57 protein-coding genes and 2 pseudogenes (1 of these 59 running past the window's edge) are annotated in these 56,087 nt (G+C 57.5%); 24 read left to right on the top strand and 35 right to left on the bottom strand.

Going from position 1 to position 56,087, the window contains the following annotated elements; genetic code table 11:
- A protein-coding gene (elbB, locus tag BN1125_RS04520) for an isoprenoid biosynthesis glyoxalase ElbB (protein ID WP_042010924.1) crosses the window boundary here: on the top strand, positions 1-234 show its end. 417 nt of this gene lie to the left of the window's left edge; 234 of the gene's 651 nt are visible here — the last part of the coding sequence; the start codon falls outside the window, past its left edge; the stop codon is at positions 232-234.
- A gap of 72 nt (positions 235-306) precedes the next feature.
- On the opposite strand, the gene BN1125_RS19225 is transcribed toward elbB, so the two are convergent.
- From BN1125_RS19225 to fieF, 4 genes are all read right to left on the bottom strand, one after another.
- On the bottom strand, positions 307-516 hold the full coding sequence (locus BN1125_RS19225; RefSeq protein ID WP_005307594.1) for a cell division protein ZapB: 210 nt from the start codon (positions 514-516) through the stop codon (positions 307-309).
- Between the two features lie 245 nt (positions 517-761).
- Positions 762-2,042: a hypothetical protein gene (locus tag BN1125_RS04510; RefSeq protein ID WP_042010923.1), complete on the bottom strand. Its 1,281-nt coding sequence runs from the start codon at positions 2,040-2,042 to the stop codon at positions 762-764.
- A 20-nt stretch (positions 2,043-2,062) separates the two neighbouring features.
- Complete coding sequence (cysE, locus tag BN1125_RS04505; RefSeq protein WP_042010922.1) at positions 2,063-2,842, bottom strand: serine O-acetyltransferase; 780 nt, start codon at positions 2,840-2,842, stop codon at positions 2,063-2,065.
- A gap of 8 nt (positions 2,843-2,850) precedes the next feature.
- Positions 2,851-3,762, bottom strand: coding sequence for a cation efflux pump FieF (gene fieF / locus BN1125_RS04500; RefSeq protein WP_042010921.1), 912 nt, complete (start codon positions 3,760-3,762; stop codon positions 2,851-2,853).
- Positions 3,763-3,911: 149 nt separating this feature from the next.
- Here fieF and BN1125_RS04495 point away from each other — a divergent pair.
- Both BN1125_RS04495 and trmL read left to right on the top strand, forming a co-directional pair.
- Positions 3,912-5,078, top strand: a pseudogene (locus BN1125_RS04495) (ATP-binding protein); the annotation flags it as partial.
- Between the two features lie 74 nt (positions 5,079-5,152).
- Positions 5,153-5,617: a tRNA (uridine(34)/cytosine(34)/5-carboxymethylaminomethyluridine(34)-2'-O)-methyltransferase TrmL gene (gene trmL, locus BN1125_RS04490; protein ID WP_042010920.1), complete on the top strand. Its 465-nt coding sequence runs from the start codon at positions 5,153-5,155 to the stop codon at positions 5,615-5,617.
- A gap of 13 nt (positions 5,618-5,630) precedes the next feature.
- On the opposite strand, the gene BN1125_RS04485 is transcribed toward trmL, so the two are convergent.
- From BN1125_RS04485 to lexA, 4 genes are all read right to left on the bottom strand, one after another.
- Positions 5,631-6,920, bottom strand: a complete 1,290-nt coding sequence (locus BN1125_RS04485; protein ID WP_244268463.1) for an MATE family efflux transporter — start codon at positions 6,918-6,920, stop codon at positions 5,631-5,633.
- Between the two features lie 74 nt (positions 6,921-6,994).
- A complete protein-coding gene (locus tag BN1125_RS04480; protein WP_042010917.1) occupies positions 6,995-7,621 on the bottom strand; it encodes an SCO family protein in 627 nt (208 codons plus the stop codon).
- Positions 7,622-7,832: 211 nt separating this feature from the next.
- Complete coding sequence (locus BN1125_RS04475) at positions 7,833-8,048, bottom strand: hypothetical protein (protein WP_005356042.1); 216 nt, start codon at positions 8,046-8,048, stop codon at positions 7,833-7,835.
- Between the two features lie 484 nt (positions 8,049-8,532).
- Complete coding sequence (gene lexA, locus BN1125_RS04470; protein ID WP_042010916.1) at positions 8,533-9,156, bottom strand: transcriptional repressor LexA; 624 nt, start codon at positions 9,154-9,156, stop codon at positions 8,533-8,535.
- A gap of 204 nt (positions 9,157-9,360) precedes the next feature.
- Here lexA and plsB point away from each other — a divergent pair, with 204 nt between their 5' ends.
- Complete coding sequence (plsB, locus tag BN1125_RS04465) at positions 9,361-11,784, top strand: glycerol-3-phosphate 1-O-acyltransferase PlsB (protein ID WP_042010915.1); 2,424 nt, start codon at positions 9,361-9,363, stop codon at positions 11,782-11,784.
- A gap of 66 nt (positions 11,785-11,850) precedes the next feature.
- On the opposite strand, the gene ubiA is transcribed toward plsB, so the two are convergent.
- Together ubiA and BN1125_RS04455 are read right to left on the bottom strand one after the other, a co-directional pair.
- Positions 11,851-12,720, bottom strand: a complete 870-nt coding sequence (gene ubiA / locus BN1125_RS04460; protein ID WP_084202255.1) for a 4-hydroxybenzoate octaprenyltransferase — start codon at positions 12,718-12,720, stop codon at positions 11,851-11,853.
- A complete protein-coding gene (locus tag BN1125_RS04455; protein WP_042010914.1) occupies positions 12,717-13,253 on the bottom strand; it encodes a chorismate--pyruvate lyase family protein in 537 nt (178 codons plus the stop codon). The genes ubiA and BN1125_RS04455 overlap by 4 nt, the downstream gene beginning before the upstream one ends.
- Positions 13,254-13,398: 145 nt before the next feature.
- Between BN1125_RS04455 and BN1125_RS04450 the strand changes: the two genes are divergently transcribed.
- Positions 13,399-13,827: a flagellar basal body-associated FliL family protein gene (locus BN1125_RS04450; RefSeq protein WP_042010913.1), complete on the top strand. Its 429-nt coding sequence runs from the start codon at positions 13,399-13,401 to the stop codon at positions 13,825-13,827.
- A gap of 112 nt (positions 13,828-13,939) precedes the next feature.
- Positions 13,940-14,104 carry a hypothetical protein gene (locus tag BN1125_RS18925; protein WP_156993089.1) on the top strand — a complete coding sequence of 55 codons (165 nt, stop codon included), beginning with the start codon at positions 13,940-13,942 and terminating at the stop codon, positions 14,102-14,104.
- Between the two features lie 18 nt (positions 14,105-14,122).
- On the opposite strand, the gene BN1125_RS04445 is transcribed toward BN1125_RS18925, so the two are convergent.
- From BN1125_RS04445 to BN1125_RS04435, 4 genes are all read right to left on the bottom strand, one after another.
- Positions 14,123-14,455, bottom strand: a complete 333-nt coding sequence (locus BN1125_RS04445; protein WP_042010912.1) for a DUF2799 domain-containing protein — start codon at positions 14,453-14,455, stop codon at positions 14,123-14,125.
- A gap of 137 nt (positions 14,456-14,592) precedes the next feature.
- A complete protein-coding gene (locus tag BN1125_RS19650) occupies positions 14,593-14,718 on the bottom strand; it encodes a hypothetical protein (RefSeq protein ID WP_280136061.1) in 126 nt (41 codons plus the stop codon).
- A 74-nt stretch (positions 14,719-14,792) separates the two neighbouring features.
- The gene (gene acuI, locus BN1125_RS04440; RefSeq protein ID WP_042010911.1) at positions 14,793-15,773 is read right to left on the bottom strand and encodes an acrylyl-CoA reductase (NADPH); all 981 of its coding nucleotides are present in this window, start codon (positions 15,771-15,773) and stop codon (positions 14,793-14,795) included.
- A gap of 32 nt (positions 15,774-15,805) precedes the next feature.
- Entirely contained in the window at positions 15,806-16,828 is a 1,023-nt protein-coding gene (locus BN1125_RS04435; protein WP_042010910.1) for a LacI family DNA-binding transcriptional regulator, read from the bottom strand.
- A 251-nt stretch (positions 16,829-17,079) separates the two neighbouring features.
- On the opposite strand from BN1125_RS04435, the gene BN1125_RS04430 reads away from it, so the two are divergent.
- Genes BN1125_RS04430 through BN1125_RS04420 form a run of 3 tightly spaced genes read left to right on the top strand, consistent with a single transcriptional unit; the run spans position 17,080 to position 19,157 of the window.
- On the top strand, positions 17,080-17,523 hold the full coding sequence (locus BN1125_RS04430) for a PTS sugar transporter subunit IIA (protein ID WP_042010908.1): 444 nt from the start codon (positions 17,080-17,082) through the stop codon (positions 17,521-17,523).
- 35 nt (positions 17,524-17,558) lie between these two features.
- Positions 17,559-17,846 carry a PTS sugar transporter subunit IIB gene (locus BN1125_RS04425; RefSeq protein WP_042010907.1) on the top strand — a complete coding sequence of 96 codons (288 nt, stop codon included), beginning with the start codon at positions 17,559-17,561 and terminating at the stop codon, positions 17,844-17,846.
- A gap of 51 nt (positions 17,847-17,897) precedes the next feature.
- Positions 17,898-19,157 carry a PTS ascorbate transporter subunit IIC gene (locus BN1125_RS04420; RefSeq protein ID WP_042010933.1) on the top strand — a complete coding sequence of 420 codons (1,260 nt, stop codon included), beginning with the start codon at positions 17,898-17,900 and terminating at the stop codon, positions 19,155-19,157.
- A gap of 98 nt (positions 19,158-19,255) precedes the next feature.
- Here BN1125_RS04420 and waaA read toward each other — a convergent pair whose 3' ends face one another.
- From waaA to BN1125_RS04385, 8 genes are all read right to left on the bottom strand, one after another.
- Positions 19,256-20,521: a lipid IV(A) 3-deoxy-D-manno-octulosonic acid transferase gene (waaA, locus tag BN1125_RS04415; protein WP_042010906.1), complete on the bottom strand. Its 1,266-nt coding sequence runs from the start codon at positions 20,519-20,521 to the stop codon at positions 19,256-19,258.
- A gap of 1 nt (position 20,522) precedes the next feature.
- Entirely contained in the window at positions 20,523-21,557 is a 1,035-nt protein-coding gene (gene waaF, locus BN1125_RS04410) for a lipopolysaccharide heptosyltransferase II (RefSeq protein WP_042010905.1), read from the bottom strand.
- Positions 21,558-21,608: 51 nt separating this feature from the next.
- The gene (locus BN1125_RS04405; protein ID WP_052446064.1) at positions 21,609-22,451 is read right to left on the bottom strand and encodes a glycosyltransferase family 2 protein; all 843 of its coding nucleotides are present in this window, start codon (positions 22,449-22,451) and stop codon (positions 21,609-21,611) included.
- Positions 22,452-22,486: 35 nt separating this feature from the next.
- Complete coding sequence (locus BN1125_RS04400) at positions 22,487-23,659, bottom strand: glycosyltransferase (protein WP_042010904.1); 1,173 nt, start codon at positions 23,657-23,659, stop codon at positions 22,487-22,489.
- Between the two features lie 58 nt (positions 23,660-23,717).
- Entirely contained in the window at positions 23,718-24,611 is an 894-nt protein-coding gene (locus BN1125_RS18385; RefSeq protein WP_084202253.1) for a glycosyltransferase family 2 protein, read from the bottom strand.
- A 34-nt stretch (positions 24,612-24,645) separates the two neighbouring features.
- Positions 24,646-25,950 carry an O-antigen ligase family protein gene (locus BN1125_RS04390; protein ID WP_084202252.1) on the bottom strand — a complete coding sequence of 435 codons (1,305 nt, stop codon included), beginning with the start codon at positions 25,948-25,950 and terminating at the stop codon, positions 24,646-24,648.
- Positions 25,951-26,015: 65 nt separating this feature from the next.
- Entirely contained in the window at positions 26,016-26,927 is a 912-nt protein-coding gene (locus BN1125_RS18380) for a hypothetical protein (protein ID WP_084202251.1), read from the bottom strand.
- 85 nt (positions 26,928-27,012) lie between these two features.
- A complete protein-coding gene (locus BN1125_RS04385; RefSeq protein ID WP_042010901.1) occupies positions 27,013-27,822 on the bottom strand; it encodes a lipopolysaccharide kinase InaA family protein in 810 nt (269 codons plus the stop codon).
- A 68-nt stretch (positions 27,823-27,890) separates the two neighbouring features.
- On the opposite strand from BN1125_RS04385, the gene BN1125_RS04380 reads away from it, so the two are divergent.
- A complete protein-coding gene (locus BN1125_RS04380; RefSeq protein WP_167562307.1) occupies positions 27,891-28,688 on the top strand; it encodes a glycosyltransferase family 2 protein in 798 nt (265 codons plus the stop codon).
- A gap of 62 nt (positions 28,689-28,750) precedes the next feature.
- Here the strand turns inward: BN1125_RS04380 and BN1125_RS04375 are convergent, their stop codons facing one another.
- The gene (locus tag BN1125_RS04375; protein WP_042010900.1) at positions 28,751-29,791 is read right to left on the bottom strand and encodes a glycosyltransferase family 9 protein; all 1,041 of its coding nucleotides are present in this window, start codon (positions 29,789-29,791) and stop codon (positions 28,751-28,753) included.
- A gap of 134 nt (positions 29,792-29,925) precedes the next feature.
- Between BN1125_RS04375 and coaD the strand changes: the two genes are divergently transcribed.
- Positions 29,926-30,408 carry a pantetheine-phosphate adenylyltransferase gene (gene coaD, locus BN1125_RS04370; RefSeq protein WP_042010899.1) on the top strand — a complete coding sequence of 161 codons (483 nt, stop codon included), beginning with the start codon at positions 29,926-29,928 and terminating at the stop codon, positions 30,406-30,408.
- Between the two features lie 281 nt (positions 30,409-30,689).
- Here the strand turns inward: coaD and mutM are convergent, their stop codons facing one another.
- The 5 genes from mutM to radC form a co-directional block, all read right to left on the bottom strand.
- Entirely contained in the window at positions 30,690-31,502 is an 813-nt protein-coding gene (mutM, locus tag BN1125_RS04365; protein WP_042010898.1) for a bifunctional DNA-formamidopyrimidine glycosylase/DNA-(apurinic or apyrimidinic site) lyase, read from the bottom strand.
- A 24-nt stretch (positions 31,503-31,526) separates the two neighbouring features.
- Positions 31,527-31,982 (bottom strand): hypothetical protein, encoded by a 456-nt coding sequence (locus tag BN1125_RS04360; protein ID WP_042010897.1) that lies wholly within the window; start codon positions 31,980-31,982, stop codon positions 31,527-31,529.
- A 93-nt stretch (positions 31,983-32,075) separates the two neighbouring features.
- The gene (gene rpmG, locus BN1125_RS04355; protein WP_005307500.1) at positions 32,076-32,243 is read right to left on the bottom strand and encodes a 50S ribosomal protein L33; all 168 of its coding nucleotides are present in this window, start codon (positions 32,241-32,243) and stop codon (positions 32,076-32,078) included.
- An 11-nt stretch (positions 32,244-32,254) separates the two neighbouring features.
- Positions 32,255-32,491 (bottom strand): 50S ribosomal protein L28, encoded by a 237-nt coding sequence (rpmB, locus tag BN1125_RS04350; protein ID WP_005307492.1) that lies wholly within the window; start codon positions 32,489-32,491, stop codon positions 32,255-32,257.
- Positions 32,492-32,627: 136 nt separating this feature from the next.
- Positions 32,628-33,302 carry a RadC family protein gene (gene radC, locus BN1125_RS04345; protein WP_042010896.1) on the bottom strand — a complete coding sequence of 225 codons (675 nt, stop codon included), beginning with the start codon at positions 33,300-33,302 and terminating at the stop codon, positions 32,628-32,630.
- Between the two features lie 148 nt (positions 33,303-33,450).
- On the opposite strand from radC, the gene coaBC reads away from it, so the two are divergent.
- The 5 genes from coaBC to pgi all read left to right on the top strand — a co-directional run bounded on the left by coaBC (position 33,451) and on the right by pgi (position 38,848).
- Complete coding sequence (coaBC, locus tag BN1125_RS04340; protein WP_042010895.1) at positions 33,451-34,653, top strand: bifunctional phosphopantothenoylcysteine decarboxylase/phosphopantothenate--cysteine ligase CoaBC; 1,203 nt, start codon at positions 33,451-33,453, stop codon at positions 34,651-34,653.
- A gap of 81 nt (positions 34,654-34,734) precedes the next feature.
- Entirely contained in the window at positions 34,735-35,193 is a 459-nt protein-coding gene (gene dut, locus BN1125_RS04335; protein WP_042010894.1) for a dUTP diphosphatase, read from the top strand.
- Positions 35,194-35,261: 68 nt separating this feature from the next.
- Positions 35,262-35,858 (top strand): nucleoid occlusion factor SlmA, encoded by a 597-nt coding sequence (slmA, locus tag BN1125_RS04330; protein ID WP_005339495.1) that lies wholly within the window; start codon positions 35,262-35,264, stop codon positions 35,856-35,858.
- Between the two features lie 166 nt (positions 35,859-36,024).
- Complete coding sequence (locus BN1125_RS04325) at positions 36,025-36,861, top strand: mechanosensitive ion channel domain-containing protein (protein ID WP_042010893.1); 837 nt, start codon at positions 36,025-36,027, stop codon at positions 36,859-36,861.
- Between the two features lie 337 nt (positions 36,862-37,198).
- Complete coding sequence (gene pgi, locus BN1125_RS04320; protein ID WP_042010892.1) at positions 37,199-38,848, top strand: glucose-6-phosphate isomerase; 1,650 nt, start codon at positions 37,199-37,201, stop codon at positions 38,846-38,848.
- Positions 38,849-38,899: 51 nt separating this feature from the next.
- On the opposite strand, the gene BN1125_RS04315 is transcribed toward pgi, so the two are convergent.
- The 3 genes and pseudogenes from BN1125_RS04315 to BN1125_RS04305 form a co-directional block, all read right to left on the bottom strand.
- A complete protein-coding gene (locus BN1125_RS04315) occupies positions 38,900-39,430 on the bottom strand; it encodes a cupin domain-containing protein (protein WP_042010891.1) in 531 nt (176 codons plus the stop codon).
- A gap of 125 nt (positions 39,431-39,555) precedes the next feature.
- Positions 39,556-39,918: a cystatin family protein gene (locus BN1125_RS04310; RefSeq protein ID WP_042010890.1), complete on the bottom strand. Its 363-nt coding sequence runs from the start codon at positions 39,916-39,918 to the stop codon at positions 39,556-39,558.
- A gap of 100 nt (positions 39,919-40,018) precedes the next feature.
- A pseudogene (locus BN1125_RS04305) lies at positions 40,019-40,375 on the bottom strand (DUF3313 family protein); the annotation flags it as partial.
- A 264-nt stretch (positions 40,376-40,639) separates the two neighbouring features.
- Here BN1125_RS04305 and BN1125_RS04300 point away from each other — a divergent pair.
- Positions 40,640-42,532 carry an LTA synthase family protein gene (locus BN1125_RS04300; protein WP_244268460.1) on the top strand — a complete coding sequence of 631 codons (1,893 nt, stop codon included), beginning with the start codon at positions 40,640-40,642 and terminating at the stop codon, positions 42,530-42,532.
- 416 nt (positions 42,533-42,948) lie between these two features.
- Here the strand turns inward: BN1125_RS04300 and BN1125_RS04295 are convergent, their stop codons facing one another.
- Both BN1125_RS04295 and rfaD read right to left on the bottom strand, forming a co-directional pair.
- Complete coding sequence (locus tag BN1125_RS04295; protein ID WP_052446060.1) at positions 42,949-44,064, bottom strand: glycosyltransferase family 4 protein; 1,116 nt, start codon at positions 44,062-44,064, stop codon at positions 42,949-42,951.
- Positions 44,064-45,020, bottom strand: a complete 957-nt coding sequence (gene rfaD, locus BN1125_RS04290; RefSeq protein ID WP_042010888.1) for an ADP-glyceromanno-heptose 6-epimerase — start codon at positions 45,018-45,020, stop codon at positions 44,064-44,066. Before rfaD ends, BN1125_RS04295 begins: the two co-directional genes overlap by 1 nt.
- A gap of 157 nt (positions 45,021-45,177) precedes the next feature.
- Here rfaD and BN1125_RS04285 point away from each other — a divergent pair, with 157 nt between their 5' ends.
- The 5 genes from BN1125_RS04285 (at position 45,178) to BN1125_RS04265 (ending at position 51,226) form a co-directional block, all read left to right on the top strand.
- Complete coding sequence (locus tag BN1125_RS04285; RefSeq protein WP_042010887.1) at positions 45,178-45,822, top strand: TetR/AcrR family transcriptional regulator; 645 nt, start codon at positions 45,178-45,180, stop codon at positions 45,820-45,822.
- Positions 45,823-45,937: 115 nt separating this feature from the next.
- On the top strand, positions 45,938-47,128 hold the full coding sequence (locus BN1125_RS04280) for a glycine C-acetyltransferase (RefSeq protein ID WP_042010886.1): 1,191 nt from the start codon (positions 45,938-45,940) through the stop codon (positions 47,126-47,128).
- A gap of 56 nt (positions 47,129-47,184) precedes the next feature.
- Positions 47,185-48,213 (top strand): L-threonine 3-dehydrogenase, encoded by a 1,029-nt coding sequence (gene tdh / locus BN1125_RS04275; protein WP_042010885.1) that lies wholly within the window; start codon positions 47,185-47,187, stop codon positions 48,211-48,213.
- A 196-nt stretch (positions 48,214-48,409) separates the two neighbouring features.
- Positions 48,410-48,865 (top strand): c-type cytochrome, encoded by a 456-nt coding sequence (locus BN1125_RS04270; RefSeq protein ID WP_042010884.1) that lies wholly within the window; start codon positions 48,410-48,412, stop codon positions 48,863-48,865.
- An 84-nt stretch (positions 48,866-48,949) separates the two neighbouring features.
- Positions 48,950-51,226: a putative bifunctional diguanylate cyclase/phosphodiesterase gene (locus tag BN1125_RS04265; protein WP_042010883.1), complete on the top strand. Its 2,277-nt coding sequence runs from the start codon at positions 48,950-48,952 to the stop codon at positions 51,224-51,226.
- A 2-nt stretch (positions 51,227-51,228) separates the two neighbouring features.
- On the opposite strand, the gene rep is transcribed toward BN1125_RS04265, so the two are convergent.
- Complete coding sequence (gene rep, locus BN1125_RS04260) at positions 51,229-53,241, bottom strand: DNA helicase Rep (protein ID WP_042010882.1); 2,013 nt, start codon at positions 53,239-53,241, stop codon at positions 51,229-51,231.
- A gap of 166 nt (positions 53,242-53,407) precedes the next feature.
- On the opposite strand from rep, the gene BN1125_RS04255 reads away from it, so the two are divergent.
- Together BN1125_RS04255 and BN1125_RS04250 are read left to right on the top strand one after the other, a co-directional pair.
- Complete coding sequence (locus BN1125_RS04255) at positions 53,408-54,628, top strand: SufS family cysteine desulfurase (protein WP_042010881.1); 1,221 nt, start codon at positions 53,408-53,410, stop codon at positions 54,626-54,628.
- Between the two features lie 13 nt (positions 54,629-54,641).
- Positions 54,642-55,076, top strand: a complete 435-nt coding sequence (locus BN1125_RS04250; RefSeq protein ID WP_042010880.1) for a SufE family protein — start codon at positions 54,642-54,644, stop codon at positions 55,074-55,076.
- A 21-nt stretch (positions 55,077-55,097) separates the two neighbouring features.
- Here the strand turns inward: BN1125_RS04250 and tcdA are convergent, their stop codons facing one another.
- Positions 55,098-55,934, bottom strand: a complete 837-nt coding sequence (tcdA, locus tag BN1125_RS04245; protein ID WP_042010879.1) for a tRNA cyclic N6-threonylcarbamoyladenosine(37) synthase TcdA — start codon at positions 55,932-55,934, stop codon at positions 55,098-55,100.
- Between the last annotated feature and the right edge of the window lie 153 nt (positions 55,935-56,087).

Genomic DNA, 56,087 nt, shown 5'->3' with positions numbered 1-56,087 from the left:
GCCATGATCCCGCTTATCTACGGCGCCGGCACTCTGGCCACCGTAGGCCACGACGAGGGTACCGCCAACGCCATCGAGGCGATGGGCGGCAGCCACCTCAATTGCCCGGTCAACGAGTTCGTCGTGGATCAGGAGCGCAAGGTGATCTCCACCCCCGCCTACATGCTGGCCAGCAACATAGTGGAGGCCGCGGACGGCATCGAGAAGACGGTCAAGCAGCTGCTTGCCCTGTGATCCCCCGCTGCGCCAAGACAAACGGGCCGCTCATGGAGCGGCCCGTTTTCAATTCTCGCGTATAGCGGCGGATTAGATGCTTTCGCCCATCTGATCCATCTTGCCCAGCAGGGCACGCAGACGCTCCTGCCATGCAACGTGCTCGTTGCGCAGCTGATGGTTCTCGTCTTGCAGCTTGCTGTTCTGCTCTTTCAGCTCGTCCAGCTCCATCTTCAGCAGGGAGATGTTGTCGACGGCGGATTGTACTTTGGATTCGAGTTGCTCAAGGACTTCTAGTGACATATGCATACCTGTTTGTTCAATTGCGATGCCCCACAGAGGGCGATTCAAGCGCGTGAAGCCAGCATACCCCGAGCACATCGGCACAAACAAGCCAGAGCGCTGTAAAATGCGCCTTCCATAGAGGTATTGTCTAAATATGCGTCTATTTCTCTCGCATCCAGCGCCCGCACCGCGACAACAGACTGGGCAAGACCAAAAAGCCCCGCCTGCAGAGGCTCGTTGGCGATATCCTCATGGCGCAGCGCTTATCCATGCAAGGCGATATAACCGCCCAGCAACAGACAGGCGACGGCATACATCAGCAGGCCGTAGAGCAGGTTCCAGCGCAGGATCAGCCCGGCACTGAGGTTGTAACGGGAGGCCAGCGCCAGATTGGATCCGGAGAGCGGACTGGTGCCGGTGGCAAGCCCCCATCCCAGCAGGAAACACATGCCGAGCAGGCTGGAATCTGGCGCCAGCGGCCAGAGCAGCGGCGCCAGCCCGGAGATGCTGATGAGCGGATGTACCCCGACGATGGCCACCAGCAGAATCAGCATCAGAGTGAGGGATGCCTCAAGCCAGCCAAAGTGGTTGAACCGCGGCAGGCCGTGACCCGCACCGAGATCGATGACCGACAACGCACTGTTGATGCCTGCCGCCAGCAAACCGGCCCCCAGAAACAGCACCAGCTGACCGCCGATGGCGGGGAAGCGCTCCACCACCTGCCGCTTGAGGGCCGCCTTGCGCCCAACCCTCGGCATAAAGAGCAGCGCCAGTAGCGGAGCTACCAGCGCGATCACCGCCAGAATGCCGAGCTGGGGCCAGATCTGCTTGATGAGGAGTACCAACAACGCCAGGGTGACCGGCAACCCCAGGGTCTGTAGACGCAGCGGATAACCGGCAAAGTCTGCCACTCCGATCCGCTCCACCTGCCAGGCGGTCAGCCCCATCGCCAACAGGGCTGCGAGGATCCCGAACGGCAGAATATGGGAGAGCTGCAAGCCCGGTGCATAGGTGAGCGCCACTGCCATGGCGACAAAGAAGGGTGACCAGAAGGCAGCGGCACAGAAGATCCGGCTCAGCACCATCACCTGACGCCGCTCCAGGGTGCCATTGCGCTCCAGTCGATCGCCGATGATAAACAGCACCGAGAGGTTGATGACCGCCCCCAGCAGATTGAGGCTGGCCATGGTGCTCCACAGCCCCTTGCGCCCGCTCCAGGAGGTGGTGCCGGTCAGCAGGCCGGAGGTCGCGAGGTTGAGAGTGCTCACCGCGGCAAACATGGTGAGCATATTGATGTTGGGCAACAGCCAGTCACCGGCAGTGAGGGTCGCGCCCTGCCACCAGGAGAAGATCAACAGCAACAAGGCGGCACCATACAGGGCCAGCGCCTGCCGCTTGGCAGCCCCCACCAGCCTGGGCCAGGTGAGCAGTGATGCCCCCCAGGCCGCAATGGCCGCTGGCCAGGGGGAGAGTCCCAGATAGAGATAGAGCAGGTTGAGCAGCCACATCCCCAGGATCAGATAACCCGACCAGCGTTTGGTCATCGACGCCTCCGGTCAGGAGATCAGAGACACTGATCCATATCCAGTGAAGGTTTGTCGCACTCCGGACGGCCGACGATCTTGGCGGGTACGCCAGCGACCGTGGTATGAGGCGGCACCGGGTTGATCACCACGCTGCCCGCGCCAATTTTGGCGCCCACGCCCACTTCGATATTGCCGAGCACCTTGGCGCCCGCCCCTATCATCACCCCTTCGCGGATCTTGGGATGACGATCGCCACTCTCCTTGCCGGTACCGCCGAGGGTCACGCTCTGCAGGATCGAGACATCGTCTTCGATCACCGCCGTTTCACCGACCACGATACCGGTGGCGTGGTCAAACATGATCCCCTTGCCGATACGGGCGGCCGGGTGCACATCCACCCCGAACACCACCGAGATCTGGTTTTGCAGATAGAGGGCCAGCGAGCGTCGACCCTGGCGCCACAGCCAGTTGGCGACCCGATAACCCTGCAGGGCATGGAAGCCCTTGAGATAGAGCAGCGGGGTAGAGAAGAGATCGACCGCCGGATCCCGCTCCTGCACGGCGCAGATGTCGGCCGCCACCACCGCCAGCAGCTCGGGTTCGCTGCGCAGAGCCAGCTCGATCACCTCGCGCAAAGCGATGGCCGGCATGGTGGCACTGTCGAGCTTGTTGGCCAGCTGGAAGCTGAGGGCCGATCGCAGATTGTTGTGATTGAGAATGGTGGAGTGGAAGAAGCTGGCCAGCATCGGCTCCTGGGCCGCCATGCACTGTGCTTCTTGCTGAATTTTGTGCCAGGTTTTGGCAACCAGTTCATCCATGTTGCAGCCTACTGTTGTTCGGGGTGAGGGCTCTGTTGTTCTTTGGTCAGCACCGAGATCGGGTCCATGTGGATGATGACATCCATCCGCTCGAATGCCTGACGCACCGCCTGCTCGGCTTCATCGGCAATCTGATGGGCCTTGACCAGGGGGATCTGATCGTCCAGTTCCAGATGCAATTGTACGAATCGGGTCGGCCCGGATTGACGGGTGCGCAGGTCATGTGCGCCGTGTACACCTTCTACGGCACAGCAGAGCGCCATTATTCTCGCTTGTTCTTCCGCTGGCAACTGACGATCGAGCAGGGCCTGCACCGACTCGTAGCCAATGTGCCCCGCCCCCCACAGCAGAAACAGCCCGATCAGAATGGCAAACAGACCGTCGGCCCAGTACCACCCCTGCCCCGCCAGCACCAGCGCCAGCAAGACGCCGGCATTGAGCAGCAGATCGGAGCGGTAGTGCAGCATGTCCGCCTTGATGGCCACGCTGTTGGTTTTGCGAATGACAACGCTCTGGAAGCTGACCAGCAGCAGGGTCAGCACGATGGAACCGCCGCTGACCCAGAGACCCGCCTCGAGCCGTTCGATGGGAGCCTGCTTGAGCAAAGAAGAGATACCGTGCATCACCAGCAACAGTGCAGAGCCGGAGATAAAGGCTGACTGGATGAGTCCAGCCAGCGACTCCGCCTTGCCGTGACCGAAGCGATGTTCGTCATCGGCCGGGGCCAGCGCATAGCGAATGGCCAGCAGGTTGATGATGGAGGCGCTCACATCCATGAAGGAGTCCGTCAGGGATGCCAGCAAGGTTGATGAATCTGTCATCAGCCAGGCGATCAGTTTGCCGATGATCAGCAAGGTCGCGGTAGTGACCGCCGCAATGCTGGCAAAGGTGACCCAACGGGAATATTGTTGATGGCTCAAAACCGGCTTTCCTCTGACGATGAAAAACTTATTATACCCTGACCCAGGCGTCTATTCGGCGCGAAAATCAGTGGAACAAGAAGCGATGAACAGAATAGTCCTGGTCGATGACGATCTTGAATTGACCCAGCTGCTCACCGAAATTCTGACCCTGGAGGGATTTCGATCTGGCCAAGGCGATGGACAAGATCGCCATGCTGCCGGTGGACAACGTCTACCTGCGCGACGAGAAGGGGCAGATCCAGTCCACCACCCATCCGCGCAAGTTCGTGGTGCGCTTTATGGTGGATGCCGATGACCCGGCCAACCCCATGCTGGGCAACGAGGATCGCAAGGCGATCGCCGGCCCCTTCCTGATGGCGCACCACGGCCATCGCTATCACGTCTATTTCGGCCTCAATGCCGAGAATCCCTACCTGTTCCTGTTTATTCAGGTGCTGGATCACCCGATCCGCATTCTGGGCATCTCGATGCTGGTCAGCACCCCGCTCTGCCTGCTGCTCGCCTGGCGGCTGACCCGCCCCATCCTGCAGTTGCAGAAGTCGGTCTCCCAACTGGCGGCTGGCAATCTGGAGGTACAGATCCCCAACCTGGGACGGGGCGACGAGATCGGCCAGCTGGCGGACAACGTCAGCCGCATGGTAGAGACGCTCAAGAGCATGATCCAGAAGCAGAAACAGCTGCTTTCCGATATCTCCCACGAGCTGCGCAGTCCCCTCACCCGGATGCAACTGGCGCAGGCGCTGATCCGCCGCAAGCAGGGCGACAGCGCCGAACTGGCGCGCATCGAATCCGAGATCGGGCGACTGGACAAGCTGATCGGCGATCTGCTCGATCTGTCGCGGGTGCAGCAGCATGTGGAGGCGCCGGTGATACAGCCGCTGGCCGACCTGCTGGAGCCCATCCTCGAAGATGCCATGTTCGAGGCGAACCAGAGCGGCAAGCAGCTCAAACTGCCGCCGCTACCCACGGAGTCACTCCAGATGTGGCCGGAACTGCTGGCCCGGGCGGTGGAAAATCCCCTGCGCAATGCCCTCAAATATGGCCGCGAGTGCATCAAGGTAGATTGGTTCCGAGAGGGGGGAGAATGGGTGATGACCATTCGCGATGATGGCCCCGGGGTGCCTGACGAGCAGCAGGCGCTGCTGTTTCAGCCCTTCTTCCGGGTCGATGATGCCCGCAATGCCAAGACCGGCGGCACCGGGCTGGGGCTGGCCATCGCCTCGGAGGCGATCCAGCGCCATGGCGGCACCATTGCGGCCAGCAACAATCACCCGACCGGACTGACCATCACCATCCGGCTGCCCATCGCCTGACCCTTTTCATCCGGACGGGCGCTGGGTATGCTGGCGCCCCTTCTTGGCTTCATCTCTCTTTGCAGGAGCTCGTCATGCTCGATATCGTCCTCTACCAGCCGGAAATTCCGCCCAACACCGGCAATATCATCCGGCTCTGCGCCAATACCGGTTACCGGCTCCATCTGATCGAGCCGCTGGGGTTTGAGTGGGATGACAAGCGGGTGAAGCGGGCGGGACTCGACTATCACGAGTTTGCCGAGGTGAAGCGCTGGCCGAGCTATGAGGCCTTTCTGGCCGCGGTGGTGCCCAAGCGGGTATTTGCCTGCACCACCAAGGGTCGCACCGCGCACTCGGCGGCCCAGTATGCCCTTGGCGATGCCCTGTTGTTCGGCCCGGAGAGCCGCGGCCTGCCCATCGAGATCATCGAGAGCCTGCCGTTCGAGCAGCGGCTGCGCATCCCTATGGTGCCCCAGAGCCGCAGCATGAACCTCTCCAACGCGGTGTCTGTCTTTGTCTACGAGAGCTGGCGCCAGCTCGGCTACGACGGTGCCATGTAAGCGCCACCGATGCTCAGTGGCGGGCGTCGAGCAGATGCCCGCTGCGCTCCAGCCGCCAGCAAGTGACCCCCAGCGACAGGCCGCGCCCCACCATCAACGCTGCCATCGCCGCCCATAACGCGGCCACGCCCCACGACTGACAGAGCCACCAGATCGGGAAGAAGCCGCCAAACGCGGCCAGCAACATGCTGTTGCGCATCTCCCGCGCCCGGGTCGCCCCGATGAATACGCCATCCAGCAGGAAGCACCAGACCGCCAGCAAGGGCATGGCGATCAACCAGGGAAGCTGATGATTTGCCTCCGCCACCACGGCCGGAATGTCGGTGATATAGCCGATAAGGTGGGCACCAAAGAGGGCAAACACCAGGGTAAAACCGCTGGCAATGAGGGCGGCCCAGCCCAGATTGAGCACGATGGCCTCCCGCAGTTTCTGCCGATCCCGCTGACCGATGGCTCGCCCTACCATGGCCTCCACCGCATAGGCAAAACCATCGAGCCCGTAGGAGATGAGCATCAGGAAGTTGAGCAGCACCGCATTGGCGGCCACCGCCACATCCCCCAGCCGCGCCCCTTGCAGAGTCATAAAGGCAAAGCAGAGCTGTAAGCAAAGGGAGCGCAGGAAGATATCGCGGTTGAGGCCGAGCAGCCGCACCATGGGCGCGAGCTGGCGCCAGCGCTGCCAGCCATCCTGCCACACCGTCGGTGCCAGTTGCCGCAGCTGACGGCGTACCAGCCAGATGCCGACTGCCAGCGCGCAGTAGTCCGCCATGACCGAGGCTGCCGCCACACCCCGCACCTGCCAGCCGAGCCCCAGCACAAACAGGGCGTCGAGCGCCATATTGACCAGATTGGTGAGGATCAGCATCACCATGGGACTGCGAGCATCCTGCATCCCCAGCAGCCAGCCCATGATCACCAGATTGCAGAGCGCCGCCGGGGCGCTCCAGATCCGCACCGCCACGTATTGGCCCGCATAGAGCTGCACCTCGGGCGAGCCGCCACTCAGGGCGATCAGCCGTGGCAACAGGGGGAAGAGCAACAACAGCAGCGCCAGGCCAAGAGCAATGGCCAGCCCCAGCGCCCGCAGCAGGGTATCGAGCTGGGCACGACCGTCGGCGGCGCCGTGCGCCTGCGCCGTCAGCCCGGTGGTCGACATCCGCAAAAAGCCGAGCAGCCAGAAGATGAGGTTGATCAGGGTCGCACCGACCGAGACGCCCCCCAGAAACCAGGCCTGACCGAGATGACCGATCACCCAGGTGTCCACCAGCCCCAGCAAGGGAGTGGTGATATTGGAGAAAACCATGGGCAGGGCGAGCGCAAAAACTGCGCGGTGGCGAGAGGGATCGCGCCACCAGGGGGCAATAGCTGGGGTCACGCTCAGTGGCCTGCCAGCTTCAGGATGCGGGAGAAGTCAGCGAGCATAGTGGCCATCTGCACCCGTGGCACCTGACCCGGCGCGACCTGCGGGCGGAACACCCCCTGCAGCTTGCCCTTGGGATTGATCAGCACGATGGAGGCGGAGTGATCGATCAGGTAATCCTTCTCCCCCTGATTGGCGATGGAGTAGATGAGCCCCAGATTGCGCACGAACGGGAACAGCTTGTCGTGGGGGGCAGTGGCCGCCTTGAACTCTGGATTGAAGAAGGCGGTATAGGTCTTGAGGCGTGGAATATCGTCACGCTGGGGATCCGCCGAGATAAACACCACCTGACTGTCGGGCGCCATCTTCTTCAGCTGGTCATAGACGGAACGCATATCTGCCAGGGTGGTGGGGCAGATATCGGGGCAGAAGGTGTAGCCGACGAATAGGAAAGTCCAGTGCCCCTTCAGGTTGGCAGGAGTGAACGGCTGGTTGTCCGCATCGGTAAAGGCAAAATCGTTGATGTCCCGCCCCGCTGGATAGTAGTCAGCCTGTTGCGGCAGCTCTGGCCGGGTGACGTAAAACACCAGGATCAGGCAGGCAGTCAACAGCAGAAAGAGCAGGGGATAGCGGAGCTTCATCATAACAAGAGACCCTTTCAGTTCGAGGCAGATGGCCAGCAGTGACCGGACAAGAGGGGGGGCATTGTACCCCAGCGAGCCGCCAAGGTGGGTCAACCTTGTGCAACCCCCTGTCAGGAGTCGACCATTTGGCACAAAAAATAGCCAATGTCAGCCATAAAAAAACCGGCCTCCTCGGGTGCCGGTTATGGGTGGATTTGTTTGCCTCTTCAGCTCAGGGGCGAACGTTGCGCCCCTGCTGCAACATCTTGCCGATGGCTCTCACCCCTATGGGGATGACGGGGGCCAGCCAGCCCTCTTCCCCCTGGCGATCGCCATGACCACGCTTGAACAGCAACACCAGACGCACCACCTTCTCTTTCGGACATCCCAGCCAGAGCGTCCAGTGCGAACCACGATGGTGCAGCCAGAGACCGTAAAACCAGGTCATCCGGCTACCTTTGACAAAACGGGTGATTGACGATTCCGCTGGCGCAGCCCCAGCCTCTGAATCCCATGGCGATCTTGATGCCATACCAGTCCTCCTTGACCGACAGGTCATGTTGCTTCGTCGGCCTGAACTGGGAACAGGCCCGTCACGACTATCTGCAACGAATACAGAGTGGTCCCCTTTGCCCGACAAGGCTCGGGATCTCCCCACTCCCCCTTCATATCCCGTGAAGGTGTACTGCCCGATTCTCGTTGTTACCGGCCCTCCCGTCCCGGCGCATTGCGATGGTCAGAGGGAGGCGTCACACCCCGTCTCGGCGACCGGGCTCTGATCTGAGCATATATCTGAAATGGATGATTGGTAGCGGGTCGCACAGGACAAACATGCCGCCGCTGCAACCTCTTTGATATGACAGGGAAAGTGCGCCAGAAACTGCACGACCTCCCGAAAGAGGCCGTGTGGCAAACACAGTTGGAAGGGATAATTACATCCAGTCGGCGTTGCGGATCACCCCGACCGCCAGTCCCTCGATGGTGAGCTGCTGACAGGAGAGATCCACCTCGATGGGGGAGAGCTCTTCATTCTCCGGCAGCAGCCACACCTGACTGCCCTTGCGCTGGAAGCGCTTGACGGTGACATCCTCATCGAGACGGGCGACCACCACCTGACCGTTGCGCACCTCCTGGGTCTTGTGCACCGCCAGCAGATCGCCATCCAGAATGCCGATGTTCTTCATGCTCATCCCCTGCACCCGCAGCAGAAAATCTGCCCGTGGGTGGAACAGGGCGGGATCCACCTGATAGTGGCTCTCGATATGCTCCTGAGCCAGGATGGGTTCACCGGCGGCCACCTTGCCGATCAGCGGCAGGCCGTTCTCTTCCTGCACCTCTTCCTCTTCGATCAACAGGCGAATGCCGCGGGACGTGCCCGGCATGATCTCGATGACCCCTTTTTTGGCCAGGGCCTTCAGATGTTCTTCGGCCGCATTGGCCGACTTGAAACCAAGCTTCTGGGCAATCTCGGCACGAGTCGGCGGCATGCCGGTCTCGTTCATATTCGCCTTGATCAACTCCAGCACTTCGGCCTGGCGGGGGGTAAGGGGTTTCATAGAATTGGCACCTGTCTTTTTATACAGCACACTGGCAGTATATACAGTGCAGTGGCCAAGGCAAGCCGCAGCTGACATTTGTCGCGGCCCTGCGTTCATTTGCCATGGTTTTGATCCCGCGCAACCGACTCATCGTACCTCTCAGCGACAAGGGACTGCCGATTTGCTATGCTCACGCCGCATTTTTTTGGAGAGCAGACGCACATGTCCCTAGGACAGAAGATTTCCAGAGCCATCTTGCAATGGCCGGTCAGCGGCTTGGTCAATCACAAGAGCCTGCCGGAAAATCCCATCACAGAACTCAATCTGGATCCGGCCAGACCCATCGTCTACGCCCTGAAAACCAGTTCGATCACTGACCTGATGACCCTGCAGCAGTGCTGCGAGGGTCTCGGTCTGCCCGGCCCCTTCACCCCGCTGGAACTTAACGGCCAGCTGCTGCCGCGCTATGTCTGTCTGGATCGTCCGCCTCCCCTGTTTGGCAAACGCAGCAAGCCGCTCCCCTTCCTGCAGGAGTTCCACCAGCTGCTGGATCTGCACAAGCAGGATCCCGATCTCGATATCCAGGTGGTGCCCGTCACCCTGTTCTGGGGCCGCGCCCCGGGGCGGGAAGGGGAAGAGGCCACCGGCCTCAACATCATCAGCAGCCTGGCACCGAACCGCCTGAAAAAAGCGCTCATCGTGATCCTCAAAGGTCGTGAGAATCTGGTGCGCTTCTCGCCGCCGCTCTCCCTGCGCTACATGGCCGACAAGCACGGCACTGACGAAGGGATCGCCCACAAGCTGGCGCGAGTGGCTCGCACCCACTTCAGCCGCCAGCAGCTGGCCGCCACCGGCCCGAAACTGCCGAACCGCAACCTGCTGTTCAAGCAGCTGCTCGACTCCGGGGTGATCCAGCAGGCGATTGAAGAGGAAGCCCAGCGCGAAGGGATCAGCCTCGAGAAGGCGCAAAAGCGTGCCCATGGCTACATGGACGAGATCGCCTCCGACTTCTCCTACCGGCTGATCCGCCTGGGCGAGAGCTTCCTCGGCTGGCTGTGGAACAAGCTCTATCGCGGCCTGTCGGTCAATGGCGCCGAGAAGGTGCGCCAGCTGGCGCAGGAAGGACACGAGATCGTCTACGTCCCCTGCCATCGCAGCCACATGGACTACCTGCTGCTCTCCTATGTCATCTACCACCAGGGCATGGTGCCGCCCCATATCGCGGCGGGCATCAACCTCAACTTCTGGCCAGCGGGCCCGATTTTCCGCCACGGCGGTGCCTTCTTCATTCGCCGCACCTTCAAGGGCAATCCGCTCTACAGCACGGTATTTCGTGAATACCTGAATCTGCTGTTTGCCAAGGGGTACTCGGTGGAGTTCTTCACAGAAGGGGGCCGCTCCCGTACCGGCCGTCTGCTGCCGCCCAAGACCGGCATGCTGGCGATGACCCTGCAGGCGATGATGCGCGGGCTGGACAGGCCGGTGACCCTGGTGCCGGTTTATCTGGGCTATGAGCACGTGATGGAGGTGAACACCTACCACAACGAACTCAAGGGCAGCCGCAAGGAGAAGGAGAGCTTCCTGCAGGTGGTCGGCATCCTGCGCAAGCTGCGCAACTACGGCCGTGGTTTCGTCAACTTCGGCGAGCCGCTGACTCTCAACAGCTATCTGAGCGAACACATCCCCGACTGGAAAAAGCACATCGGGAAGGAGGAGCGTCCGGAGTGGATGGCAGGCACCGTCAACGATCTGGCCGAGCTGCTGATGACTCGTATCAACGGCGCTGCCGCGGTTAACGGCCTGACCCTGAGCGCGCTGGCACTGCTGGCCGCCGAGCGTCACGCCCTGACCCGCGACGAATTGCAGGCCCAGCTCAACACCTATCTGGATCTGCTCAAGGCGGTGCCTTACAGCCCGCACAGCACCACCCCGGACGAAGATGCCAAGACCCTGTTGGATCAGGCGATGGAGCTCAACAAGTTCGAGGTGAGCGAGGACAAGCTGGGGCAAATCATCAGTCTGGACCGCTATCAGGCGATCCTGCTGACCTACTATCGCAACAACATCCTCCACCTGTTCGCCCTGCCCTCGCTGGTGGCGGCGCTGATCGAGCGGTGCGAGGGGATCTCCCACAGCGAGCTGCTGGCCCGCTGCATCGACATCTACCCACTGCTCAAGACCGAGCTGTTCCTCCGTTATGAAGAGGACGAGCTGCCGGCGCTGGTCGATGCCCTGTTGACCGAGCTGCGACGTCAGCAACTGATCGAGGCGCGCGATGGCGGCTACTGGGTCAATCCGGCAAACCAGATGCGCCTGCTACTGTTGGCCGAAAGCATCCAGGAGACCCTGCAGCGTTACGCCATCGTGCTGACCCGGGTGCTGGCCCAGCCCCGGATCGAGGCGGAACAGCTGGAGGCGGACGGCCTGATGATGGCGGAGCGCCTCGGTACCCTGCACGGCATCAACGCCCCCGAGTTCTTCGACCAGAAGCTGTTTAGTACCCTGATCCACACCTTGCGCAAGGAGGGCTACTTCTCCGCAGATTGCAAGCCGGATCTGGGTCGCTTCCAGGCCCTGGCCGACAACATAGTGCCGCTGCTGAGCAACAAGATCCGCCGCACCATCCAGGCGGGCAACCAGCTCTGATCTGCAATGAAAAAAAGAAGGCCGCTGATGCGGCCTTCTTTTTTATCGGGATTTCGCGGGAACAGGTCACGCCAGCAGACAGTCGAACACTATGCCGATAAAGATAAGCACTCCCACATAGTTGTTGTTGAGAAAGGCCTGGAAGCAGGCTTCCCGCGCCCGCTCGCGAATGAGCCGCTGCTGATAGACGAATAGTACGGCCGCCCCCAACATGCCCCAGTAATAGGGGCTCCCCAGCGTCATCAGCTGGCCGATCAGCAGCAGGATCAGCAAGGTCGCCAGTTGCAAGGCGCCGATGATCCGCTTGTCATGACGACCAAACAGGATGGCACTGGATTTGAGACCGAGCTTGAGGTCATCATCCCTATCCACCATGGCGTACTGGGTATCGTAAGCCACAGTCCAGAGCAGATTGGCCAGAAAGAGCAGCCAGGCCACCACGGGCAGGGCATTGGCCTGAGCCGCATAGGCCATCGGGATCGACCAGGAGAAGGCCATGCCGAGCACCAGCTGGGGGATCGGAATGTAGCGCTTCATGAAGGGGTAACAAACCGCCAGCAGCAGGGCGGCGAACGACAGACCGATGGTGAGCGGGTTCATGGTCAGCACCAGCGCGAAGGCGATAAGCGCCAGCACGGCAAACAGCACCAGCACCTCCCGCGGCTTGACCTTGCCACTGGGCAGCGGCCGGCCGGCCGTACGCTTCACATGGCCGTCGAAATTGCGATCCGCATAGTCATTGATGACACAGCCAGCCGAACGCATCAGAAAGACACCGACCACAAACACCGTCAACACCCAGAGATTGGGCAGGCCATCGGCGGCCAGCCAGAGCGCCCAGAGGGTCGGCCACAGCAGCAGCAGGGTCCCGATGGGTTTATCGACGCGGGCCAACTGCATGTAAGCCAGTCCCCGCTCCTTGGTTAACAGATTCACTCAGACTCCTTGTCACAGACGAGAGAAGGCAGAAACAGCTCGTGCACCAGCAGTGGCCACGGCCCCAGAAACAGACGGGAACGACGCCCCCAGACCGTAGCGGCCGGACAGCGGGGATTGGCGGCAATCTCGAAACGGGCCAGTTGCAGGTGGTCGCGACGGGCCGGCTCATGGCCAAAGACCCGCTCCCCCAGGGGCTGCTCGCCCAGCTCGGCAATACCGCTCCCTTGCAGCGCCTCATCGGCAAACAGGGTCCAGCCCAGCACGGCGGGTCCGTGATCCCCATGCAGGATCACCTCGCGGCAGGCACCGGCCGGCGAGGCCGCAGCCACCAGCCACTGCTCATCAGCCGTGAGGACGACCGGGTGATTACCCAGCCATTCCACCGAAAAGTGATGATTGTGCTGACGCAGGCGCCGGGTCATGGAGCCGGGCTCCAGCAGCCAGGGACGCAAACTGGCAGGCAACTCGCAGCATTCGGGGGCAAGCCACCCGCTTAATGGCGTGAGGGGAACAGTCAACTCGGACTTCACAGCTTCACCATCCAGAGATTTCCGTGTTCAGGTTAAAATCCGGTTTATTATCCGTAAATCAATAGCGAAATGTAAGAACATCCGTGCTTGACGGCCCCAATGGCAACATCAAAAATGGGGTATCTGCCGTTGATGAGCCATTTATATGAAGATTTTCAAATTTCTGCTGGTGTTGTTACTGAGCTTTGGCGCACTGCATGTGCAGGCTGAAGAGGAGCCACCGGCAGAGGGGGCCGAAGCGGCCGCCAAACCCGGCTTCTCCTACCACGCGCTCGACCCCGACATCATCACCAACTACCTGAGCGATGGCAAAACCCTCGGCTATATCCGGGTCACGGTAGAACTGATGGCGGAGAACGAGGCCGACCTCAAGCTGCTGGAGCAGCATGACCCGCTGATCCGTGACACCATCATCCGCCTGATGGGCAGCAAGAGCGCCGATCAGATCAAGTCTCTGGTCAGTCGCGAAGAGCTGCGCAAGGAGTGCGAGACCAAGGTCAACGAGCTGTTGGTGCAAGAGGCTGGCAAGAAAGCAGTGCGCGAGCTCATCTTCACCAAGTACCTTTACCAGTAATCCGTCTCGAAACAATCGCTTATTGGCATATCGACCAATAAGCGAGCTTTGCCGGTTCACTCGAAATGAAAATCGATTACAATACGGCCGTCGAGTCGTAGAGGTAGTCGTTATGGGCAGCAAGACCCTGTGTGAATGGCGCCGTCACGAGATCCCCTCCGATCTCAAGGCGTTGCGCAAGATAGTCCGCAAACCCAAGTTTGTCTGTGGTAAGTGCGCCCGCAGTGCCAATGACAAGGGTTACCTCTGCCAGCCACTGCGATTGAAAGAGGAGTAGCCCCCTCCGTCCAGGGCGTTATTGATCGGTCCACCCCTGCTTCCCCTGTTGGAACAATCTACGCGCCTGAGTATCGTTGGGGCAGACACCACGATACTCCTCGCCTGAGCGGCCAGCCAGATAGAGGTGTTCCGGGCGGCAGTACCAGGCCAGCCCTTTCTGATGGCCCTGCTGCCACAGTTCGGCATCCACCTTCTCGCCACACTGGGCCTGATGAAATTCGATTCTGGCCGTAGTGAAGCCCAGTTTGCCATCTGCCTCCCCCACTTCGCTCCACTTCTTCTCGCAAGGGTCATCGTTGGAAACACAGCCCCCCAACAGGGCCGCCAGCAATATGATGGAAAGTCGCATAATCATCCTTGAGTGTCGTTTGAGCTGTTCATTCTTGACCAGTCAGGGAATGACCACAAGCAGCTTGCATCCACCCTGTGAGCGCACCAAAAAAATCAGGCGGGCCAAAGGCCCGCCTGTTCGTTCAATGTCGTGGTTCACAGGTCATCGAAAGGGTCGTCATCCTGCCAGCTTTCGTCTTCCCATTGATCCAGCTCTTCTTCCCAGGAATCCGGCTCCCAATCATCATCAGATGAGTCGTAATCCGGCTTGTGTCCACCCATCTTCACTCTCCTTGGATAGTTCACCCGCACTCCAATTTTATCCGGAATTGTCGGGCTCGCCAGTCAGAGGGAGTTCAAAGTTTGACCAGGGTGCGACCGGCAATCTGGCCCAGGGTAATGGCTTCGGCAGCATCGACCACCTGCTCCAGGCCAATCTCGGTGACCGCCTGTGCGAAGAAGCTGGCGGGCAGATCTCGCGCCAGTCGTTGCCACGCCAGTTGACGACGTTCAAACGGGCACATCACCGAATCGACCCCCTGTAACCGCACATTGCGCAAGATGAAGGGCATCACACTGGTCGGCAGATCGAAACCACCTGCCAGCCCGCAGGCCGCCACCGCGCCGCCATAGTTCATCTGGGCCAGCAGCTTGGCCAACACCTGGCTGCCGACAGTGTCGATGGCACCGGCCCACAGCTGTTTCTCCAACGGCTTGGCGGGCACCAGCAGTTCGCTGCGCGGCACGATGCGGCTGGCGCCCAGTGCGGTCAACATGGGGCCCTGCTCCTCGGGACGACCAGTCAAGGCCGCCACCTGATAGCCAAGGGCGGCCAGCAGCGCAACCGAGGTCGCACCCACGCCACCCGCCGCGCCGGTGACCAGCACCTCGCCGCTGTGCGGGGTAATGCCCGCCTCTTCCAGCGCCAGTACGCAGAGCATGGCGGTGAAACCGGCGGTGCCGATACACATGGCCTGGCGCTCATCGAGCCCGGCGGGCAACGGCACCAGCCAGTCACCCTTGACCCGCGCCTGTTCGGCCATGCCACCCCAATGGCCTTCGCCTACGCCCCAACCAGTGAGCACCACCTTGTCGCCGGGCTGATAGCGGCTATCGGCCGACTCCAGCACGGTACCGGCGAAGTCGATGCCGGGCACCAGTGGCCACTGGCGCACTATCTTGCCCTTGCCGGTGATGGCCAGCCCATCCTTGTAATTGATGGAGCTGTAGGCGACAGCTACCCGCACCTCGCCTTCCGGCAACTGGCTCTCGGCCAGCCGGGTCAGGGTAGGTACGGTCTTGCCGTCTTGGTTTTCCAGTAACAGAGCCTTGAACATGGTTGCCTCTTTGATGACATGTGAAACGGGGATCAGCTGCTTTGCCGCTTTTGCAGTTGAAAATCGAGGGCCAGCGCCGTGCCCATCACCGGCTCCCCGGCCAATTGGCGCAGGATCAGCTCGGCGGCCTCCTGCCCCATCTTGCGATAGGGGATCCTGACCGACGTAAGAGTAGGATAACAAGCGCGTGCCACATCCAGATCGTCGAATCCGGCGATGGCGAGCTTGCCTGGCACATTCAAATGACGACGCTGGCATTCGAACAGCACGCCAGCGGCCAGCTCGTCGTTGACGCAGATCAGTGCGTCCAGCTCGGGCCAGCGCAACAGAAACTCGCCCAGCATGGTGGCGCCGGTGCTGAAACTGGGCCGCTCCGAGGTGTTGATAATGGCATCGGGGGAGAGGTAGTTGTCGAGCAACGCCTTCTGCCAGCCCCGCATCCGCTGTTGCAGCATCCATTGCTCCTGCCGGGCACAGAGAAAACCGATGTTGCGGTAGCCCCGCTCGATCAGGTGGCGGGTCAGCTGATAACCGGCATCAAAGTTGGAGACCCCCACATTCATGTCGATGGGGCTACGCGCCATGGCGCCCACCTCGACCACCGGCAGGCGGGAGGCCTTCAGACGGGCACGGATAGTCTCGCCGGGATCACCGCCAAACAGCACCACCGCCGCCGGATTGTGCTGCATAAAGCTGGTCAGCAGGCTCTCTTCCTGCTGCTTCAGGTGCTGGGCATCCCCCAGCATGATCTGGTAACCCTCGTCGAGCAGGGTCTGTTGCAGGCCAGCGATCATCTCGCCACAGCCCGCCTCCGTCAGACTGGGGACGATCACTACGATAGTCTGGGAGGTGGCAGAGGCGAGTGCCCCGGCCGCCCGATTGGGGATATAGCCGAGCTCTTCCACCGCAGCTTCGATGCGCTCGCGCATCTTGTCGGAGACCATATCCGGCGTGCGCAAGGCGCGGGAGACCGTCATGGCCCCCACCCCGGCCAGCTGAGCCACATCGTTGAGGGTCACCCGACCCGTGCTACGGCGCTTTTTTGCTTCTGACATCCATCCCATCCTCGGCTTGCGGCTGCTCACTTTAAGGCAAAAGTGCGGCGCTGACTATTTGCTCAAGGCCGATTCTATCCTCTCCCCCGGATCACGGGAGCAGAGTGACCCCCGTTAATACGTGGAATGATAGCGCTATCACAGTTTCATGTTAGCGCTATCTGATAGCGCTAACTTTCGCGATCACCCTCACAGTTTCACCACCGCAAGATCGATAGATTGGCGCCATCTTAACTAGCCGGATCACCACCATGCTGACTCAACTGCTGACCGAGGATGTCATCCGCATCGAGCCTGCCGCCCGCGACTGGCGCCACGCCATCGAGCTGGCAACGGCTCCCTTGCTGGCCAATGGCACCATCGAGCCCTCCTACGTGGCGGCGCTGTTTCGTTCCCACGAGGAGATCGGCCCCTACTACGTGCTGGGTCCCGGTCTGGCGATGCCCCACGCTCGCCCCGAGGACGGCGTCAACCGGTTGGGACTGGGGCTGACCGTCATCAAGCAGGGGGTCAACTTCGACTCAGAAGGCAACGACCCGATCCAGCTGCTGATCACCCTGGCCGCCAGCGACAGCAACGCCCACGTGGAGACCATCGCCCAGCTGGCCGAGCTGTTTATGAATGAAGAGGACGTGGCGGCCATCATCGCGGCCGACACCAAAGACGACATCCTGCGCATTCTGGCGCGCTACTGATCTGCGCCACGGCGCACCTGAAAAAGGAAGAGACAATGAAAATTCTGGTTGTATGCGGTCACGGTCTGGGCACCAGCCTGATGATGGAGATGAGCATCAAGAGCATCCTGAAAGAGCTGGCGGTCACCGCCGACGTGGATCACCGCGATCTGGCCTCCGCCGGTAGCGAAACCGCCGAGATCTTTATTGCCACCCGCGATATTGCCGAGCAGCTGCAATCCATGGGCGTCAATGGCCGACTGGTGAGCCTCGCCAACATGGTCGACAAGGTCGCGATGAAAGAGCAGCTCTCCATCGCCCTGCGCGAACTGGGCGCCCTATAAGGATCCTCCATGCGGCCTGCGGGCCGCATCTTCCATTGCCAGGAGCTGACCATGGAATTTTTCAATTTTCTGATGTTTGATGTGCTCTCCGAGCCCGCCGTACTGGTCGGCCTGATCGCGCTTATCGGCCTGATTGCCCAGAAAAAACCGGTGACCGAGTGCATCAAGGGCACAGTCAAGACCATCATGGGTTTCGTCATCCTGGGGGCCGGTGCCACCCTGGTGATCAACTCGCTGGGTGACTTCGCCGTCATCTTCCAGCACGCCTTCGGCATCAAGGGCGTTGTGCCCAACAACGAGGCCATCGTCTCCATCGCCCAGACCTCGTTTGGCAAGGAGATGGCGATGATCATGTTCTTCGCCATGCTGGTGAATATCCTGATCGCCCGTCTGACCCCGTGGAAATTCATCTTCCTGACCGGTCACCACACCCTGTTCATGTCGATGATGGTGGCGGTGATCCTCTCTGCCGGCGGCATGAGCGGCGTGCCGCTGATCGCGGTGGGCAGTCTGGTGGTTGGTGTCGCCATGGTCTTCTTCCCGGCCATCGCCCACCCCTTCATGAAGCAGATCACCGGCTCCGATGACGTGGCGCTGGGTCACTTCTCCACCTGCTCCTACGTGCTCTCCGCCCTGATCGGCGCCAAGTTCGGCAACAAGGCCCACAGCTGCGAAGATGTGCAGGTACCGAAGAGCCTGCTGTTCCTGCGCGATACCCCGGTGGCCATCTCCTTCACCATGGGCATCATCTTCCTGGTGACCTCCGCCTTCGCCGGCCCCGAGTTTGTCTCCAGCGTCGCCAAGGGCAAGCACTGGTTCATGTTCTCCCTGATGCAGTCCATCACCTTCGCCGCCGGTGTCTACGTCATCCTGCAGGGTGTGCGGATGGTCATCGCCGAGATCGTACCCGCCTTCAAGGGGATCTCCGACAAGCTGGTGCCGAACGCCAAGCCGGCGCTCGACTGCCCCATCGTCTTCCCCTACGCCCCCAATGCGGTGCTGATCGGCTTCCTGTCGAGCTTTGCCGCCGGTCTGGTGGGGATGGCGCTGCTCTACCTGATGGGCTTGACCGTCATCATCCCGGGTGTGGTACCGCACTTCTTCGTCGGCGCCGCCGCCGGGGTATTCGGCAACGCCACCGGTGGTCGTCGTGGCGCCATTCTTGGCTCCTTCGCCAACGGCCTGCTGCTGCTCACCATCCTGCCGGTGTTCCTGCTGCCAGTGCTGGGCGACCTCGGCTTTGCCAACACCACCTTCAGCGACTCCGACTTCGGTGTGGTCGGCATCCTGCTGGGGCTGATCGTTCGCTAATTCCGGCAACCGCCAAAAACAAAACGGAGCGCATCGCGCTCCGTTTTTTTATGGCCGGCCATCGATGATGGATGGCGGGCTGTATGAAAGGCTGACACTCAGTCGTTCTCCAGCGCGGTGAGGCAGTGAGAGAGTGTGCGGGCCAGCGCCCCCTGATTGCGCAACACCACGGCGCGGGCCTGCTCCCCCATCTCGCGGCGGGCGTTGCCGTCGGCAAACAACTGGCTCACCTGTTCGCCCAGTGCGGCGGCATCGGCCACGATGGCGGCGCCCCCCTGAGCCACCAGCTGGCGGGTGATGTCGCTGAAGTTGAAATAGGCAGGGCCGGTCAGGCAGGGCTTGCCGAGCGCCGCCGGCTCCAGCAGGTTGTGACCGCCGATCTTCACCAGACTTCCGCCGACAAAGGCCACATCGGCCGCTGCCAGCATCAGCGGCAACTCGCCCATGGTATCGCCGAGATAGACCTTATCCTCCGCACTCACCGCTGCACCATCAGTACGCCGCACACAGCCATAAGGGGCGCACAGCTCGGCCACCCGGTCGAACCGCTCGGGATGGCGCGGCACCAAAATCAGCAGAGCAGCGGGATGACGTTTGAGCAGCAGGTCGAAAGCGGCCAGCACCTGCTCGTCCTCACCCAGATGGGTGCTGGCGGCGATCCAGACCGGCCGCTCGGCGCCCAACTGCTGGCGCAGGGCACGCCCTTTGGCCTGCGCCTCGTCACCAAACTGGATGTCGAACTTGATGGAGCCGGTCACTGCCAGCCGCGAACGATCGATGCCGAGGCGGGCGAAGCGGTCGGCGTCATCCTGATGCTGGCAGAGCAGATGGGTCAGCGGCCGGCTCAGGGCGTCGAAGGCACCTTGGAAGCGGGCATAACGCTGGCAGGATCGCTCGGAGAGGCGGGCGTTGATGATGGTCACCGGCAGGTGGCACGCCTCGCAGGCCGCCAGCCAGTTTGGCCACAGCTCGGTCTCCATCACCCAAAGCGCACGCGGCTTGAAGGTATCGAGAAAGGCGGCAATGGCCCAGGGGTAGTCGAGCGGCGCGTAGCGATGCACCACCAGATCCCCCAGCTTGGCCGCCTGATCGGCGCCGGTACGGGTGGTGGTGGTGAGCAGGATCGGCAGGTCGGGCCGCTCTGCCTTGAGGGCGCGAATGAGCGGCGTGATGGCCAGCGTCTCCCCCACGCTCACCGCATGGATCCAGAGTGGCGCATCCTGCCCGGTGACAGGCAGCCGCCCGAGATGCTCGCCCCAGCGCTCGCCAAAGCCGGGCTTGCCTTTCTTCGGCTTGTAGAGCGCCAGCAGCGCCAGAGGCAATCCCAGATGGATTAGCAGGTTGTAGAGCAGGCGATAGGGCATCTTACTCGCTCAGATCCAGTTTGTTGCACGCCTCGACCACCTGCTCCGGTGGCAGATCGATCAGGCATTTGAGGTGGCCGAACTTGCAGGTGCGCTTGAAGCAGGGGCGGCACTCGATGTCGGTGTGGACGATCTCGACCCGGTCCGCCAGCGGCGGGGTATAGAGCGGCGAGGTGGAGCCATAGACGCCGACCAGCGGCCGATTGAGGGCGGCGGCGATGTGCATCAGACCGGAGTCGTTGGAGATGACCCGGCCAGCCAGCGCCATCAGATCGATCGCCTCGTGCAGACTGGTCTTGCCCGCCAGCACATGGCAGTTGGGGCGCGTCAGCAGGTTGACTCGATCCCGGATGGTGTTGGCCACCGGCACATCCTTGTTGGAGCCGAAGATCCACACCTGCCAGCCCTCGTCCAGGTGCTGCTGGGCCACCACGGCGTAATGCCCTTCCGGCCAGCGCTTGGCCGGGCCAAACTCGGCACCGGGGCAGAGCACCAGCACCGGGCGGGCGCGATCCAGCCCCAGCCGCTCCAGCGCCTTGCTCTGGTTGATCAAATCGACATGGAGCGCCGGGTGCGGAATGGTCGGAATATCGGCCCGGCTCTTCATCTGCGCCTTGGGATAGGCGAGTGCCAGATAGCCCTCCACCATCAGCGGGAAGGCGGACTTGTTGCTGCGCAGGTCGTTGAGCAAACCGTAGCGGCTCTCGCCCTTCCAGCCGGTGCGCACCGGAATCCGGGCAAACCAGGGGATCAGCGCCGACTTCATGGAGTTGGGTTGGACGATGGCCTGATCGTACTGCTCGGCCGCCAGCTGCTTGCCGAGGCGGCGGCGCGCCACCAGCTTGAAGTCACCGTGGCCAAGGGGCATGGTGATCGCCTTGTCCACCTCCGGCATCCGCTCCAGCAGGGCGCAGCACCAGGCAGGGGCCATCACGTGCAGCTCGCACTCCGGATGGTTGGCCTTGATCGCCTTGTAGAGGCTCTGGGACATCACCATATCGCCGACCCAGGAGGGGCCGATTACCAAAATTTTCATAGCGATTTTTTGATTCAGATTGTTGGGTAATAAAACATGATTATCCAATTTTTACGACTTGTGTTCATCTAAATGTGATTGATTATTTTTTATGATATTTTTCAATAATTTGAAAAACATTTTCCTGGCCCGATTCAACAGTCTTACTTTATAAAAAAATAAAGCAGTTTTAGAAAAATGTTTTTGGCAAAAATAGAGCTCATTACGATAATAACTATCCGATAAAAAATGGTACTGAATCCCAGTATCGACACCACCGGTCGTTGCTCTCAGGTGTTTTAACTCTGCCTGTGGCCAGAAAATCATTTTTTGACCGTTTTTATAACAGCGGATGCCATAGTCTGCATCCTCTCGAATCGCCAATCCCTGAAAAAACTCGTCAAAATAACCGACCTCGTCCACAACACTTTTTTCTATACTAAAATTGCAGCCGGTAAGTGTATTAGTCTCCCCCATCGTCAGGCAATCATTTCTTCCTGTCACCTTTAGCATTTCACTCATATATTGAGGTTTAGCCGAGGGAATTTTGTCTACATCCTTGTCAACGGTAACACGACCTTGTACCACGGAGTAACCAGACTGATGAGCTGCGACATGCTCCCGGATAAAATTCGGAGTTAAAACAACATCATCATCGATGAAAATTAAAACATTCCCCTTCGCTTCACGCAATGCTCTATTTCTCGCTTTGGTCAAACTCGGTTCCTGCCGAAAAATTCTAATTTTATCCTTAACCTGTAACAAGTAATTTTCGGTTTCCGCAAGATGCGTTTTTGTCTGGTCAACAACAATTACCTCAAAGGAGGGGTAGCTCTGTGCCAAAACATCCTTAATTGTATCAACTAGCACCGCTTCCCGATTATAGGTGCAGATCAAAACACTAACATCAACCATATCGACCCCTCATGCGTATTATAATAAATATGTGTCTATATATTGAGCAATTTCAGCCAACGAGAAACAACAACATCTGGAGCGTAATCATCTAGTATTTTCTTATACTGTACAAGATCAGGTTTTTCGTTTAGGGCTAGAAACATTTTATCGGCCATGTCTTCAGCATTAAATTCACAAACATAATTTTGAAGACCACGATTCATAATATCGTGAACCCCTCCCTTGCTGTTGGTTACAACCATAGGAGCACGACAAGATAGCCCCTCTAAAAGAACTCCTCCCGCCCCTTCGGCTTTGGATGAAAGGACAAATAGACTTGTTCTGGAAAGCCATGGATAAGGATTGGCCTTATATCCGACAAAATGAACTCTGTCTAGCAGGCCATATTGCTCTGCTTTTTTTTGTAACTGTGCCTTGTCAGAACCATCACCGACAAAATAAAGATGATGCCCCACTCCATATTTTTTCATCAAGATTATATAGGCATCCAGTAGCAGGCTATTATTTTTAACCGGCACCAGCCGACCAACGCTGACAATAAAATTTTCCTTTGGAATATCAAGGTCGGTGTGAGTTTTTAACTCATCGATAGCTGAGGCAGGAAACACATTATTTACGACATCCATTGATGTGGGTTTTACGCCTGCATCTCTAAAATAGTGTTCATAATCCGCCATGAGTCCTTGCGCGTTCAAAACAACTCTACTTTTATCAAATAAACAGCGTGCCAGTAATTTTCCAAAAATATTTTTCTTCTGATGATTTGGAACATTAACGCATATTCTAGCAGTATTACTTTTTTTTGCTGGCCAAATCAGTTCAAATGTGCCTTGACCACGTAATAACACCAGGTCAAATTTTCCATATTGCCTTTCCAACTGCTTGAGTTTGAAGAGGTACACAGGATACAACGCCAATGCATTGACAAGAAAAAAACCCTTGTTTACGAACAAATTGACTACCCGACCAAGCAGCTCGATAAACCAACCAATGATGGTCATTCTTGCCAATTTTTGTAAATCAAAATGGTGCAAAATAACATCGCCATTCCGTGGAGAAATTTCTTTGTTCTTGTCTCTAAAGTAAATGAGATGTGTTTCGTGTCCTGCAGTAGAAAACGCATCTGCCATATTACAAGCTGCTCTCTCCATTCCACCAAACTTTAAAGAGCGAACGATCACTGCAATACGTTTTTTATTTTTCATTTCGTCTCCTTCACCCATTTACATTCATCTAATGCCCAAACACTCCCTTCATCAATCATTAACGATCTTTCCGGTATAAAATCTTGGCCATGGTTTTCAATATTGATTTAATTCTTTTATTTTTCACCTTTGATGCAAACAAAAGAAATTTAAAACTCTCCAAAAAATGTAGGATCTGATATCTCTGGCAATAATAGCTGAGATCATTTTTAAGCATAGGTAACTTACCAATGATGACTCTCAACAAAAACCGTTTTAACTTATCTTGTGTAAATAATGACTCTCGCTCATCAAAAAACTTCATCGATGACTCAAAATCATATCTTGAGCTCAACGTTCGATGTGACTGAACATAACATGTTGTATAAGCATCGACGTATTTATATTCAACACCAGTCGTTATTAAATCACACAAAAACTGATAATCCTGATGACGCCTTAACGATTCATCAAACATCACCTTGTTTATAACGTTGGTACGAAAGAAAAATGAACTTGTCTGTGGGGGTGATTCAAAAATGATGTCACATGGTGTTGACAATAACGTTGGATTGCTTACTTTCCTTTTCTCTTCACGGCCATTCCGATACACACGAATAACATTGGAAAATACATAGTCGACATCTTTTATATTTTCAAGACATGTTTCAATATGATCATCCATCCAAAAATCATCAGCATCCAGCAAAGCTATATATTTTGATGACGCGATCTTCATGCCAACATTTCTAGAGAATGCACCATTCCGGTTTTCTTTGTTCCTGACATACTTTATTTTTTTTTCAATGGCATCATATCGCTCGATAATAATTCGTAATTTATCACTATCATTAGAACAATCATCAACAATTATCACCTCATCGACAGGTCTGGTCTGACGATAAACACTATTCAAACAGCGCTCAAAAACTGGTGAGTCATTGTAATAAGGAATAACTACAGAGACAGTCATAATTGTTTGCTCACATCAATAAACATTAAAATGATTACTCTGCACGCTTAACGTTTGCATACAAACTTGGTATTAATGAGGTCACGCCAAGCAACATCAATATGACTATAATACGACCGTTATTAAAAATCAGATAGGGTTCAAAGAAGTTTGCTACCCCGAATAAAATCCAAAAACAAAGATTGAATTGGTATATATCCGCTGCAATCAAATTTTTCTTTCTTGCATTGTATGCATGTTTCATTATATACCCGATGAAACATAAAAATAACAACAACCCGCACACTCCGGCAATTACAAGTATTTCGACATAAATATTATGGTGATGCGTGAATACCTTTATGGCTCTAACCTCGGTATCTTGCTCAATTATTTTTTTAGATGCCAAAGGACTGTGCCACCCTAATAATGGCCGCTGTTTAATATACGTAAGAGCATTATTCCACAAATGAAAACGAATACCGACACTGGTCAGTGGCACTTCATCCCACTGGAGTGTTACAATTTTTTCGATGGTCTCTTGTTCAGTATTAATTCGTTTTAAAAATACCTTATCCTGGCCGGATATGTGCAACGCGCCTTGTGCTAAAAACAACAACACACCGACATATATAATATTCTTTTTCGATAAACCTTCTTTATTTTTAAACAATGTCGAGACAAGCAAAAACATCAATACAACGAACGAGGCAACCCATATCCCTCTGGTCTGGGTAAACACCACACCAAATAAGTTAATCAATAAACAAACCGCAAATAACACCGTTTTTAACCAGAGATACTTCCCCTGTAGCAAACGCTGTCTAAAGCAAACCAAAGCAAAAAACATCACACCAAAAAACAGCGCAAGATCCTGAACATTACGCAGACCAAATGCCGGTCGTCCTCCGGATAGGGCCTGCTGCCAATACGCGATGGTATTTGGTGAAAATAATATTAGCCAAAAAAATCCAGCCAACGCGGCTGACCATACAATGAGTACCCTCTTTTCGTTACCTGCGATAAAAACCATCAACAGTAAATATGGAAAATACTTTACCAAAAAATCGAATTTTGGCAGCTTGGTGTTCCACGGCTCATGATCAAGCCACATTGAAAACCATCCCATCGTTTGTACGATAATGATGGCGAGTAAAAAATAAAACAGCGCCTTGGGGAAAAAAGACTGCCTGACCATCAAATAGAGACCAATAATACATGGCACAATAATTAAGCTTTTCGCCAGAGATGAGTCAGCAAAACATAAAAAAGCATAGGCTAATAAAAATAATAATCCTATTTTTTTTATGTTTTCATCATTTTTAAACCAGTCAATGCATATCACCAAAAAATCCTTCATCCAACCCCCACCAATAAATTAATATTAAATATCTTATAATAATTGCCTTCTCATCAAGTGCGTCGTCACATCTTTTTTACAAAGAGCTTTTTGAGGTAATTATCTCTGATTTGTAAGAAGACGCCACGAATATACCTATAGCCAAGAAGAACCTGAAGCTCAGATTTTTTTATTCCAAAAACAAAGCTTAAACTTTTTATTGTGGCCAATGATACCGAAGCATTTTGCGATGTCTTTTCCCCTGTCGCATTAAATAATTCATAGAGATAGCTGTTGCTGGGCGGAAATAATTCTTTTGGTATGTTTTTTCTATTGATCGCTTCATTCCAAAGATGAATGCAATAAGCATCAGATGTCATTTTTTTACAAATTGAATGTCCTTTTTCATCAAACATAACATCTGTTTTTTCCATCATCTCAAATGGTATCGGATAAAAATGTTTAGGCGAAAGCACTGATGATATGTTTTGATTATCTGAGATAAACTTCGTCAGTAAAGATGGGCCTATCTCTCCCCAAGCAAAATCATTACCTTTTGATTCAGCTATTTCTAGAATTTCATTTGCAACATTTTTTTTCTTGATCAATAAGACTGCACCATTTATCACATTTTCAGATTGATAACCGACTAAAACATCTTTAGACGCTTCAGCCAAGCCATCAAAATCACTTGCAGACTTTAAACAAAATACATCTGTATCAAACCACCAACCGGGTTCTGAAGATAATAGTTTATACCTAAATAAATCTGAAAATGCCGCGAGACAACCAGTCTTTCCTCCCTGTTTTAATTTTTCGACATCTTTAATATCCGCAAATATTGCTGCATCACACAAAACAGCCCCATTAGGAATATTCAAATTTTTATTAAAAGTGTGAACTCGAACATGAAAACCATGATGAACGAATGAGCTGATGCAACATCTTTCGTAAAGAGATAACGAACTACCATGCCAAAAGAAATTTGCAATTGCCATATTAATTAACCTTATTAAATTACCTGTGTCACTATTGTATATATAAATAATTAATTAACCTGCTTAAATATCAGGATTCCAGCCATCAATCAAACCAGTCAACCATTTGTCTCAGCGCATTGGAAACGATTTGGTGATTTTCCTCACCAAGTAATTTTTTGACAGAAAGAGATTGCGCGAGAATATCGGAGGCTTTAAGGGGATCTCGAGGAAGTGACCTAATGTGGGTATCAATCCATATCGGCCCATCTTCGCCATAAAGAAAATTATTCAGATGTAAATCACGATGATAATAACCATGCTTGGCCAAGCTGGCGATATCTTCTGCTAACTGCAATAGAATTTTCTGGCGTTCGTCCGTGGTTACAGATTGTAATACCTGTTTGGCTGACGGGTACTGCTCCAAGTATTCCATCGCCAAAAAGGAACCCAGCGAATTGCACACATTCACCGCCATGCCTACGGCACGGCAATCCACCGTTTTCAAACCTGCCTTTTGCATGATCCGGTTACTGCGCCATTCACGCAGCGCATCGACTTTACCTAACCAGCGCCGCTCGATAACATCACGCCCCAGCCATCGCCAAAACTGCGTCCGGGGAGAGTATTTGTTAACCGCCAGTTTGCATAGGCTGCCAGAGGCTGGATGCCAAAAAAAACGACTGCTTCCCATTGACTCCAAATTTTTCATCTTGCCATCGTAGACCAGTTCCCACTCGGCCAGATTCAATTCGTCGTGGAACAACCAATACCACCTAGGTTGCCCTTCAATTTTCAACTGGACCAGCTTCACTTCGCACTCCTCCGGCACGATGCCATCGAAATTATTTTTGCCATAGCTACCGCCCGCCAAAGACAGCGGGAATGCCGGATCATCGGTGAAGCCTGAACCCAAGTCAAACTTTGCCCAGCAAACTTGAATCAGGATAGAATGGAGATCACCTCTCTTTGCCGGTTATGTCCATGGAACAACAAGAAGCAGTCACCTTGGCGGTGGCCCTGACCACTTTTAATAGCATGCGCTGTCTACCCATGGTGCTTGATAGTGTGCAAGGGTTGGCACAGCGCATTGTCGTTGTCGATTCAGGGTCTACCGATGGCACCCGCGAGTATGCCGCCGAGCGCGGCTGCATTGTCATCGAACGTCCTTGGCCAGGCCCGCTCAAGCAGAAGGTCTTCGCCATGGAACAGTGCGCACCGGCCAAGTGGATTCTGTTGCTTGACTCGGATGAGTCACTTGAGCCAGAGCTCAGAGAGGACATGGCAAAAGTGCTACAAGCCGATGACCCGACCATCAGCGCCTGGGAGTTTCAGCGCAAAATCTGGTTCCTCGGTGGCTGGCTCAACCACATGTATCAACCGGAGTGGCGCCTGCGTCTTATGCGTAGTGATCAGTGGCGGATGGAGGGCAAGATGGACCTTTATCACGACAAGCTGGTTACTGATGGCAAGGTCGGCAAACTCAAGGGCATCTGCCGCCATGACTCTTACGCCGACATCAAGGACGCCGTGCTACGCGCTCAGCGCTATGCCGAGCGGGCGGTGGGCCGTGAGATGAAAGGCGGCCGCTGGTATGACTTTGCGTGGTGCATCGTCGATGTGTTGTGGCGTCACGGCGTGCGTCAGCGCGCTTTCCTCGATGGTAAACGCGGTCTCATCATGCTCGGCATTACCATGGCATCCAAACTGATCCGCCAGGCCTACTTCTGCCAGCAGCGCCTACACCCCCCCAAAAAGGACTGGGAAAACCCCGTGGTCTAGCGAATGCTGGAGCCACAATGTATCAACATCAGGGCCTTGCAAGGCCCTGAACGAGCCCCTGACTAACTTGCCGACCAAAACAACTTGCCCCATGCAGCGATGGCGCTTGCCATGATTTTGGGGTCGAGCTGGCTCATATCCTCCGGGTGATCACTATCCTCGGGTGGGCTGAAGGCAAGGTGACGTCCTTCGCTGTTGAGGGGCTTCCAGCGCAGCGGCGTGGCGGAGCGGCGCATCGGAAAGAAACCGACGGTTGGCACGTCGAGCGCACCGGCAATATGAAGCGGCCCGGTGCTGCCCGCCACGAACAGGGCGGCGTTGGCCAGTACCTGACAGAACATCGGCAGACCGTCGCTGGAGCGGTAGATCCAGCCGTTACCGCCGTGGGCCAGCAGCTCCGCCGCCAGCTGCTCGGCCATCTTCTCCTCGCCCGGACCGGCGGTGAGCACACACTGCAGCTCGGGGCAGGCCTGATTGAGCTTGATGATGATGCGGGCATACTGCTCGATGGAGAGGTTGTTGGCCGAACCGCCGCTACCGGCATGCACCATCAACCAGGGGCGGCTGGCATCGAGCTTGAGCTTGAGCGCCAGCTGCTCACGCACCTGCCGCAGGGTCTCGTCATCGAACTGCAGAAAGGGGGTCTTGGGCTCCACTACCGGCACCTGCTGATCGGCCAGGAAGCGGCGGATCAGCTCCAGGTTGTAATCGGACTCCGGCTTCTGGGAGCGGGAGCGGCGCTGCACCAGTCGCTGGTTGTAGAGCACCTGCGCCAGCTTGGTCGCCGGGGCCAGCCGGTAAGGGATGTGTGCCTTCCACACCAGCATGGCGTTGCGGGAGTTGGAGAAGAGACAGATAGACGCGTCGAACGCCGCCGCCTTGATCCGCGCCAGCAGCGCCCGCTGCTGCTCCTTGTCGGCCCGCACACCCGGATCGATGATCACCTCGTCAATCCAGGGGCAGAGCCGGGCCAGCGGCTCCGTATAGGCCGGAACCAGGGCAGTCACATGACACGTCATGGAGCCTTTGAGCATGGCGAAGCTCGGCCACGCCAGCATAAAGTCACCAATCTTGTCATTGCGAACGACCAGAATACGTTTCATAAAAAATCCCTTTGCTCCCTGTCACCAATGCAGGGAGGCTTGATGCGCGATGGCATATTCTTGCCTGATGCACTGCTATTCTCAAGCGACGACCTTATAATGCGACAAAATTTCCAGGTTGCAGGACCGCAAAGATGACTACCAGGGTGATTTATCCCGGGACGTTTGATCCCGTTACCAATGGCCACGCCGATCTGATCGGCCGCGCCGCCAAGCTGTTTGACGAGGTGGTGGTCGGTGTCGCCAACAGCCCGAGCAAGCGCCCGCTGTTCGATCTGGCAGAACGTGTCCAGCTTGTCCAGAAAGTGACCAGTCAACTTCCCAACGTCAGGGTGGTGGGCTTCTCCGGCCTATTGGTCGATTTCGCCAAAGAGCATCAGGCCAACGTGCTGATCCGCGGCCTGCGCGCCGTCTCCGACTTCGAGTACGAGTTCCAGCTGGCCAACATGAACCGCCGCCTGATGCCGGAGCTTGAGAGCGTCTTCCTCACCCCGGCGGAGGAGAACTCCTTTATCTCCTCCACTCTGGTGAAAGAGGTGGCGCTGCACGGTGGCGATATCCGCCAGTTTGTCGACCCCGTGGTGGCCCAGGCCATCGCCGCCAAGCAGAAAGGGTGATCCCCTTCCACACTCGCCATTCCCGACGGCAACTACGAACAAGGGCTACCCACGGGTAGCCCTTGTTGTATCGACCTCGGCGTGGGTACCTAAGCCTGCTTTTGTCGGTTACTGACGGGCCCCCCCGCACCAGCAGGGATTTGCGCTGCAGACCGTGTCCCTCTTTGGTCGGCTCCCGCCCCCGCGCCTGAGCCTGATCGACTGCGGGCTCCGGCATGGAGCCTATCAACAGCGTGGAAATACGCTGTTACAACTGTGCGCAAGTTCGGCGAAAAATATCCTTAACGCTGGCAATGAGAGCAGAATACCGTGGTTCTCTGCCCCATTTTCACTTCGCTCAGCAGGGTGTGACAGTGGAAACAGGGCTGACCGCCACGGCCATAAACCTGCAACTGCTGCACGAAATAGCCCGGCTTGCCATCGGCGCTGGTGAAATCCTTGAGGGTAGTGCCGCCCTGGCGAATCGCCTCGGCCAATACTCGCTTGATCTCGGCCACCAGGGTTCCCAGCCGCTCGGCACTGATATTGCCCGCCGCCCGTTTGGGGTGAATGCCGGCAGCATAGAGCGCCTCGTTGGCATAAATGTTGCCCACCCCGACCACCACCTGATTGTCCATCAGGAACTGCTTGATGGCGGTGCTGCGCCCCTTGGCACGCCCCTGCAGGTAATCAGCACTGAAGGCATCGGTGAGCGGCTCGGGCCCCAACTTGGCGAGCAGCGCATGGGCTTCGGCCGGTTCCCGGGTCCAGAGCAGGGCGCCGAAGCGGCGCGGATCGTTGAGCCGCAGCAGCTTGCCATTCTCCAGCTCGATATCCACGTGGTCGTGCTTCTCGGCTGGCGTGCCGATATCCAGCACCCGCAGGCTGCCGGACATCCCCAGATGAAGGATGGCGGTGCCGAAATCGGTCTCCAGCAGCAGGTATTTGGCACGGCGACGCACCCGATGGATGGTGAGATCCACCAGCTCCTGAATTTCACCGGGGATCGGCCAGCGCAGGCGGCCATCCCGCACCACCACACGCGTCACTTTGATACCGGTGAGCCAGGGGGAGATCCCCTGACGACTGACTTCAACTTCTGGCAATTCAGGCATGGGCACCTCGCAAGGAAAAGGAACTCAGGGGGCAGGACGCAGCAGATCGCGATACTGCTCGGCAGTGAGGGCGAGCCAGAGACCGGAGGGCAGCTGAGCGCCATATTGGCCGTTGTTCTGATAGAGGCCGATCTCGACCGGATCGTTTTGGCCGGCCATCCACACCTTGATGGTCACCGGGGTGCCGCGCACCACCTCGCCGGGGGGCAGCAACCAGCTCTGCCAGCGCGCCAGACGGGCATCCAGCTGAGCCGTGTCGAGCCCTAGATCCGGCACGCTGCGCCAGCCCTGACCGATCCGCTCAATCTGCCAGCTCGGCCCCTGCCAGGTGAGCACCACGGCGGCATCGGGCAGCAAGGGGCGAGACCGCTTGGCGCTGTTCTCCTGCTGGGCAGTCTCCATACGATGCAACAGGGTGATCACGATCAGCACCACCACGATAATCACGTTATTCCAGCCTTTGCGGCTCAATTTGAACATGGCCAGCCTCCTTTCGCTCCGGCAGTGTACTGAATTCCGCCCATAAAAAAACCCGGCACAAGGCCGGGTTTTTGGGAATGCAGCATCAAGTCATTACTTGATTTTGCCTTCCTTGTAGATCACATGCTGACGAACAACGGGATCAAACTTTTTGATCTCCATTTTTTCGGGCATGGTGCGCTTGTTTTTGGTAGTGGTATAGAAGTGACCAGTACCGGCGCTGGAGTTCAGGCGAATTTTCTCGCGAATACCTTTAGCCATGATCTAATTCCTTATACCTTAACACCGCTGGCGCGCAGTTCAGCCAGAACCACTTCAACGCCACGCTTGTCGATAATACGCATGCCTTTTGCGGATACGCGCAGGCTTACGAAGCGTTTTTCACTCTCAACCCAGAAACGGTGAGTGTGCAGGTTCGGCAGGAAACGACGCTTGGTGGCGTTGTTAGCGTGCGAACGGTTGTTACCAACTGCCGGGCGCTTGCCGGTTACTTGGCATACTCTAGACATGTCAGTCTCTCCAAATCTTACTTCATTGCTCGAGCAAATATCTGCCCCGCTGGCCTTCGATTGCGGGGCAAACAGAAGGCGGCATTTTATACAGCATCCGTGATCAAAGATCAACTAATACGGTGCCAGAGCACAGTCATAACCAACCGCGCTCGGCAAAAGAAACCGTGATGCCATCACCGATCACCAAGTGATCCAGCACTCTGATATCGATCAGGGCCAAGGCGGCCGTGATCCGATCCGTGATCTGGCGGTCGGCCCTGCTGGGCTCGGCGACGCCGGACGGGTGATTATGCGCCAGAATCACCGCGGCTGCATTATGTTTGAGCGCGATCTGCACGATTTCTCTGGGCCAGACGCTCGCTGAATCGATGGTGCCGTAAAAAAGCTCAACAAATTGAATGACTCTGTGCTGATTATCGAGCAACAGCAGGGCAAACACCTCGCGCGGCCGATCCCGCAGTTGGGCTTGCAGATAGTCGCGGGTCAGCTGGGGCGAGGTGAGCGCATCGCCCCGCTGTAATTGCTCGGCCAGATGGCGTCTGGCCATCTCCAACACCGCCTGCAACTGGGCATATTTGGCCGGGCCAAGGCCGTATGACTCGCAGAATGCCTGCTGATCCGCCCCCAGCAAGCTGCGTAAAGAGCCGAATTGATTCAACAGCTTGCGCGAGAGATCCACGGCACTCAGGCCATTGACGCCGGTACGCAAGAAAATGGCGAGCAGTTCGGCATCGGAGAGCGCTGCGGGCCCCTGACGCAACAGCTTCTCTCTGGGCCTTTCATCTTCCGGCCACTCTTTGATGCTCATTTGTCTCTCCCTTTATCCCTGTTGAGAAAAAACATAGCAAAAAATTGCGCGCGCCCGACCACACCCCTTGATGCCAACCCCTGTCGTCATCCATTGCCTGTGGTATCTTAGCCGACCAGTCAGAATGAGCCGGATAGAGAAACAGCAGATGAGATTGGCCGATAAACGCATCCTGTTGGGTGTCAGTGGCGGGATCGCCGCCTACAAGAGTGCCGAGCTGGTACGCCGCCTGAAAGATCAGGGCGCCGAAGTGCGGGTGGTAATGACCCGCTCCGCCAAAGAGTTCATCACCCCGCTGACCTTGCAGGCGGTCTCCGGCCATCCGGTATCCTACAGCCTGCTGAATCCCTCGGCCGAAGCGGGCATGGGCCATATCGAGCTGGCCAAGTGGGCCGATCTGGTACTGATCGCTCCCGCCAGCGCCAATCTGATGGCGCGGATGGCCGCCGGCATGGCCGACGAACTGCTGACCACCCTCTGCCTGGCCACGCCGGCACCGGTCGCCCTGGCACCGGCCATGAACCAGCGGATGTATCTCAACGCCGCCACTCAGGCCAACCTCAAGACCCTCGCCAGCCGCGGCATTCTGCTGTGGGGGCCGGATGCCGGCAGCCAGGCCTGTGGCGATGTGGGCCCGGGCCGAATGCTGGATCCTCTCGAACTGGTGGAGCGCTGCTGCCAGCAGCTGGCCGCCGAGCCCTTGCTGGCGGGCGTCAAGCTGCTGCTGACCGCAGGGCCAACCCGCGAGGCGCTGGATCCGGTGCGCTACATCAGCAACCACAGCTCCGGCAAGATGGGCTATGCCATCGCCCGCGCCGCCCGTGAAGCGGGCGCCGAGGTGACGCTGGTGAGCGGCCCGGTGACGCTGGCGACGCCTGCTGGTGTGACCCGTGTCGATGTGGAGAGTGCCGAGCAGATGCATCAGGCGGTGATGAGCCGGGTCAGCGAGTGCGACCTCTTCATCGGCTGCGCCGCCGTCGCCGATTACCGCCCCGCCCAGGTGGCCGAGCAGAAGATCAAGAAGACCGGCGACAACGACCAAATTCATCTGGCCCTGATCAAGAACCCCGACATCATCGCCGCCGTGGGGGCCTTGTCAGACAAGCCCTTCACCGTCGGATTTGCCGCCGAAACCGTGGATGTGGAACAATACGCCCTCGACAAGTTGCAGCGTAAGCGGCTGGACATGATCGCCGCCAACGATGTGTCCCGCGAAGGGCAGGGCTTCAACGCCGATGACAATGCCCTGACCGTGTTCTGGCAAGGGGGCCAGGCCCCGCTGCCGCTGGCCGACAAGCTGACGCTGGCCCGTCACCTGATCGCCCTGATTGCGCGCCACTACCGGCACTGAGCGTCCCGAAAGAACAAGACTCACGGCGCACCGCCTTGCCAAGAGGGGCGCCAATACAAGATCCAACTGAAAAAGCGATTCATGACAACACAAATTGAACTGAAGATTCTGGATGCCCGTATCGGTACCGAGTACCCGCTGCCCGCCTACGCCACCCCCGGCTCTGCCGGCATGGATCTGCGCGCGCTGCTGGATGCGCCTCTGGCTCTGGCCCCGGGTGATACCACCCTGGTACCGACCGGTCTGGCCATTCACATCCAGGATCCGGGTCTGTGTGCCACCATCCTGCCCCGCTCCGGCCTAGGCCATAAGCACGGCATCGTGCTGGGCAACCTGGTCGGTCTGATCGATTCCGATTACCAGGGACAGCTGATGGTCTCGGTCTGGAACCGTGGCAAAGAGGCGTTCACCGTGCAACCCGGCGAGCGCATCGCCCAGCTGGTGATCATGCCGGTAGTTCAGGCCAGCTTCCAACTGGTCGATGAGTTCAACCAGAGCGAACGGGGTGAAGGCGGTTTTGGTTCTTCTGGTCGCCAATAACAGACCACACCAGCCCGATGGGCGGTGCTTAATAACAGAATCAAGCCATTGTTTTTTTAGGGGAATCCATGGCAAGCAGTAATCAGAAACAGAGTCGGCGCGATCAGATCCTGCAAGCGCTCGCCCATATGCTGGAAACCAGTCCGGGTCAGCGCATCACCACGGCCCGTCTGGCGGCCGAGGTCGGCGTCTCTGAAGCAGCCCTCTATCGACATTTTCCCAGCAAGGCGCGGATGTTCGAGGGGCTGATCGACTTTATCGAGGATTCCCTGCTTTCACGGGTAAACCTGATCATGGCCGAAGAGAAGGACACCATGGCGCGCTGCCACCACATACTGCAGCTGCTGCTGGTGTTCGCCGAGCGCAATCCCGGCATCACCCGCATTCTCAATGGTGATGCCCTGCTGGGCGAGCATGACCGGTTGCGGGATCGCATCAGCATCCTGTTTGACAAGCTGGAGACCCAGATCAAGCAGGTGCTGCGCGAGAAGCGGCTGCGCGAGGGTCAGGGCTTCCAGCTCGACGAGACCATGCTGGCCAATCTGCTGCTGGCCTACACCGAAGGTCGCATCAGCCAGTTCGTCCGCTCCGAGTTCAAGCTAAAACCCACAGCGGGTTTCGAGGATCAGTGGCAGTTTATCCGCAGCCAGCTGCTGCAGAGCTGATGGTTTTTAAGCCCCATTCAGCGCAAAAGAAGGGAGGTATTGGCCTCCCTTCTTTTTTGTGTCAGGTTTTTATGGCAGAAAAGAAGTACCAGATGCGACCCACACTGTCGCTCTGCGATGTTAGATTCATATGCAATAAACCTTTTAGCACCTGACAGGACAATCTATGGAACCCGAAATCATTACCGAAGCGCAGACCTGGCTGGTTAACAACCAGGGGCTGTTGATCGAGTATGCCGTCAACATCGCGGCCGCCCTGCTGACCCTGCTGGTCGGCTATATCGCCGCCAATCTGATCAGCGGTGGCGTGGTCAAGGTGATGAAGAGCCGCAAGCTCGATACCACCATCACCGAATTCGTCGGCAGCATCCTCAAGTACGCCATTCTGGTGTTCGTGGTGATCGCCGCCCTGGGCCGGGTCGGGGTGCAGACCGCCTCCTTCGTGGCCATTATCGGTGCCGCCGGTCTGGCCATCGGTCTGGCACTGCAGGGGTCGCTCTCCAACTTCGCCGCCGGCTTCCTGCTCATCATCTTCCGTCCCATCAAGGCAGGCGAGTTTATCGAGGTGGCGGGCACTGCAGGCGTGGTGCAGTCCGTGCAGCTCTTTACCACCACCCTCACCTCCGGTGACAACAAGATGGTGGTGGTCCCCAACTCCGCCATCCTCAACGGCACCATAGTCAACTACTCGCGCATGGAGACCCGCCGGGTCGACATGACCTTCGGCATCGGCTATGGCTCCGACCTGCGCAAGGCCAAGCAAATCCTGGAGCGCCTGGTGAACGAAGAGCCGCGCATCCTCAAGGATCCGGCCGTCACCATCGCCGTCGCCGCACTGGCCGACTCCTCGGTCAATATCGTAGTACGCCCCTGGGTGAAAACCGCCGATTACTGGGGTGTCTGGTTCGACTTCCACGAGAAGGTAAAACTGACCTTTGATGCCGAAGGCGTCGAGATCCCCTTCCCGCAGATGGTGATGCACATGCAAAAACCGCAAGCGTGAGCACGCTTTTGCGGCAACTCACAATGCCAGCCTTCGGGCTGGCATTGTCATTTCTGGCGCACCATCCGCTGCATAATCAGGCCAGCGGAATGAAATCAATTTCAGCGCTGCGGGCTAACCCCAATCATGAGCGAGCGCAAGATCCCCCTTGCGTTCGTGACTCATAATCCCAATGTTCTGGTTGTATACTCCTGACGGTTGCCCCATTGCGGCAAAGACAATCGGTAAAACTCTGTTACACGGGCCGCCCGGCCGGCTCGCTATAATGCTCGGATAATAAGGTTTGGCGGGACCTTGCCTGCAAGGTTCAAACATAACTTGGCATTTCAGGAATCCTATGAAAAATATCAATCCAACCCAAACCCAGGCCTGGCAGGCACTGGAAGCCCACTTTGCAGCAAACAAAGAGACTCGACTCAAGGATCTGTTCGCGCAGGACCCGAAGCGCTTTGACAAGTTTTCCCTCACCTTCGGTGGCGACATCCTGGTCGACTACTCAAAGAACCTGATCACCGAAGAAACCCTCAAGTTGCTGGTTGAGTTGGCCAAAGAGACCGATCTTCGCAGCGCGATCGACGCCATGTTCAATGGCGAAAAGATCAACATGACCGAAGGTCGCTCCGTACTGCACGTGGCCCTGCGCAACCGCTCCGACCGCCCCATCGAGTGCGACGGCAAGGATGTGATGCCGGAAGTGAATGCCGTACTGGCCAAGATGAAGGGCTTCTGCGAGAAGGTCATCGGTGGCGAGTGGAAGGGCTACACCGGCAAACCGATCCAGCATGTGGTCAACATCGGTATCGGCGGCTCTGATCTGGGCCCGGTAATGATCACCGAGGCACTGCGCCCCTACAAAAACCACCTGCAGATGCACTTTGTCTCCAACGTCGATGGCACCCACATCGCCGAGACTCTCAAAGAGATTGATGCGGAAACTACCCTGTTCCTGGTGGCTTCCAAGACCTTCACCACTCAGGAGACCATGACCAACGCCCTGAGCGCCCGTGACTGGTTCATCAACATCGCCGGTGACAAGGCCCATGTTGCCAAGCACTTCGCTGCGCTCTCCACCAACGGCAAGGCCGTAGCCGAGTTCGGTATCGACACCAACAACATGTTCGAGTTCTGGGACTGGGTTGGCGGCCGCTACTCCTCCTGGTCTGCCATCGGCATGCCCATCGCCCTCTCCGTCGGTTTCGAAAACTTCGAAGCCCTGCTGCAAGGCGCCTTCGAGATGGACATGCACTTCGCCACTGCCTCCTATGAGCAGAACGTGCCGGTGCTGCTGGCGCTGATTGGCCTGTGGTACAACAACTTCCATGGTGCCGAGTCCGAAGCCATTCTGCCGTACGACCAGTACATGCACCGCTTCCCTGCCTACTTCCAGCAGGGCAACATGGAGTCCAACGGCAAGTACGTGGATCGCAACGGCAAGCCGGTTGACTACCAGACCGGCCCCATCATCTGGGGTGAGCCGGGCACCAACGGCCAGCACGCCTTCTACCAGCTGATCCACCAGGGCACCAAGCTGATCCCCTGTGACTTCCTGGCGCCGGCCATCAGCCACAACCCGATCGGTGACCACCATCCGAAACTGCTGGCCAACTTCTTCGCCCAGACCGAGGCACTGGCCTTCGGCAAGAGCAAAGAACAGGTCGAAGCCGAGTTCCTGGCGGCTGGCAAAACCCTGGAGCAGGTCCAGGATCTGGTGCCGTTCAAGGTGTTCGAAGGCAACCGCCCGACCAACAGCATACTGTTCAAGAGCCTGACCCCGAAAACCCTGGGTGCCCTGATCGCCATGTACGAACACAAAATCTTCGTCCAGGGCGCAATCTGGAACATCTTCTCCTTCGACCAGTGGGGCGTGGAGCTGGGCAAACAGCTGGCCAACCAGATCCTTCCGGAGCTCAACACCGATGCGACTGTCACCAGTCACGACTCCTCCACCAACGGTCTGATCAACACCTGGAAAGCGTGGAAAGCCTGATTTATTCGGCCTTTCTGAATGCAAAAGCCCCGCTCGATGAGCGGGGCTTTTTTATGATCGGGTTGTGCCCCAGAAGGGGCCGTTGCTCTCGCGCAGCTTGTCGGGCAGACCATCGTGATCCCCCATGTCGCGCTCGGGCACGTCGTCCCAGTGGCGCTTGCCGAGCTGGCGGTTGTACTCGGGGTGCAGGGCGTAGTGGATGCGGTTGTCGGCACGATCCCTATCCCCCACGCAGAGCAGCCGCACCAACTTATCCGTGTTGTTGATAAAGGTGTGGGCCAGCCCGTCCCCGGCCTTGAAGCCCACCGAATCCCCCGGTTGCAGCCGGTGGAGCACCCCATCGAGCCAGACATCCGGCGTCCCTTCCAGCACATGGACGAACTCGTCTTCGGTTTCTTCGGCGTGGGGCCAGCTGGTGCGATGGCCGGGTGCCACCAGCTCGTGGTGAATGCCGATGCGGCTAAAGCCGAAGTGCTTACCCAGCGCGCTGCCGAGGGACATCCGCTCCTCGCTGCCGGGGTATGATCCCGGCTCCGCTTCTTGCAGCTCGCGCCAGTGTTTGATGCAGGGGTGGCGATTCATAGCGGTTCCTTTTCTATGAGGATGCAGTCACGGGAAGGGTCATCCTGACTGCCAGAATGCGGGGAGAAAAGCAGAAATTTTCTGGTCAGATGAGCCCCTCTGACGAGGGGCTCAACAAGCAGGAATTACTTGGCCTTGACGCAAGGCAAGGGAGGAAGCTCGCCCTGTGCAGCCGGGCGGGTCATCTGGTAGTTGCCGGCAAGATCCCGATAGACACGGGTGTTCCACACCTCTCCGTTGTCGAGCTGGAACTCGATGTCATAGTTGACCCCGGTGACCACCTGGCTGCGCACCTCGCGGATGCTCTGCAGTTTAGCGGCCGTGTTCATGCGAGCCAGCACGCTGGCCAGCGCAGCCTCTCCTTCAGCATTGGGCAACGGCTGACTCTGCCAGCCACCCGCCATCGGCACACACTCGGGTGTGGATGACGAGGTGCTGCAGGCACTCACCAGACCAGCAACAAGGATGGGTAACAACACGCGTTTCATATCATTTTCTCCTGCCTGCAAAGTGACCAGCTTATCAACATCTTGCCATTATTGCAGCCCAAAAGGCTCCCGCTGCGCCCCGCTTGGACGCGCCAATCGATCAGCGCCCCAGATTGTCCGCCAGCTGTTTGGCACGGCTGGCGGCCCACGGGTCGATTCTTCTCCATCTCCCCAGCGTTGATGAAGGGATCCTTGCGGGTGGTATCCGGGCTCGTGCGCGCATCCATGACCCGTACCAGCAACTTGCCGCTTTGGGAGTCGAGCAGCTGGGCCATGCTGCCCACATTGAGCAGGTAGAGCTCCTTGCCGATCACTTCACGGGTGACATTGATGGCGATCTTGGCGGGCAGCAGATCCAGCAGCTTGGGGTCGGGCGGGTCAGATCGAAGTGGGTGACGGCAACTTGGATCCGCATGACCATCTGGCCGGGGGCGGTGGTAATCCTGACGCCTTGGTTTTCCTGTAACAGAGCCTTGAATATGTTTGCCTACCGCATGGTGGCGCCGACTATCGTCGAAAGTTGGTGCATTATAGTCAGCAATGCTCACCTTCGAATCCGGATTGGTCGATCTTTAGACTTCGAGTATAATTTCGCTCTTTTCTTTTTGGCCCCTGCCACGAGATGACCTCTATGTACCAAATTCGACTCCGTTCACTCCTGCGCACCCTCTGGTTCCAGCTCTTATGTTTAACGCTGATCCTGATGGGAGCCAGGATAGCCATGTACCACGCCTTTATTGACCAGGCCCAGCTGGTAGAAAGAGGGGAAGATTTGTTGCGCATGTGGAGCATCGGACTCCGCTTCGACCTGCGCATTGCCGGCATGACGGTCGCGCCTTTCCTGCTGCTGGGGCTGGGGCTGGCTGCCTGGGACAGGGGCTGGAAACTGTGGGAGCGCCTGCTGCCGACACTGCTCGGTTTATGCGGCTTCATCGTAGCGGCGGTCGCCATAGGAAATTACTTCTATTACCAGACTTATCACAACCATATCGATGTCTTCGCTTTCGGACTGATCGATGACGGTCCGCGCGCAGTACTGGCGAACATATGGCAGGATTATCCCGTCCTCAAAGGGGTGATCGCCGCGCTGGCACTTGCTCTCCTACTGGCTTGGCAGGCCAGCCGCAAGCCATCGACCCAGCTCTCCCTCTGGTCCACGCCTCGTTTTTTAGCCGTTCTGGCACTCTCCATCATCCTGATCACCTTGTCAGCCAGGGGCAGTACTGGCACTTTCCCCCTGCGCCGTGCTAATGCCCAGATTTCCGATCTCACCGTGCTCAACAAGTTGACTCCCAACGGTCTGATAGCCATCGACTGGGCCTTGAAGGATCGCAAGGAGGATATCCAGTTCGAGAAGGTGAGCGCAGCAGAAGGCGAACGACTGCTCAAGGTCATGGGCTTTGCCACGCCGGAGGCGCGTACCCCCGTCAATGCTTGGCTGGCTAAAAACCCGCCGCATGTGGTGATGAACCTGATGGAGAGCTTTGGCAGCAACCTGCTGGCACTGGACGAACCCGGCCGCAACGATCTGCTGGGCAGCCTGCGCAATCATTTCCAGAGCGACTTCGTTTTTCACCGCTTCCTGTCACAAGGCAATGGTACCGCCCCCTCGCTGGCGGCTCTCTTCTTTCACAGCCCGATGCAGAACATCAGTCACTCCTCAGCCCAATACAAGGCGCTGGGCGACACGCCGTTTGAAACCTATAAACGAGCCGGATACCGGGTCATCTTTATCTCCCCAGGTAACATGATGTGGCGCAATCTGGTCAACTATCTGCCGGTACAAGGAGTGGACAAGATCTATGACCAGAACGCCCTGATCGAACGCTATCCAGAAGCCGCTCACGAGATGACCGATTGGGGCGTACCTGACGAATATGCCTATCGACTGGCGGAACAACTGCTCGCCGATGCCGAACAGCCCCTGTTTATCAGCATTCTCACCATCACCAATCACCCACCCTACGTGGTGCCTCCACACTACCAGCCGCAGCCGGTTGCTCTGACCGAAGCCGTGCGGCGCCATGCTGAAGAGGGGCAGATAGATCAGCTTAACCTGCTTCGCACCTACCAATATGCGACAGATTCCTTTGGGCGCTTCCTTTCTCAAATCAAGGCCTCGTCCTTAGGCGAACGCACACTGATCGCGGCAACCGGCGATCACCAGATGCGGCGGGTAAAAGCCTACTACCCTGCCGAACAGGCGCTGGATCGGGCCGTGCCGTTCTATGTGTATGTTCCTGAAGCGATCGCCCGCCGAGTGCCGCATCACTACGACTCGCTGCGGCCTGGCTCCCATAAAGACATCTTCCCGACGCTCTACGCATTTAGCCTGTCGGACGCCCCCTATCACGCGCTCGGTGGCCGCAATATGCTAGCCCCTGTTGACGATCCGCACCGTAACTTTGGCTATAACGAGGACATCTGGATAGACGACCAAGGCGCCTATCCCCGGAGTGGGCAAGCAGTGCGATACCCTTGGGTGGCGAACAGTTCACTCAAGCTGGAGGCCACATCACAACCGGTCGATCCTGCCCAAATTGAGCGCCAGCAAACCTACCCAGCCCTGCTGCGCTGGCACTTGAATGCAAGGGTTGAGGGAGTGAAGCCCTGACAGAGCTAGCGCTACGCGGCTATGTGGTGGCACAAAGGGAGTTACGGTGTAGCCGTTCACCAAGGGTGGGTTGACATGAAAAACGAGACGATCATCTCTTGATCCACCTTTGCCTCTTGCTTGATCCTGCCCGTGTTGCATGCTCGCTGGCATGACCAAAAAGCATCTAACACCGGCAGTTAACTCTCTGACTATCGAGCAGGCTCGCGAGCTGATATACAAGCTCCTGAATCGTATCACCGAGTTGGAGGACCGCCTCAATCAACGCTGCGGCAACTCCTCCAAGCCGCGAGCGGCTGGCAGTGACCGGCTCCATCCAGTTCGATATCCAGTTTGGTGACGAGGTTCAGGTCAAAGGGCGAGCCCTGTACCTGCAGCTGGGGGCTGATCGGCCTGTCTGTATCGCCGGCGTGGGATTATTCGGGACAGTATATTTTTACCAGCGCATCCAGATGCTGTGGCATACCAAATGCCATCTCAGCCCGATGACGTGCGAGAGAGCCAAGTCGATAACGCTCCTCGGGAGCGTTCAAGAGCAATCCAATCTCACTGGCTATTTCATTTGCGTTCAATGGATTGGCGAGCAAACCGCTATCACCTAAGATTTCCGGAATCGCTCCGGTGTTGGCCCCCACAATCGCCTTGCCCGATGCCATTGCTTCAATCACCGTCAGGCCAAAGGCCTCGTTGTGGGATGGAATGACGACCACATCCATAGCCTGCAACAGACGGGAGGTATCACACCGAAATCCACAAAGATGCACCACAGTTTGCAGTCCGCGTGCGGTTATCAGTTGCTCGATTTCTGCCACAAATAGTTCATTTGCCCCCTCACTGGCCAACTTGCCACCCACCAGTAGCAACTGGAGATCGGCAAACTCGGCGCGTAGCAAGCAGAAGGCATCAAGTAACTCGCGCTGGCCCTTACCAGGGCTAAAACGCCCGACCATGCCAATCAATAGGCCAGCGGGAATACCCAGCTCCTGACGGATGGTGCCGGGATCCTCGTTGCAGCGTTTCAGCTCGGTACCGAGCCACAGCCGAGATATACGCTCAGGAGGCAGCGGCAAGGCAGCACGATTGCGCTTGAGGGTTTCATCACTGATCGCAAGCACCCTATCTACATGGCGATAGATCCAGCGGTGCAGTAAGTCCCTCTTCGATCGTTTGGCCCCCATGTGTTCGGTGAAGATCAGACGACAGTGATAAAAAGATTTGAGCAGGGCAGCCAGCAGCAGATCGCTCGACTTGTGGCAGTGCAGCACTCTGATATTGTGCTGGCGTAGCCAGCCGAGTAAACGGCGCAATTGCAAGAGAGCCTGGAAGCGGGATGTTACTTCCCACACCTGCATACCGTCAGCGGTCATATCTGCCGCGACGCGGCTTCCCGCCAGGGCCAGACCAAAGACCGGATAATCACGAGCCAGTAGCCCTTTACCGACTCGAACGGGATACATCTCCAGCCCCCCCCAACCTTGGGAGAGGCAGATATGCAGGATCGCGGGTCGGCTTGCTTCAGTGCTTTCGCTCATTAGCGGTTGAGCCAGGCCATATAATCGGCCACCCCTTCGGCCACGGTTTTGAACTCACCGTCATAGCCAACACCGCGCAACTTGGTGAGGTCAGCCTGGGTAAAGCTCTGATAGCGACCCTTGAGGTGATCCGGGAAGGGAATGTACTCAATGGCTCCCTTCTGGTGATGCTTGATCACCGCTTCGGCCACGTTCTGGAACGGCTCGGCGCGGCCGGTACCACAGTTGAAGATGCCGGAGTGCTGCGGATTCTGCCAGAACCAGAGGTTCACCTTGCAGACATCATCCACATAGATGAAGTCGCGCATCTGACCGCCGTTGGGAAAACCGTCACAGCCTTCGAACAGCTTGGGATTCTCGCCCTTCTTCACCTGGGTGTTGAGGTGGAAAGCGACGGAAGCCATGGAGCCTTTGTGCTGCTCACGCGGGCCGTAGACATTGAAGTACTTCAGACCGACCACTTGGGAATTGATCTCCGGCATCCAGCGGCGCACGTACTGGTCAAACAGCTGCTTGGAGTAGCCGTAAACGTTGAGGGGCTGCTCGAACTTGGGGTCTTCGATGAAGTTGTCGTTGCGGCCACCGTAGGTCGCGGCAGAAGAGGCGTAGATGAACGGGATCTCGCGCTCGATACAGTAGTGGAACAGATCCTTGGAGTACTCGTAGTTGACCTCCATGATGAACTTGCCGTTCCACTCGGTAGTCGCTGAGCAGGCACCTTCGTGGAAGATCACCTCGATGCCGTTGTCCCACTCTTCAAACTCGTCACCGGAGACAATACGCGCCTGAAACTCGTCTTTGTCCATGTAGTCCGCAATGGTCAAATCGACCAGATTGACGAACTTGGTGCCATCGGTCAGGTCGTCGATGACCACGATATCGGTCCGTCCTTGAGCGTTCAGCTGCTTGACCAGATTGCTGCCGATAAAGCCAGCACCGCCAGTTACTACGATCATGGAGTTTGCCTCTCGTACGTTGATGGCTACATGTGACTGCTTGTTAAAGCTGTGTATAGTGAGCCAATTTGAAATTGCCGAAAAGTTTATCACGGGCCGTCCGGGGATTCGACCTTGTTCAGCATGACCCAGGCGAAGCCCGCTGGAGGAATGAGTGATGAAGACCAGAGACAGGATCATTCACAGCGCGACCGAGCTGTTCAACGATCAGGGTGAACGCAACATCACCACCAACCACATTGCGGCCCACATGGGCATCAGCCCGGGCAACCTCTATTACCACTTCCGTAATAAAGAAGACATCATCCACTCCATCTTCGACCAGTATGCCCGCCACCTGAGCGAAAACTTCATCCCGACCCGCAACCGAGAAATCACCCTGCAGGATCTGATGGGTTATCTGGATGCCATCTTCTTTCTGATGTGGCAGTTTCGCTTCTTCTACGCCAACCTGCCGGACATCCTGAGCCGCGACGAGCCGCTGCAACAGAAGTATCTCAAGGCCCAGGAGCAGATGAGATCATCGGTGGTGGCCCTGCTCAAGAGCCTGCGGGAAGGGGGCATCATCGATGTCAGCGACGAGGATCTGCCAGACCTCGGCCAGACCATCAAGATGGTGGTCACCTGCTGGATCCCGTTCCAGATCGCTCAGGCTCCCAACACCCGCATTACCAAACCGCTGCTTTATCAGGGAGTACTGAAGGTACTGTTCCTGCTGCGCCCCTATGTCCAACCCCAGGTGGCCGGGCAGATCCACCAGCTGGAACAGCACTACCGTCAGCTGGCCCAACCTGCGGGGTGAGATCTGTTTCACATTTGTTGAATATCAGCACAATCATTTGAATGTACCGCAACGGATTGCAGTAAAATGTCGCCCTCTGTTGATACGCAGCTGAAATAGCCAATAAGGATCGAGGATGTCTAACGGATTCTATCGTCACCTGACCGAGCAACTGAACCAGGTGCAAGCGGAAGGCTTGTACAAGCAGGAGCGCATCATCACCTCCGCCCAGCAGGCCAGCATCGCCGTTGGCGGTGAGCAGGTACTGAACTTCTGCGCCAACAATTATCTGGGGCTGGCCAACCACCCGGATCTGATCGCCGCCGCCCATCAGGGGCTCGACAGCCACGGCTTCGGCATGGCTTCGGTGCGCTTCATTTGCGGTACCCAGGACCAACACAAGGCGCTGGAACAGAAGATGTCGAGCTTCCTCGGCACCGAGGACACCATCCTCTACTCCTCCTGCTTCGATGCCAACGGCGGCCTGTTCGAGACCCTTTTTGGCGCCGAAGATGCCATCATCTCCGATGCTCTCAACCACGCCTCCATCATCGATGGGGTGCGGCTGTGCAAGGCCAAACGCTATCGCTATGCCAACAACGACATGGCCGAACTGGAAGCACAGCTCAAGCAGGCCGATGCCGATGGCGCCCGCTTCAAACTGATCGCCACCGATGGCGTCTTCTCCATGGACGGCGTCATCGCCGACCTCACATCCATCTGCGATCTGGCTGACAAATACGATGCGCTGGTGATGGTGGATGACTCCCACGCCGTCGGCTTTATCGGCGATAACGGTCGTGGCACCCACGAATATTGCGGCGTGATGGGTCGGGTCGACATCATCACCGGCACCCTGGGCAAGGCACTCGGCGGCGCATCCGGTGGTTATACCTCCGGCAAGAAAGAGGTGATCGACTGGCTGCGTCAGCGCTCCCGCCCCTACCTCTTCTCCAACTCGCTGGCCCCCTCCATAGTCTCTGCCACCATCAAGGTGATCGACATGCTGGCCGAAGGTCACGATCTGCGCGCCCGCCTGAAAGAGAACAGCCAGTACTTCCGCGAGCGAATGAGCGCCGCCGGTTTCACCCTGGCGGGTGCCGATCACGCCATCATCCCGGTGATGCTGGGCGATGCCAAACTGGCCTCCGAAATGGCGAGCCGCATGCTGGCAGCCGGTATCTATGTGGTGGGCTTCTCCTTCCCGGTGGTGCCCAAGGGTCAGGCGCGCATTCGCACCCAAATGTCGGCCGCCCATACCCGCGAGCAGCTGGACAAGGCGATCGACGCCTTCATCCGCATCGGCCGCGAACTTGGCGTCATCTGATCTGAACAAAAGGGGCCTGGCGCCCCTTTTTTCGCATTCCTATTGAAGGAACAGCCATGAAAGCACTCTCCAAACTGCACCAAGAAGTCGGTATCTGGATGACAGACGTGCCGGCCCCCGAGCTTGGCCACAATGACCTGCTGATCAAGATCCGCAAGACCGCCATCTGCGGCACCGATATCCATATCTACAACTGGGACGAGTGGTCCAAGAAGACCATCCCGGTGCCCATGGTGGTCGGTCATGAGTATGTCGGCGAAGTGGTCGCCGTCGGCCAGGAGGTGCGTGGCTTCGCGGTCGGCGACCGAGTCTCCGGCGAGGGTCACATCACCTGCGGCCACTGCCGCAACTGCCGTGCCGGACGCACCCATCTGTGCCGCAACACCATCGGCGTTGGCGTCAACCGTCCCGGTTCCTTCGCGGAATATCTGGTGATCCCCGCCTTCAACGCCTTCAAGCTGCCGGACAACATCCCCGATGAACTGGCTGCCATCTTCGATCCGTTCGGCAATGCGGTGCACACCGCCCTCTCCTTCGATCTAGTGGGTGAAGATGTGCTCATCACCGGGGCTGGCCCCATCGGTATCATGGCCGCGGCTGTCTGCCGCCATGTGGGGGCGCGCCATGTGGTGATCACCGACGTCAACGAGTATCGACTGGAGCTGGCCCGCAAGATGGGCGCCACCCGCGCGGTCAACGTCAGCAAGGAGAAACTCGCCGACGTGATGAGCGAGCTTGGCATGACCGAGGGCTTCGACGTCGGACTGGAGATGTCCGGCGTACCGAGCGCCTTCCAGGAGATGCTCGACAAGATGAACCACGGTGGCAAGATCGCCATGCTCGGCATCCCCCCCTCGACTATGGCCATCGACTGGAACAAGGTGATCTTCAAGGGGCTGTTTATCAAAGGGATCTATGGCCGCGAGATGTTCGAGACCTGGTACAAGATGGCCAGCCTGATCCAGTCCGGGCTGGATCTCTCCCCCATCATCACCCACAGATTCCACATCGACGAATTCCAGCAAGGGTTCGATGCGATGCGATCCGGCCACTCCGGCAAGGTGATCCTGAGCTGGGACAAATAGGCTATTTCAGCCCTTGTTTAGCAAAAACCCGGCGAATGCCGGGTTTCTTTTTATCTTCACCAGCGGCACTGGCGTGATATCGCACAAAACTTTGCACTCAGAGTGTTTAACAGTTCACACACAAGCATTTAAATGGCTGTAACTATTCGGTTATAATCCGTTCCGTTCACAGGGATAATAAGAGTGCTGGGAGTATATGAGCGTGCTGAAAAAACTGAGTTATTTTCTGACTGTCGGGCTGATGGCTGCCAGCTTCTCCGGGGCGGTGCTTGCTGCCAGCGAGATGTCACCTGACGCGATTGCCGAACGAATCAAACCGGTCGGTCAGGTCTATACGGCAAAAGACCTGGAAGGTATTGTCGGCGCAAGCGCAGCCCCTTCAGCAGAGGCCCCCTCAGGCCCGCGCGACGGTGAGACTGTATACAAAGGGGCCTGCTTTGCCTGCCATGATACCGGCGCCGCCGGAGCTCCGAAACGGGGTGACAAGGCGGTTTGGGAACCCAGAATTGCCCAAGGGTTTGATACGCTTAAGAAACATGCCATCGAAGGCTTTACCGGCAAGGCTGGCATGATGCCGCCACGCGGCACATGCGCGAACTGTAGTGATGAAGAGATTGAAAACGCCATTCACTACATGATCGACAAGCTATAATCATCTGAATGGGCCACTATTGAGGCCCTTTCAATCTATCGGCTTCCGACTACTCTTGTAAGGTAGACACCTCGGGAGTTGCTCATGTCGTCCCCATCCATCGAATCCCACTACTCAACTCCTTTGCTGGCGTTAGTCTCGGCTATTATGGACTTCCCCGCGCCCCATATGGCCACGCCTGAAGATTACGATGGGCTGATCCGACAGATTGACCAGCTCTGCCCGCTGCAACATTTCGGCATGCTGGGGCTCTCCGATATTGGCCTCAACTGGCTTTACGCCTACAAGGTCAGCGACACCTTCAAGCAGCAGCTGGGCCGGGAGCAGTCCCGTATTACCGATCAACTCACCCAACTCGATGAAGCCGAAGGCTGGTGCGTCTTCCCCATTGAACATGGTCAGGTGCAGTGGCTGCTGGCGCGCGGCACGCCCGCCGATCTGCCAATCCTGCGCCTGTTGCTGGAGTGTCTGGCCAAGCGACTGACCGAAACCCAGGCGGACTCTCATCTCACCGAACTGCCTTCACCCTTGATCCGCAAGGATCCTAACTGGAAAAAGAAGATAGAGAGCATCAGCCGCATCATGCGACTGGCCAACACCCTGCCCAGTCAGGCGCTTTTCTCCCAACTGGAAGCCGTGCTGCGCCAGATCCTCGCCATCGAGGACATGCTGCTGGTCAGACTCAACAGCCAGAAGCTGGAAAAAATCTATCCTGTTCAGCTCCCTCTCGGGGACGAGTTCATCAGCAGCTTGTGCCACAGCACCAGCAATATCGAGGTAAACAAGGAGTCCCGCTACTGGCACAGCATGCCGCTGCGATTGCAGCAGCAGTACTTCGCCCACTTCATCATCAGTACGGCTCAGCCACTGGAGACTGATGACAAGCTGTTTCTCGACTTCCTGCGCGGCCAGATCACCCTGCTGCTGGAGCTGAAACGGATCCGCCAGCAGCTCAACGATATCCATAGTGAAGACTCCATCAACCAGCGGTTGCAGCAACTACGCCAGACCAATCTTCGGCTGCAAAAGCAGCTCAAGCAGCATCAGGAGCTGGAGCGGCGGCTGCAATTTGATGCCCTGCACGATCCATTGACCCAACTGCCCAACCGCGCGCTGTTGATGAACCACCTCAACCACGCCATGACCCACTACAGCCGCTACAAATCCCCTGGATTTGCGGTGATTTTTATCGATGTGGATCACTTCAAACAGATCAATGACACCCTGGGCCACAGTGCAGGCGACCAACTGCTCAAGGAAGTAAGCCGCCGCCTGCAGACCTGCATCCGGCAAAATGATCTGGTCGCCAGACTGGGTGGCGACGAGTTTGTCATCTATCTGGACAGCAGCAAGAACGATGATGACATCAGCCCGGTGCTCAACCGCATTATCAGCCGTCTCTCCTACCCGTTCCGGCTACTCGGCAACGAGCTGAGCATTACCGTCAGCCTGGGGGTATCGAGCGTCTCGGAGCAGACCACCGATGTCAGCCAGCTACTCCATCAGGCCGATCTGGCCATGTATCAGGCCAAACGCAATGGCCGCAGCCGTATCGTCAGCTACTCGGAAGATTGCATCAATCAGAACTGGAATTCGCCGGAAGAGATGCTGGCCAGAGCCCTGCGGGAAGGGCGGATCGTCCCCTATTTCCAGCCGGTGATCCGGCTTCAGGACAGCCGCCTGACCGGGCTGGAGGTGATGGCACGCTGGTTGACCGAGGAAGGAATTCTGAAGGATGCGTTCGACTTTATTCCGCTGGCAGAGCAGTGCGGCCTGATTCTGGAACTGGATTACCAGATCCTGCGCCACACCTGTCAGCAGCTGAAGAACTGGCTGCCGATCTCGGGGCAGAGCAAGTTCAAGGTCGCCATCAATCTATCGGGCAAGCATCTGGTGAACCATGAACACATCATGCGGTTGATGGGGATCATCGAGGAGGAAGGGGTCGCCCACGGCTATCTGATCTTTGAATTCAACGAGCGGGAGCTGTCGCGGCAAGATTCCGATGCGCTCGCCTCGCTCCATGACCTGAGGGCCAAGGGCATCCAGATCAGCCTCGATGATTTCGGTACCGGCTTCTCCTCCCTCAACGCCCTGTTCCACTTCCCGGTGGATTACATCAAGGTGGATGACAGCTTTACCCAGCGGATGCTGCAATCACCCAAGGATTTGGCGCTCATCCGCGCCATGCGGGATATCTGTCAGGATCTCGATTACACCCTGATAGTGGAGGGGATCGAGAACCAGCTGCAGTTGCAGAAGCTGATTGATATCGGCTGCCAGATGGGACAAGGGCGCTATATCGCCCCGCCCATGCCGGGGGCCGACATAGTGCCGCTACTGACTCCGGCCAATCCTTAGCGTTAATCCTTCTTGAACAGCGCCCGCAGGTTGGCCACGCCAACCTGTCCCTTCTGCTGGCGCTCCTCGGCAGTCACCTTCTTCTGGTTTTCCCATTCAAGGTCATCCTGCGGCAGCTCCAGCAGGAAGCGGCTCGGCTCGGGCCGTACCGACTCGCCGAACTGGCGCCGCTCCTTGCAGAGGGTAAAGGTCAGCTCGGTCTGGGCCCGGGTGATGCCCACATAGGCGAGACGCCGCTCCTCCTCCACGTTGTCCTCGTCGATGCTGGTCTGGTGGGGCAGCAAGCCCTCCTCCATCCCCACCATGTAGACATAGGGGAACTCCAGCCCCTTTGAGGCATGCAGGGTCATCAACTGCACCTGATCCGCATCATCCTCCCCTTCGTTGCGCTCCATCATATCGCGCAGGGTGAGGCGAGTGACCACCTGAGCAAGCGTCATCGACTCCTCCAGCTCATCCCCTTCCAGCATCTCGGTGATCCAGCGATAGAGGGTGGAGACGTTCTGCATCCGCATCTCGGCCGCTTTCGGGCTGGGGGAGGTCTCGTAGAGCCACTCTTCGTAGTGGATCTCCTTGATCATGTCCCGCACCGCCTCCACCGGATTGCCACGCAGCGCCTGATCGCCAAGGCGTACCAGCCAGTTGGTAAAGGCCTGCAAGGCCACGAGGCCACGGCCGGAGAGGTGCTGCTCCAGCCCCAGCTCGAAGCTGGCGGCAAACAGGCTCTTGCCGCGCTGGTTGGCATATTGGCCAAGTTTTTCGAGGGTGGTAGGGCCAATCTCGCGGCGCGGCAGGTTGACCACCCGCAGGAACGCAGTGTCCTCATCTGGGTTCACCAGCAGCTTGAGGTAGGCCATGATGTCCTTGATCTCGGTGCGGGAGAAAAACGAGGTGCCGCCCGAGATGCGATAGGGGATGCGGTTGGTCATCAGCGCCTTCTCGAAGATGCGCGACTGATGGTTGCCCCGATAGAGGATGGCGTAATCCTTGAACCGGGTGCGGTTCATAAACTTGTGGCCCATCATCTCGGCGGCGATCCGCTCCGCTTCGTGCTCCTCGTTCTTGGCGAACAGCACCTTGAGCTTCACCCCCTCATCAAGCTCGGAGAAGAGCGCCTTGTCATAGACGTGCGGGTTGTTGGCGATCAGGATGTTGGCGCACTTGAGGATCCGCCGCTTGGAACGGTAGTTCTGTTCCAGCTTGATCAGTTTGAGGCTGGGGAAATCTTCGCTCAGCAGCACCAGATTCTGCGGCTTGGCACCGCGCCAGGAGTAGATGGACTGGTCGTCATCCCCCACTACGGTGAAGCGGGCTCGCTCGCCGACGATCTGCTTCACCAGCTCGTACTGGCTGGTGTTGGTATCCTGATACTCATCGACCAGCAGGTAACGGATCTTGTTCTGCCAACGCTCGCGTACCTCCTGATTACTTTTCAGCAGCAGGGTCGGCATCACGATGAGGTCGTCAAAATCCAGCGCGTTGTAGGCCACCATCTGGCGGTGATAACGCTCGTAGAGCTGGGCCATCAGCACCTCTTCCGGTCCGCGAGCGATGCGCATGGCGCGGGCTGGCAGGATAAGGTCGTTCTTCCAATTGGAGATTTGGCTGATAAGGGCCGACAACTTGTCCTTGTCGTTGTCGAGCTCGTCTTCAGTCAACTCTTTCAGCAGCGCCAGCTGGTCGGTGTCGTCGAACAGGGAGAAGTTCGCCTTGAGATTCAGGCTCTTGTGCTCCCGACGAATGATATCGAGACCCAGTGTATGGAAGGTGGAGACCATCAGCCCCCGCGCCTCCTTGCGGCCCAAAGTCTGGCCGACCCGCTCCTTCATCTCCCGCGCCGCCTTGTTGGTAAAGGTAACTGCGGCGATGTTGCGCGCGTTGTAACCACACTGCTGCACCAGATAGGCAATCTTGTTGGTGATGACACGGGTCTTGCCCGATCCGGCACCCGCCAGTACCAGGCAAGGGCCGGAGACATACTTGACCGCTTCGTTCTGATTGGGGTTGAGCTTCATGGGCCGGATCTCTTGGCTTATGATGAGGGGCGGCATTGTAGCAGAAATCACCCAGTGAGCCGACCTGCTGCACGGCAGGTAACCGTCTATCGGGCGTATCACGCCTTGTGTTTGGAGACTATTTTCAGGATCATGGCCGACTTTTCCAGATAATGACGAGGGGAGCATGAATCAGCAACAGCACGACCGACTGCGCAGCCAGTTTCCGGCCTTGGCGCAGGAGGTAAACGGCCACCCTCTGGTCTATCTGGACAACGCCGCCACCACCCAGAAACCACAAGCCGTGCTGGATGCGATTGCTCACTACTACCGGGCCAACAACGCCAACGTGCATCGCGCTGCCCATGCCCTGAGTGGCCGCGCTACCCGCGCTTTCGAAACGGCCCGCGAAACGGTCGCCCACTTTATCAATACCCCCCACAGCCGGGAAGTGATCTGGACCCGCGGCACCACGGAGGCGATCAATCTGGTGGCCCAGAGCTGGGGAATGAGCGAGCTCAAGGCCGGGGACGAAATCATCCTCAGCACCCTGGAGCATCACGCCAATATCGTCCCCTGGCAGCTGGTCGCCCAGCGTAGCGGCGCTGTTATTCGGGTTATCCCCCTCGATGAGCGGGGCGATCTCGATCTGGCCGCCTATCACGCCATGCTGGGGCCACGCACCCGACTGGTAAGCGTGGCCCATGTCTCCAATGCCCTCGGTACCGTCAATCCGGTCGCCCAGATCGTGGCTGCCGCCAAAGCGGTTGGCGCCGTGACGCTGATCGACGGCGCCCAGGCGGTGGCTCATCTCGAGGTGGATGTGCAGGCTATCGGTTGCGACTTCTACGCCTTCTCCGGCCACAAGCTCTATGGCCCGACCGGTATCGGCGTGCTGTGGGGCCGCACCGAATTGCTGGAGCGTATGCCACCCTGGCAGGCGGGTGGCGAGATGATCGACAGGGTCAGTTTCAGCGGCACCACCTTCAATACCCTGCCCTTCAAGTTCGAGGCAGGCACACCCCATATCGCCGGTGCCATCGGCCTCGCCGCTGCCATCGACTTTGTCATGGCGCAAGAGCGGGACGGAGTGGCCCGCCATGAGCAGGCACTGAGCGACTATCTGGTTGCTGGCCTGCGACAGGTGCCGGGGTTGCGCCTGATAGGCGAACCCGACCAGCGTGCCGGTGCGGTCTCTTTCCTGCTCGACGACATCCACCCGCAAGATGCTGCCACCCTGCTCGATATGCAGGGGATCGCCTTGCGCGTCGGCCATCACTGCGCCATGCCGCTGATGGAGTCGCTCGGGATCGGCGGCACGATGCGTGCCTCGCTGGCCTGCTACAACAATCGGGACGATGTCGACGCCCTGCTGGTCGCCCTGCACAAACTCAGTGACTTCTTCTAAGGCAGACAACCGAATGAGTGACCTCGCAAGCTATACCCAGATTGGCCTTGAGCCCAACGCCGACACCATCCGCCAGCAGTTTGCCGCCGCTCACGGCTGGGAGAACCAGTACCGCCTTATCATCCAGCTAGGCAAGCTACTACCCGCCTTACACACAGAATGGCAGACCGAAGAGCACCGCCTGAAAGGGTGTGAGAGCCAGGCCTGGCTGAAAGGAGAAAAAAGTGAGGATGACTGCTGGCACTTTGCCTGTGATTCCGATGCTCGCATCGTGCGGGGCCTTATCGTCATCGTGCTGGCGGCACTCAATCACCAATCCGCAGCAGCGATCCAGGCATTTGATATGGAAGGTTATTTCACCGAACTGGGGCTTGAGAAACACTTGAGCCCGTCACGAGGTAACGGGCTCAGAGCGATCGTATTGGCGATGCGGGAGCTGGCGGTATAAGCCAGCTTGTTCAGTGGTCGATTACGCTTCGCTAATCGACCCAGCTCCTTCATTCCCCGCCTCTTTTTCGGCGCGGGCCCCCCGCTCGGCAATCTTCTTCAATACCCGGGACGCAGCAACCAACCCAAAGGTTGCCGTCACCGGCGTCACGGCACCAAAGCCGGAGGCGCAATCCATCTTCATGGTGCCATCGCTGGCCGCCTTGGCTTGGCAGGTGCCGCCATTACCATCCGGATAGCTCAACTGCTCAGTTGAGAAGACACATTCCACCCCGAACTTGCGCGCCGGGTTTTTGCTGAAGTTGTGCAGCCGGCGCAGGTCGGAGCGCACCTTGGCGGCCAGCGGATCCTGAATGGTCTTGGCCAGATCGGCCACCGTGATTTGCGTCGGATCCATCTGCCCGCCAGCACCACCGGCGACGATCACCGGAATCTTGTTGCGCTTGCAGAAGGCTATCAGCGCGACCTTGGCCTTGACCGAATCGATGGCATCCACCACATAGTCAAACTCCCGCTTGATATGCTCGGCCAGATTGTCGGCAGTGACGAAATCATCCACCTCGATCACTTCGCAATCGGGATTGATGGCGCGAATGCGCTCGGCCATCACCTCGGTCTTGAGGCGGCCAACCGTACCCTGCATGGCGTGGATCTGGCGATTGGTGTTGGTGATGCAGATATCGTCCATGTCGATCAGGGTGATCTGGTTGAGGCCGGCGCGGGCCAGCGCCTCCGCCGCCCAGGAGCCAACACCACCGATCCCGATCACACAGACTTTCGCCTGGCTAAAGGAGCGCAGTGCACTCTGACCATAAAGACGGGCAATGCCCCCGAATCGTTGTAGATATTCTGCTTTCATACCACCACCTTGCTTGAGGGCGGCCATTATAACGACAACCACAGCTAGCGGCGATGGCTGCACCGGAGAAAATCGGGGAGAAAATACAGAGAAAATGGCAGCAGGAGAGGGAATAAAAGGTCAATTTTCAGGCAATTTGCTGAATATCAGCCA

Origin of the sequence: Aeromonas fluvialis, assembly GCF_000819885.1 — a bacterium.
Taxonomy (GTDB): domain Bacteria; phylum Pseudomonadota; class Gammaproteobacteria; order Enterobacterales; family Aeromonadaceae; genus Aeromonas; species Aeromonas fluvialis.
Note: the sequence above shows the minus strand (reverse complement) of the source record. Positions and strands in the feature narration are given on the sequence as shown.

Excerpts from the sequence above, each read along its gene's own strand:
- BN1125_RS19225 (WP_005307594.1), bottom strand. The coding sequence starts at position 516 with ATGTCACTAGAAGTCCTTGAGCAACTCGAATCCAAAGTACAATCCGCC.
- BN1125_RS04510 (WP_042010923.1), bottom strand. The coding sequence starts at position 2,042 with ATGACCAAACGCTGGTCGGGTTATCTGATCCTGGGGATGTGGCTGCTC.
- cysE (WP_042010922.1), bottom strand. The coding sequence starts at position 2,842 with ATGGATGAACTGGTTGCCAAAACCTGGCACAAAATTCAGCAAGAAGCA.
- trmL (WP_042010920.1), top strand. The coding sequence starts at position 5,153 with ATGCTCGATATCGTCCTCTACCAGCCGGAAATTCCGCCCAACACCGGC.
- BN1125_RS04485 (WP_244268463.1), bottom strand. The coding sequence starts at position 6,920 with ATGGTTTTCTCCAATATCACCACTCCCTTGCTGGGGCTGGTGGACACC.
- BN1125_RS04480 (WP_042010917.1), bottom strand. The coding sequence starts at position 7,621 with ATGATGAAGCTCCGCTATCCCCTGCTCTTTCTGCTGTTGACTGCCTGC.
- BN1125_RS04475 (WP_005356042.1), bottom strand. The coding sequence starts at position 8,048 with ATGACCTGGTTTTACGGTCTCTGGCTGCACCATCGTGGTTCGCACTGG.
- lexA (WP_042010916.1), bottom strand. The coding sequence starts at position 9,156 with ATGAAACCCCTTACCCCCCGCCAGGCCGAAGTGCTGGAGTTGATCAAG.
- plsB (WP_042010915.1), top strand. The coding sequence starts at position 9,361 with ATGTCCCTAGGACAGAAGATTTCCAGAGCCATCTTGCAATGGCCGGTC.
- BN1125_RS04450 (WP_042010913.1), top strand. The coding sequence starts at position 13,399 with ATGAAGATTTTCAAATTTCTGCTGGTGTTGTTACTGAGCTTTGGCGCA.
- BN1125_RS18925 (WP_156993089.1), top strand. The coding sequence starts at position 13,940 with ATGGGCAGCAAGACCCTGTGTGAATGGCGCCGTCACGAGATCCCCTCC.
- BN1125_RS04445 (WP_042010912.1), bottom strand. The coding sequence starts at position 14,455 with ATGCGACTTTCCATCATATTGCTGGCGGCCCTGTTGGGGGGCTGTGTT.
- BN1125_RS19650 (WP_280136061.1), bottom strand. The coding sequence starts at position 14,718 with ATGGGTGGACACAAGCCGGATTACGACTCATCTGATGATGATTGGGAG.
- acuI (WP_042010911.1), bottom strand. The coding sequence starts at position 15,773 with ATGTTCAAGGCTCTGTTACTGGAAAACCAAGACGGCAAGACCGTACCT.
- BN1125_RS04435 (WP_042010910.1), bottom strand. The coding sequence starts at position 16,828 with ATGTCAGAAGCAAAAAAGCGCCGTAGCACGGGTCGGGTGACCCTCAAC.
- BN1125_RS04430 (WP_042010908.1), top strand. The coding sequence starts at position 17,080 with ATGCTGACTCAACTGCTGACCGAGGATGTCATCCGCATCGAGCCTGCC.
- BN1125_RS04425 (WP_042010907.1), top strand. The coding sequence starts at position 17,559 with ATGAAAATTCTGGTTGTATGCGGTCACGGTCTGGGCACCAGCCTGATG.
- BN1125_RS04420 (WP_042010933.1), top strand. The coding sequence starts at position 17,898 with ATGGAATTTTTCAATTTTCTGATGTTTGATGTGCTCTCCGAGCCCGCC.
- waaA (WP_042010906.1), bottom strand. The coding sequence starts at position 20,521 with ATGCCCTATCGCCTGCTCTACAACCTGCTAATCCATCTGGGATTGCCT.
- waaF (WP_042010905.1), bottom strand. The coding sequence starts at position 21,557 with ATGAAAATTTTGGTAATCGGCCCCTCCTGGGTCGGCGATATGGTGATG.
- BN1125_RS04405 (WP_052446064.1), bottom strand. The coding sequence starts at position 22,451 with ATGGTTGATGTTAGTGTTTTGATCTGCACCTATAATCGGGAAGCGGTG.
- BN1125_RS04400 (WP_042010904.1), bottom strand. The coding sequence starts at position 23,659 with ATGAAAAATAAAAAACGTATTGCAGTGATCGTTCGCTCTTTAAAGTTT.
- BN1125_RS18385 (WP_084202253.1), bottom strand. The coding sequence starts at position 24,611 with ATGACTGTCTCTGTAGTTATTCCTTATTACAATGACTCACCAGTTTTT.
- BN1125_RS04390 (WP_084202252.1), bottom strand. The coding sequence starts at position 25,950 with ATGAAGGATTTTTTGGTGATATGCATTGACTGGTTTAAAAATGATGAA.
- BN1125_RS18380 (WP_084202251.1), bottom strand. The coding sequence starts at position 26,927 with ATGGCAATTGCAAATTTCTTTTGGCATGGTAGTTCGTTATCTCTTTAC.
- BN1125_RS04380 (WP_167562307.1), top strand. The coding sequence starts at position 27,891 with ATGGAACAACAAGAAGCAGTCACCTTGGCGGTGGCCCTGACCACTTTT.
- BN1125_RS04375 (WP_042010900.1), bottom strand. The coding sequence starts at position 29,791 with ATGAAACGTATTCTGGTCGTTCGCAATGACAAGATTGGTGACTTTATG.
- coaD (WP_042010899.1), top strand. The coding sequence starts at position 29,926 with ATGACTACCAGGGTGATTTATCCCGGGACGTTTGATCCCGTTACCAAT.
- mutM (WP_042010898.1), bottom strand. The coding sequence starts at position 31,502 with ATGCCTGAATTGCCAGAAGTTGAAGTCAGTCGTCAGGGGATCTCCCCC.
- BN1125_RS04360 (WP_042010897.1), bottom strand. The coding sequence starts at position 31,982 with ATGTTCAAATTGAGCCGCAAAGGCTGGAATAACGTGATTATCGTGGTG.
- rpmG (WP_005307500.1), bottom strand. The coding sequence starts at position 32,243 with ATGGCTAAAGGTATTCGCGAGAAAATTCGCCTGAACTCCAGCGCCGGT.
- rpmB (WP_005307492.1), bottom strand. The coding sequence starts at position 32,491 with ATGTCTAGAGTATGCCAAGTAACCGGCAAGCGCCCGGCAGTTGGTAAC.
- radC (WP_042010896.1), bottom strand. The coding sequence starts at position 33,302 with ATGAGCATCAAAGAGTGGCCGGAAGATGAAAGGCCCAGAGAGAAGCTG.
- coaBC (WP_042010895.1), top strand. The coding sequence starts at position 33,451 with ATGAGATTGGCCGATAAACGCATCCTGTTGGGTGTCAGTGGCGGGATC.
- dut (WP_042010894.1), top strand. The coding sequence starts at position 34,735 with ATGACAACACAAATTGAACTGAAGATTCTGGATGCCCGTATCGGTACC.
- slmA (WP_005339495.1), top strand. The coding sequence starts at position 35,262 with ATGGCAAGCAGTAATCAGAAACAGAGTCGGCGCGATCAGATCCTGCAA.
- BN1125_RS04325 (WP_042010893.1), top strand. The coding sequence starts at position 36,025 with ATGGAACCCGAAATCATTACCGAAGCGCAGACCTGGCTGGTTAACAAC.
- pgi (WP_042010892.1), top strand. The coding sequence starts at position 37,199 with ATGAAAAATATCAATCCAACCCAAACCCAGGCCTGGCAGGCACTGGAA.
- BN1125_RS04315 (WP_042010891.1), bottom strand. The coding sequence starts at position 39,430 with ATGAATCGCCACCCCTGCATCAAACACTGGCGCGAGCTGCAAGAAGCG.
- BN1125_RS04310 (WP_042010890.1), bottom strand. The coding sequence starts at position 39,918 with ATGAAACGCGTGTTGTTACCCATCCTTGTTGCTGGTCTGGTGAGTGCC.
- BN1125_RS04300 (WP_244268460.1), top strand. The coding sequence starts at position 40,640 with ATGTACCACGCCTTTATTGACCAGGCCCAGCTGGTAGAAAGAGGGGAA.
- BN1125_RS04295 (WP_052446060.1), bottom strand. The coding sequence starts at position 44,064 with ATGAGCGAAAGCACTGAAGCAAGCCGACCCGCGATCCTGCATATCTGC.
- rfaD (WP_042010888.1), bottom strand. The coding sequence starts at position 45,020 with ATGATCGTAGTAACTGGCGGTGCTGGCTTTATCGGCAGCAATCTGGTC.
- BN1125_RS04285 (WP_042010887.1), top strand. The coding sequence starts at position 45,178 with ATGAAGACCAGAGACAGGATCATTCACAGCGCGACCGAGCTGTTCAAC.
- BN1125_RS04280 (WP_042010886.1), top strand. The coding sequence starts at position 45,938 with ATGTCTAACGGATTCTATCGTCACCTGACCGAGCAACTGAACCAGGTG.
- tdh (WP_042010885.1), top strand. The coding sequence starts at position 47,185 with ATGAAAGCACTCTCCAAACTGCACCAAGAAGTCGGTATCTGGATGACA.
- BN1125_RS04270 (WP_042010884.1), top strand. The coding sequence starts at position 48,410 with ATGAGCGTGCTGAAAAAACTGAGTTATTTTCTGACTGTCGGGCTGATG.
- BN1125_RS04265 (WP_042010883.1), top strand. The coding sequence starts at position 48,950 with ATGTCGTCCCCATCCATCGAATCCCACTACTCAACTCCTTTGCTGGCG.
- rep (WP_042010882.1), bottom strand. The coding sequence starts at position 53,241 with ATGAAGCTCAACCCCAATCAGAACGAAGCGGTCAAGTATGTCTCCGGC.
- BN1125_RS04255 (WP_042010881.1), top strand. The coding sequence starts at position 53,408 with ATGAATCAGCAACAGCACGACCGACTGCGCAGCCAGTTTCCGGCCTTG.
- BN1125_RS04250 (WP_042010880.1), top strand. The coding sequence starts at position 54,642 with ATGAGTGACCTCGCAAGCTATACCCAGATTGGCCTTGAGCCCAACGCC.
- tcdA (WP_042010879.1), bottom strand. The coding sequence starts at position 55,934 with ATGAAAGCAGAATATCTACAACGATTCGGGGGCATTGCCCGTCTTTAT.